Annotated in this window: 50 protein-coding genes, 3 tRNA genes and 1 other annotated feature (1 of these 54 running past the window's edge); of the genes, 44 read left to right on the top strand and 9 right to left on the bottom strand. The window is 35.0% G+C overall.

What is annotated here, in order from left to right:
- The 3 genes in view from P6936_RS03590 to P6936_RS03580 are tightly spaced (at most 6 nt apart) and all read left to right on the top strand, a layout consistent with a single transcriptional unit that may run on beyond the window.
- Window positions 1-801: the 3' portion of a penicillin-binding transpeptidase domain-containing protein gene (locus P6936_RS03590; protein ID WP_276880871.1), read on the top strand. Its footprint begins 2,670 nt before the window's first position; the window shows 801 of its 3,471 coding nt (coding positions 2,671-3,471); its start codon lies off the left edge, out of view; the stop codon is at window positions 799-801.
- Window positions 802-807: 6 nt separating this feature from the next.
- On the top strand, window positions 808-1,431 hold the full coding sequence (locus P6936_RS03585; RefSeq protein WP_276880870.1) for a hypothetical protein: 624 nt from the start codon (window positions 808-810) through the stop codon (window positions 1,429-1,431).
- Complete coding sequence (locus P6936_RS03580) at window positions 1,428-2,357, top strand: ribonuclease E/G (protein ID WP_276880869.1); 930 nt, start codon at window positions 1,428-1,430, stop codon at window positions 2,355-2,357. Before P6936_RS03585 ends, P6936_RS03580 begins: the two co-directional genes overlap by 4 nt.
- Here P6936_RS03580 and P6936_RS03575 read toward each other — a convergent pair.
- Together P6936_RS03575 and P6936_RS03570 are read right to left on the bottom strand one after the other, a co-directional pair.
- Entirely contained in the window at window positions 2,346-2,603 is a 258-nt protein-coding gene (locus P6936_RS03575) for a GIY-YIG nuclease family protein (RefSeq protein ID WP_276880868.1), read from the bottom strand. The two genes, P6936_RS03580 and P6936_RS03575, sit on opposite strands and share 12 nt — an antisense overlap.
- On the bottom strand, window positions 2,600-3,205 hold the full coding sequence (locus P6936_RS03570) for a regulatory protein RecX (protein ID WP_276880867.1): 606 nt from the start codon (window positions 3,203-3,205) through the stop codon (window positions 2,600-2,602). Before P6936_RS03570 ends, P6936_RS03575 begins: the two co-directional genes overlap by 4 nt.
- A gap of 302 nt (window positions 3,206-3,507) precedes the next feature.
- Here P6936_RS03570 and P6936_RS03565 point away from each other — a divergent pair.
- From P6936_RS03565 to P6936_RS03515, 11 genes are all read left to right on the top strand, one after another.
- Window positions 3,508-3,584 (top strand) — tRNA-His (locus P6936_RS03565).
- Window positions 3,585-3,587: 3 nt separating this feature from the next.
- Window positions 3,588-3,674: transfer RNA gene (locus tag P6936_RS03560), tRNA-Leu, on the top strand.
- Between the two features lie 244 nt (window positions 3,675-3,918).
- Complete coding sequence (locus tag P6936_RS03555; RefSeq protein WP_276880866.1) at window positions 3,919-5,166, top strand: S1C family serine protease; 1,248 nt, start codon at window positions 3,919-3,921, stop codon at window positions 5,164-5,166.
- Between the two features lie 131 nt (window positions 5,167-5,297).
- Window positions 5,298-5,621: a YlxM family DNA-binding protein gene (ylxM, locus tag P6936_RS03550; protein ID WP_004836465.1), complete on the top strand. Its 324-nt coding sequence runs from the start codon at window positions 5,298-5,300 to the stop codon at window positions 5,619-5,621.
- An 11-nt stretch (window positions 5,622-5,632) separates the two neighbouring features.
- The gene (gene ffh / locus P6936_RS03545) at window positions 5,633-6,970 is read left to right on the top strand and encodes a signal recognition particle protein (protein ID WP_060929952.1); all 1,338 of its coding nucleotides are present in this window, start codon (window positions 5,633-5,635) and stop codon (window positions 6,968-6,970) included.
- A 24-nt stretch (window positions 6,971-6,994) separates the two neighbouring features.
- Entirely contained in the window at window positions 6,995-7,240 is a 246-nt protein-coding gene (gene rpsP, locus P6936_RS03540; RefSeq protein WP_004836463.1) for a 30S ribosomal protein S16, read from the top strand.
- Between the two features lies 1 nt (window position 7,241).
- Complete coding sequence (locus tag P6936_RS03535) at window positions 7,242-7,466, top strand: KH domain-containing protein (RefSeq protein ID WP_004836462.1); 225 nt, start codon at window positions 7,242-7,244, stop codon at window positions 7,464-7,466.
- Window positions 7,463-7,951, top strand: coding sequence for a ribosome maturation factor RimM (gene rimM, locus P6936_RS03530; protein ID WP_004836461.1), 489 nt, complete (start codon window positions 7,463-7,465; stop codon window positions 7,949-7,951). The genes P6936_RS03535 and rimM overlap by 4 nt, the downstream gene beginning before the upstream one ends.
- Window positions 7,944-8,651 carry a tRNA (guanosine(37)-N1)-methyltransferase TrmD gene (gene trmD, locus P6936_RS03525; protein ID WP_276880865.1) on the top strand — a complete coding sequence of 236 codons (708 nt, stop codon included), beginning with the start codon at window positions 7,944-7,946 and terminating at the stop codon, window positions 8,649-8,651. The genes rimM and trmD overlap by 8 nt, the downstream gene beginning before the upstream one ends.
- Complete coding sequence (gene rplS / locus P6936_RS03520; protein ID WP_004836459.1) at window positions 8,638-8,985, top strand: 50S ribosomal protein L19; 348 nt, start codon at window positions 8,638-8,640, stop codon at window positions 8,983-8,985. Before trmD ends, rplS begins: the two co-directional genes overlap by 14 nt.
- A gap of 101 nt (window positions 8,986-9,086) precedes the next feature.
- Window positions 9,087-9,965 carry a helix-turn-helix domain-containing protein gene (locus P6936_RS03515; RefSeq protein ID WP_276880864.1) on the top strand — a complete coding sequence of 293 codons (879 nt, stop codon included), beginning with the start codon at window positions 9,087-9,089 and terminating at the stop codon, window positions 9,963-9,965.
- Window positions 9,966-10,183: 218 nt separating this feature from the next.
- Here the strand turns inward: P6936_RS03515 and P6936_RS03510 are convergent, their stop codons facing one another.
- Window positions 10,184-10,324 (bottom strand): hypothetical protein, encoded by a 141-nt coding sequence (locus P6936_RS03510; protein WP_276880863.1) that lies wholly within the window; start codon window positions 10,322-10,324, stop codon window positions 10,184-10,186.
- A 265-nt stretch (window positions 10,325-10,589) separates the two neighbouring features.
- Here P6936_RS03510 and P6936_RS03505 point away from each other — a divergent pair, with 265 nt between their 5' ends.
- The 7 genes from P6936_RS03505 (at window position 10,590) to topA (ending at window position 17,416) form a co-directional block, all read left to right on the top strand.
- Window positions 10,590-11,759, top strand: a complete 1,170-nt coding sequence (locus P6936_RS03505) for an ABC transporter transmembrane domain-containing protein (RefSeq protein ID WP_060929024.1) — start codon at window positions 10,590-10,592, stop codon at window positions 11,757-11,759.
- Window positions 11,752-12,183 carry an ATP-binding cassette domain-containing protein gene (locus tag P6936_RS03500; protein ID WP_082743074.1) on the top strand — a complete coding sequence of 144 codons (432 nt, stop codon included), beginning with the start codon at window positions 11,752-11,754 and terminating at the stop codon, window positions 12,181-12,183. Before P6936_RS03505 ends, P6936_RS03500 begins: the two co-directional genes overlap by 8 nt.
- A gap of 293 nt (window positions 12,184-12,476) precedes the next feature.
- Window positions 12,477-13,313: a ribosome biogenesis GTPase YlqF gene (gene ylqF, locus P6936_RS03495; protein ID WP_276880886.1), complete on the top strand. Its 837-nt coding sequence runs from the start codon at window positions 12,477-12,479 to the stop codon at window positions 13,311-13,313.
- Window positions 13,310-13,939: a ribonuclease HII gene (locus tag P6936_RS03490; RefSeq protein ID WP_004836452.1), complete on the top strand. Its 630-nt coding sequence runs from the start codon at window positions 13,310-13,312 to the stop codon at window positions 13,937-13,939. Before ylqF ends, P6936_RS03490 begins: the two co-directional genes overlap by 4 nt.
- Window positions 13,929-14,276: a YraN family protein gene (locus P6936_RS03485; RefSeq protein WP_004836451.1), complete on the top strand. Its 348-nt coding sequence runs from the start codon at window positions 13,929-13,931 to the stop codon at window positions 14,274-14,276. Before P6936_RS03490 ends, P6936_RS03485 begins: the two co-directional genes overlap by 11 nt.
- A complete protein-coding gene (gene dprA / locus P6936_RS03480) occupies window positions 14,266-15,357 on the top strand; it encodes a DNA-processing protein DprA (protein WP_276880885.1) in 1,092 nt (363 codons plus the stop codon). Before P6936_RS03485 ends, dprA begins: the two co-directional genes overlap by 11 nt.
- A 4-nt stretch (window positions 15,358-15,361) precedes the next feature.
- Window positions 15,362-17,416 (top strand): type I DNA topoisomerase, encoded by a 2,055-nt coding sequence (gene topA, locus P6936_RS03475; RefSeq protein WP_276880862.1) that lies wholly within the window; start codon window positions 15,362-15,364, stop codon window positions 17,414-17,416.
- 36 nt (window positions 17,417-17,452) lie between these two features.
- Here the strand turns inward: topA and mscL are convergent, their stop codons facing one another.
- A complete protein-coding gene (mscL, locus tag P6936_RS03470; protein ID WP_004836448.1) occupies window positions 17,453-17,860 on the bottom strand; it encodes a large conductance mechanosensitive channel protein MscL in 408 nt (135 codons plus the stop codon).
- 109 nt (window positions 17,861-17,969) lie between these two features.
- Between mscL and P6936_RS03465 the strand changes: the two genes are divergently transcribed.
- The 5 genes from P6936_RS03465 (at window position 17,970) to P6936_RS03445 (ending at window position 21,277) form a co-directional block, all read left to right on the top strand.
- The gene (locus tag P6936_RS03465; protein ID WP_004836447.1) at window positions 17,970-18,560 is read left to right on the top strand and encodes an NUDIX hydrolase; all 591 of its coding nucleotides are present in this window, start codon (window positions 17,970-17,972) and stop codon (window positions 18,558-18,560) included.
- A complete protein-coding gene (locus P6936_RS03460; protein ID WP_004836446.1) occupies window positions 18,550-19,380 on the top strand; it encodes an aminoglycoside 6-adenylyltransferase in 831 nt (276 codons plus the stop codon). The genes P6936_RS03465 and P6936_RS03460 overlap by 11 nt, the downstream gene beginning before the upstream one ends.
- Window positions 19,381-19,386: 6 nt before the next feature.
- A complete protein-coding gene (locus tag P6936_RS03455; protein WP_004836445.1) occupies window positions 19,387-20,595 on the top strand; it encodes a D-alanyl-D-alanine carboxypeptidase family protein in 1,209 nt (402 codons plus the stop codon).
- 42 nt (window positions 20,596-20,637) lie between these two features.
- A tRNA-Arg gene (locus P6936_RS03450) sits at window positions 20,638-20,714 on the top strand.
- 53 nt (window positions 20,715-20,767) lie between these two features.
- On the top strand, window positions 20,768-21,277 hold the full coding sequence (locus P6936_RS03445) for a nucleoside deaminase (RefSeq protein WP_004836443.1): 510 nt from the start codon (window positions 20,768-20,770) through the stop codon (window positions 21,275-21,277).
- A gap of 28 nt (window positions 21,278-21,305) precedes the next feature.
- Here the strand turns inward: P6936_RS03445 and P6936_RS03440 are convergent, their stop codons facing one another.
- Complete coding sequence (locus P6936_RS03440; RefSeq protein WP_004836442.1) at window positions 21,306-21,710, bottom strand: hypothetical protein; 405 nt, start codon at window positions 21,708-21,710, stop codon at window positions 21,306-21,308.
- Window positions 21,711-21,871: 161 nt separating this feature from the next.
- Between P6936_RS03440 and P6936_RS03435 the strand changes: the two genes are divergently transcribed.
- From P6936_RS03435 to P6936_RS03410, 6 genes are all read left to right on the top strand, one after another.
- The gene (locus P6936_RS03435) at window positions 21,872-22,819 is read left to right on the top strand and encodes an NAD(P)-dependent oxidoreductase (protein WP_004836440.1); all 948 of its coding nucleotides are present in this window, start codon (window positions 21,872-21,874) and stop codon (window positions 22,817-22,819) included.
- Window positions 22,816-23,445: a uridine kinase gene (udk, locus tag P6936_RS03430; RefSeq protein ID WP_004836439.1), complete on the top strand. Its 630-nt coding sequence runs from the start codon at window positions 22,816-22,818 to the stop codon at window positions 23,443-23,445. Before P6936_RS03435 ends, udk begins: the two co-directional genes overlap by 4 nt.
- A complete protein-coding gene (gene glgB, locus P6936_RS03425) occupies window positions 23,435-25,246 on the top strand; it encodes a 1,4-alpha-glucan branching protein GlgB (protein WP_004836437.1) in 1,812 nt (603 codons plus the stop codon). The genes udk and glgB overlap by 11 nt, the downstream gene beginning before the upstream one ends.
- Window positions 25,236-25,703: a UPF0158 family protein gene (locus tag P6936_RS03420; protein WP_004836436.1), complete on the top strand. Its 468-nt coding sequence runs from the start codon at window positions 25,236-25,238 to the stop codon at window positions 25,701-25,703. The genes glgB and P6936_RS03420 overlap by 11 nt, the downstream gene beginning before the upstream one ends.
- Complete coding sequence (locus tag P6936_RS03415; RefSeq protein WP_060929016.1) at window positions 25,700-26,869, top strand: FAD:protein FMN transferase; 1,170 nt, start codon at window positions 25,700-25,702, stop codon at window positions 26,867-26,869. The genes P6936_RS03420 and P6936_RS03415 overlap by 4 nt, the downstream gene beginning before the upstream one ends.
- A gap of 299 nt (window positions 26,870-27,168) precedes the next feature.
- Window positions 27,169-28,644, top strand: a complete 1,476-nt coding sequence (locus P6936_RS03410) for a DUF1846 domain-containing protein (protein WP_004836433.1) — start codon at window positions 27,169-27,171, stop codon at window positions 28,642-28,644.
- A 36-nt stretch (window positions 28,645-28,680) separates the two neighbouring features.
- Here the strand turns inward: P6936_RS03410 and P6936_RS03405 are convergent, their stop codons facing one another.
- Window positions 28,681-30,837, bottom strand: a complete 2,157-nt coding sequence (locus tag P6936_RS03405; RefSeq protein WP_004836431.1) for a metallophosphoesterase family protein — start codon at window positions 30,835-30,837, stop codon at window positions 28,681-28,683.
- Window positions 30,838-31,014: 177 nt separating this feature from the next.
- On the opposite strand from P6936_RS03405, the gene P6936_RS03400 reads away from it, so the two are divergent.
- From P6936_RS03400 to P6936_RS03355, 10 genes are all read left to right on the top strand, one after another.
- A complete protein-coding gene (locus tag P6936_RS03400; protein WP_276880861.1) occupies window positions 31,015-31,917 on the top strand; it encodes a hypothetical protein in 903 nt (300 codons plus the stop codon).
- A complete protein-coding gene (locus tag P6936_RS03395; RefSeq protein ID WP_276864690.1) occupies window positions 31,907-33,916 on the top strand; it encodes a DHH family phosphoesterase in 2,010 nt (669 codons plus the stop codon). Before P6936_RS03400 ends, P6936_RS03395 begins: the two co-directional genes overlap by 11 nt.
- Entirely contained in the window at window positions 33,894-34,343 is a 450-nt protein-coding gene (rplI, locus tag P6936_RS03390) for a 50S ribosomal protein L9 (RefSeq protein ID WP_276880860.1), read from the top strand. Before P6936_RS03395 ends, rplI begins: the two co-directional genes overlap by 23 nt.
- On the top strand, window positions 34,343-35,674 hold the full coding sequence (gene dnaB, locus P6936_RS03385; RefSeq protein ID WP_276880859.1) for a replicative DNA helicase: 1,332 nt from the start codon (window positions 34,343-34,345) through the stop codon (window positions 35,672-35,674). Before rplI ends, dnaB begins: the two co-directional genes overlap by 1 nt.
- Window positions 35,667-36,221 (top strand): GNAT family N-acetyltransferase, encoded by a 555-nt coding sequence (locus P6936_RS03380; protein ID WP_276880858.1) that lies wholly within the window; start codon window positions 35,667-35,669, stop codon window positions 36,219-36,221. The genes dnaB and P6936_RS03380 overlap by 8 nt, the downstream gene beginning before the upstream one ends.
- Window positions 36,211-36,978 carry a DnaD domain-containing protein gene (locus P6936_RS03375; protein WP_081445711.1) on the top strand — a complete coding sequence of 256 codons (768 nt, stop codon included), beginning with the start codon at window positions 36,211-36,213 and terminating at the stop codon, window positions 36,976-36,978. The genes P6936_RS03380 and P6936_RS03375 overlap by 11 nt, the downstream gene beginning before the upstream one ends.
- Window positions 36,968-37,927: an ATP-binding protein gene (locus tag P6936_RS03370; RefSeq protein WP_407066146.1), complete on the top strand. Its 960-nt coding sequence runs from the start codon at window positions 36,968-36,970 to the stop codon at window positions 37,925-37,927. Before P6936_RS03375 ends, P6936_RS03370 begins: the two co-directional genes overlap by 11 nt.
- A gap of 2 nt (window positions 37,928-37,929) precedes the next feature.
- Entirely contained in the window at window positions 37,930-38,589 is a 660-nt protein-coding gene (locus tag P6936_RS03365; protein WP_004836418.1) for an NAD(P)H-hydrate epimerase, read from the top strand.
- A complete protein-coding gene (locus P6936_RS03360) occupies window positions 38,532-38,906 on the top strand; it encodes a DUF1294 domain-containing protein (protein WP_276880857.1) in 375 nt (124 codons plus the stop codon). Before P6936_RS03365 ends, P6936_RS03360 begins: the two co-directional genes overlap by 58 nt.
- Window positions 38,907-39,146: 240 nt before the next feature.
- Window positions 39,147-46,502 carry a SpaA isopeptide-forming pilin-related protein gene (locus P6936_RS03355; RefSeq protein ID WP_276880856.1) on the top strand — a complete coding sequence of 2,452 codons (7,356 nt, stop codon included), beginning with the start codon at window positions 39,147-39,149 and terminating at the stop codon, window positions 46,500-46,502.
- Between the two features lie 97 nt (window positions 46,503-46,599).
- On the opposite strand, the gene P6936_RS03350 is transcribed toward P6936_RS03355, so the two are convergent.
- The 3 genes from P6936_RS03350 to P6936_RS03340 all read right to left on the bottom strand — a co-directional run bounded on the left by P6936_RS03350 (window position 46,600) and on the right by P6936_RS03340 (window position 50,183).
- Window positions 46,600-47,385, bottom strand: a complete 786-nt coding sequence (locus P6936_RS03350) for a type III pantothenate kinase (protein ID WP_276880854.1) — start codon at window positions 47,383-47,385, stop codon at window positions 46,600-46,602.
- A gap of 1 nt (window position 47,386) precedes the next feature.
- Window positions 47,387-48,136 carry an ECF transporter S component gene (locus tag P6936_RS03345; protein WP_276862911.1) on the bottom strand — a complete coding sequence of 250 codons (750 nt, stop codon included), beginning with the start codon at window positions 48,134-48,136 and terminating at the stop codon, window positions 47,387-47,389.
- A gap of 202 nt (window positions 48,137-48,338) precedes the next feature.
- Window positions 48,339-50,183, bottom strand: a complete 1,845-nt coding sequence (locus P6936_RS03340) for an acyltransferase family protein (RefSeq protein ID WP_276880853.1) — start codon at window positions 50,181-50,183, stop codon at window positions 48,339-48,341.
- A gap of 106 nt (window positions 50,184-50,289) precedes the next feature.
- Window positions 50,290-50,455: a binding site (T-box leader), on the top strand.
- A 38-nt stretch (window positions 50,456-50,493) separates the two neighbouring features.
- On the opposite strand from P6936_RS03340, the gene serS reads away from it, so the two are divergent.
- Together serS and P6936_RS03330 are read left to right on the top strand one after the other, a co-directional pair.
- Complete coding sequence (serS, locus tag P6936_RS03335) at window positions 50,494-51,783, top strand: serine--tRNA ligase (RefSeq protein WP_060929287.1); 1,290 nt, start codon at window positions 50,494-50,496, stop codon at window positions 51,781-51,783.
- A gap of 228 nt (window positions 51,784-52,011) precedes the next feature.
- On the top strand, window positions 52,012-57,671 hold a 5,660-nt coding region (locus tag P6936_RS03330; RefSeq protein WP_276880852.1), incomplete at its 3' end, for a hypothetical protein.

Raw genomic sequence — 57,671 nt, 5'->3', positions numbered from 1 at the left:
AAATGGACTAGAGATAAAATCATAGATTATTTGGATGAAAAAGGCTACGACCCAATGGGCATATACGATGGACAAATAGCAGGTCTTGCCGATACTATAAAATTCACCTACCTAAACCAAGTTAATTGGGATGTTACGGATATGCTAAACATAGTAATAGGTCAAGGCCAAAATTCTTACACTCCTTTACAGATGAATAGGGTAATGGCAACCATCTCAAATGGTGGCTACCTCAACAAATACACTCTAATAAGTAAGATTGCCAACCATGATTCTAAGGAAGTTCTCTTCAAAAATGTTCCAGAATCAAAGAGAATTGACATAAATGATACTAAACACCTTGAAGATATCAAATATGGTGCACTCTTAGTAGCTCAAAACAATCCAATCCTAAACAAAATGCCAATAGATATAGGAGTTAAGACTGGTACAGGCGAAGTAGAAGGTAAAAACGCAGACGGTTCTGATTATTCATCCTATGCTTGGATGATAGGCTTTGCCCCTTATGATGATCCAGAAATTGCCATATCAGTAATCCTTACCCAAGGAGATACTAGCTACAATGTTAGTCCTATAGTGAGGGATATAGTCTCAAAATACTTTGATCTTAATACAGGTGCGTCTAACTCATCTGATTCGAAGGCTGACTTTAACCAAGTTGAATTTGGAACAAACCCAGCTACAAGAAATATGGACGATGAAGCCGGTATGAATCATGAAGGTAATATGAACCATGATGGAGCCATGAACCAGGAAACAATGAATCATAAAGGCCACGAAGAAAACACTGAAGGGAATTAATCTTTTATGAAAGTTTATATAATAAATTCAAGCGAGGCTAGGGCGAGGGTTAGCTTTGCCCTAGCCCTAGCAAAAAGCCTAAAAAAAGATGGCAAGACCCTCCTCATATCGACAAAAAGAAATGATGTAAATATAGAAGATTATTTCGGAAAAGATGGAATGATTAGCTATGATTTGGCTGATTACTTCAAGGAGGTCTATAGCTTTAAAGATGTTAAGTGCCATGAAGAAGAAAATCTAGACTTTATCATCGCTCCCCTCCTAGAGGGAAAACATGAAATAAGCAAAGAAGATTTGCAAAGACTGGTCAAAGAAGAAGCCTATGAATATATAGTAATAGATAAGCTCGACTTAAATCTAATAGATGAGAAAAAATCTGTAAAAATAATTAAGATAGACCAGGTCGATGAAAGCATAGAGGAAGATAGCTTTTTTATAGATGAAGTCGATGAAAACTTAGATATCAGGCTATTCAAAGAAAAAATTGAAGCAAAAGGAAAAATCTTTTTAGGAGAAAGAAGAGCCAATGAAATCTACGATAAGATAATCGACAATCTCATAAATGGTAGAAATACAAGCATAGCTAGCCTATCATTTTTCGAAAAGCTAAAGATGAAGTTTAAAAAATGACATCCTATGTATTTATAGACCGAGAAAAAAAACTTCTTGGCAAATTAATAGACGACAAAATAGTAGAAATCAAATTTTTTGATAGTCTCATAGGAAATATATATAGGGGAAGAGTTGTAAACAAAATTGATGCCCTAAATGGCTATTTTGTTGAATATGATAAGGGAGAAAGCCTTTATCTAAACTCGACTATGCCCTACAAGATAGGCGATAATGTAATCGTTCAATATGTAAGAGATCCAGCAAATGGCAAGCTTGCCCTTGGATCTCTTAATTTTAAAATAGAAAATGAATCCTACTCAATAAAGAGATTCCCACCAAAGGCGGGGCCAAGGCTAAAAAAGGGCAAGAAAAAAGATGATGCTTCCTATAAAGAAATCTTTGAAAGAAAGACTAGGCTAATAGAAGAAGAAAAATTCTTTCCAACTCCCAAAATCCTCTATGAAAACTCTTTCTTAGCTTCTTATTTATCCAAAAACAAGGACCTAGAAGTAAGAGAAGTAAATATTGAAGACTTTAATCCCTACAAGGAAGTATTAAAATTAATAAAGGATCCAAGACCAAGCCTTGGGGACTCATCACTAATAATTGATCAACTAGAAACCCTAACTGTAATAGATGTAAACTCATCTGCTGAGAAATCAAAAAACAATAAAGACAAATTTTTAGAAAACATAAATCTAAAGCTAATCGACCTTATAATTTATAACCTAAAAATTAGAAACATAGGTGGTATGGTCCTTATTGATTTTCTAAGAAACAAAGATAAGGAAAAAATCGAAGAAAGCTTCAGACAAAAAGCAGAAGAAAAAGGTCTAGAATGTGAAATCTATGGCTTTAGTCCCATGGGGCTATTTGAAATGACCATAAAAAGAAGAGGAGCTAGTCTAATAGATGAACTTAGAAGAAGAAAATTACTTCTCTAAGCCAAAACTATGGACTAGGTCCTCTTTTTTCTTTTTACTAAATTTTTTAATAGTACGCTCAAGCCTTAGCCCTTCAGACATAGAGGAAACTTCCTTATAAAAAACAAGTCTAACTGGCCTTCTGCCACGAGTGTACTTAGCTCCTTTGCCCTTATTGTGAACATCAACTCTCTTATCAATATCATTAGTATAGCCTGTATAAAGACTATCATCTGCACATCTTAAAATATAAACAAAATGACTCATGAGAAAAGATCAGCTATAACCCTTCCTATGATATCAAAATCAAAGCCCTTAGAAGCCAAATGTCTGTAGACCTTATTCTTACTCTCAAAAGAAAAATCTCCACTAGCCTTTTTCTCCGCAAAATAAAAAGCCTTCTCATACTCCTTATCATCATCAATAAGATCCAAATTCTCATCGATAAGAGAATCAGAAACTCCCTTTAGCTTTAACTTATACTTGATTTTATTCTTAGGCCAGCCATTAATAGAAGACTTATCAGCAATAAAAGACCTGACAAAGGCCTCATCATCAATCAGATTATAAGAAATAAGAAAATCAATCAGCCTGTCGATTACATCCCCATCATAGCCCTTATCCTTGAGAATCTTTCTAATCTCAAAACTAGTCTTTGTAGCATAAGAAATACGACTAAGAATATAATTCTTAGCCCTATTATAGGAATTATCGGCAAGAATTAACTTATAAGTATCAAAATCAAGCTCAGCATCCTTAACAATATGTAGCTTATTAAACAAATCATAAGAAATATAAAAAAGCTCGCAAGAAATATCCAACCTACACAAGTTATACTTATCAGAATAGCTGATTTCTTTTACAATCATAGACCGACAAAAGAATTGTAAGCACTATAGATAATAGGGGCTATCATTGAAATAGCAATAACAATTGCAAAAATTTTAAGTATAGTTTTTCTACTGTTCATAATTCACCTCTACTCATATTCTACTACATAAGCCAAAAAATAAAAACTTTCTAAAAAAACTTGCACGAAAATAAAAAACATGGTATTATAAATATTGTTGAGAGAGAGATAAAGCAATTAAATACTTAAAAAATATAAATAATTGTTAGAAAAACTTGACAAGCTACTTCATAGATGGTATCATGAAATAGTGATGGCTTGGTGGGTATGGTCCAGTTGGTTAAGACACCTGGTTGTGGCCCAGGAGGCCGTGAGTTCGAATCTCACTACTCACCCCATATGCGGGATTGGCGGAATTGGCAGACGCGCTAGACTTAGGATCTAGTGGGAATTTTCTCGTGAAGGTTCAACTCCTTTATCCCGCACCAGTAACGACGTTGAGAAATCAGCGTCTTTTTTTGTGCTTACAAGTATGGAGGATTTATGAGTTGCTAGGGGATATTTGTGTTGATTGAAGATTTCTTATTGTTAGTTATTTTTTCTTGACTGGTGAGTGATTAACAATATATTTATTTTAGGTTCGTATTTTCTTATGAACTTTATATTAACTTAATATTTCTGACAAAGTATTGCCACAAATATCTTGTATTATTAGTAAAACAGGAGGTAGTTATGAGAAGTAATAAATCAGGTGGAGCTTTTTTCCATTTTTTATCTGCTCTTTTGGGAGCTATTATTGGTGGCTTTCTTGTATTTTTTCTCCTAAATGGGGAAGTTTTAAAGGATAAAGCTAGCCTTAAAAAGTCTGATAGTCCAAAGCAAATAGAAAGTAAAGAGGATAAGGCTTCTAATAAAGATATTAATATTAAGGATAATCAGTCTATAGAATCTGTTGTTGTTAAGAAGTCTATCAATTCCGTTGTTGGTATTAATACAATTTCCGAGGTTACTCAGAATACATTTTTTGGCCAACAGTCTGGTTATGTGGAAGGCATTGGTTCAGGTTCTATTGTTACTGAGGATGGTTATATTGTAACTAATTCCCATGTAGTAAGTAATGGAAATGTCAGTCAGATAAATGTGCTTTTTTCTGATGGTAAAACTAGTGAGGCTGATCTTGTTTGGAATGATGCAGCCTTAGACCTTGCTATTATTAAGGTTAAGAAGAAAAATCTTCCAGCTATTGAATTAGGTGATAGTGATAAGGTCGGTATAGGTGATAAGGCTATAGCTATTGGTAATCCACTAGGCTTCGAGCTTCAATCAACTGTTACTAGTGGTATTATTTCAGGTCTTAATAGGTCAGTTAAGTTTAATACGGGAGTAAGTATGGATGGTCTTATGCAGACTGATGCTGCTATAAATTCTGGCAATTCTGGCGGGGCTCTTCTTAATACGAATGGTGAGCTTATAGGTATCAATACTGCCAAGGCTGGTAATAGTGATGGAATTGGTTTTGCTATTCCTATTAATATTGTTAAGCCCGTTATAGAGAAGGTAAGAAAGACTGGCAAGTTTAATTCAGTTTATCTTGGAATTACTGGCCAATCAATTGATTATCTAAAACAAGTTCCAAACTTTAAGACTGATAAGCTCGGTACAGATAAGGGAGTTTATGTAGTTTCTGTTTTTGATAAGAAGAGTGAGATAGAAAAAGGTGATGTAATTACTGCCATTGATGGTAAGGATGTTAAGGATATGAACAGCCTTAGGAAGGCCCTCTTATCATATACTGTCGGAGATAAGGCAAAACTCACTGTTTATAGGGATGGAGCAAAGAAGGAGATTGAAGTTAAGTTTAATATAGATTCATCTAATATAGATGAGTTTGATAAGGCTAAGCCTAAGAAAATTAATAGTAAAGACGATACTGACGATGAAAATGAGAGTGATTCAAATCCATTTTTCAATCTTCCTTAGATAGTTTAAGGCTCTTGTAAGTTATGAAAAGTAAGCTTGCAAGGGCTTTTTTAGTCAATATTTTATCTTGACTTGAGGATGTTTTTGGTGTATAATAGCTAAGTCAAGTAAAAGACTTGACAGGTGATTTTATGGAAAAAATAGTAAAAGTGGCTCAATTATTTGATATATACGGCGCACTTCTTAATGAAAAACAAAGAGATGTTATTAATTGTTATTATAACGAAGATTTATCTTTGCAAGAAATTGCTGATAATACCGCTAGGAGCAAGCAAGCTATATCGGATATGATGGCAAGGTCTGTTGATAAATTATTTGAGTTTGAAGATGAGCTTTCTTTACTGAAAAGCCGCGAGGAACTGAAAGATTCTCTTATTGGTATAAGAGAGCTGATGGAAAGTTCAAATTATGAATTAGCAATTAGTAAAATAACGGACGTAATAGATAAGATTTAGAGAGGGATGCTATGGTATTTGAAGGCCTTTCGGAAAGACTCCAGGAGACTCTTGGAAAGCTTACAGGAAAAGGAAAATTAAGTGAAAAAGATATAGATGCCGCTATGAGAGAGATAAGGCTCTCTTTACTAGAAGCAGATGTCAACTACAAGGTTGTAAAGGACTTTGTGAAGACAATCAAGGAAAGATCACTTGGGCAAGATGTTATGACTTCCCTATCGCCAGGACAGATGGTAGTAAAAATTGTAAACGAAGAGCTAACTGCTCTAATGGGTAAGGAAAATTCCAAGCTTGACCTAAAGGGTTCTACACCTCACATGGTAATGATGGTAGGTCTTCAAGGTTCAGGTAAGACAACCCATTCGGGAAAGCTTGCTTTAAAGCTAAAGAAGGAAAATAGAAATCCTATGCTTACTGCCCTAGATATTTATAGGCCTGCTGCTATTGAACAATTAAAGGTAGTAGGTAAAAATGCAGGGGTTGAGGTTTTTGAGAAAGATAAGCAAGATCCAGTTAAGACTGCAAAAGAAGCCAAGGATTATGCTAGGGCTAACAGGCACGATGTTGTTATACTCGATACAGCTGGACGTTTACAAATAGACACCGACCTTATGGATGAGCTTAAAAATATAAAGGAAGCTGTAAATCCAGATGAAATTCTTCTTGTCGTTGATGCTATGACAGGTCAAGAGGCGGTTAATGTTGCAAAGACTTTTGACGATTATCTAGATATAACTGGTGTCATACTAACAAAGCTAGATGGTGATGCCAGGGGTGGTGCAGCCCTATCAATCAGGCAAGTTGTAGGTAAGCCTATCAAGTTCATAGGTGTTGGAGAAAAACTAGAAGACCTAGAGCCTTTCCATCCAGATAGGATGGCAAATAGGATTCTAGGTATGGGAGATGTACTTTCTTTGATAGAGAAAGCTGAAAAGCAACTTTCCCTAGAAAATGCCAAGGAGTTAGAGCGTAAGATGCGTGAGCAGACTTACACCTTAGATGACTTCATGGAGCAAATCCAACAAATAAGGAACATGGGTCCCCTAGAAGATTTGCTTGCGATGATTCCTGGAGTAAACTCCAAGATGCTAAAGGGAGTAGACATTGACGATCGAGGATTTGTAAGAATCGAAGCTCTAATCAATTCTATGACCAAAGAGGAAAAAGAAAAACCTGAGATTATTGGCAAGAGCAGAAAAGATAGAATAGCCAAGGGCTCAGGTGTAGATGTCAAAGAACTTAACAAATTGCTCAAACAGTTCAAAGAACTGAAAAAAATGATGAAGAAAATGACAGGCATGAAAATGAATAAAAGAGGCAGAAGATTACCAAAGTTGCCTTTCTTTTAAGCCTAAATCAAATAGGAGGAAACAATGGCAGTAAAAATTAGATTAAAGAGAATGGGACAAAAGAAAAAACCATTCTACAGAGTTGTAGTAGCAGATTCAAGAAGCCCAAGAGATGGTAAGTTCATCGAAGAAATCGGAACATACAATCCAATTTCTAATCCAAAAGAATTTAGAATTGACAACGAAAAAGCTAAACAATGGATTAAAAACGGTGCAAAGCCAACATCAATAGTTGAAAAACTATTCAAAGACAATAACGTATTAGCATAAGATGAAAGAATTAGTAGAACTAATTGTAAAAGAATTAGTAGAAGATAAGGAAGCTGTTTCTATCGAAGAAAATAGAAATGGCGGAGAAGTAGACATACTTATCCATGTAGCAGAATCCGACAAGGGTAGAGTTATAGGAGTTCGTGGAAATATCATCAATTCCATAAGAAACATAGCTCGATCTTGTGCAATCAAGGAAGATGTTAAGGTCAACATAAGAATATGAGAATAACAGTAGCAGAGGTAATAACAACTCATGGCATTAGGGGAAATGTCAAAGTTAAGACTTATTCCGACAATGAAATGAGATTTAAAAAGGGAGCAAAAGTTTATATAGGAGATGAGCTTCTAACAATAGAAGATTCTTTCAATCAAAAAGGAATGATGGTTCTAAAGTTTGATCAGTACAATGATATAAACGACTCCCTAAAATTAGTAGGCAAGGACATAACCATAGAAGAAGAAGACTTGGGAGAATTAAAAGAAGATGAGTTTTACATCTACAAACTCATAGGACTTGACACTTACTCCAATGGGCAAAAAGTGGGTAGGGTCAAAGACGTAATCACCGGAGTCTATCCAAACGATGTTTATGTCATAGAAACTATGGACAAGAAAGAAATCTTATTACCAGCCCTAAAATCTGTTATAAAAAATGTTGATATAGAAAACAAGAAAATAGAAGTAGATAACCTACGAGATTATGAATAGAGTTACCATACTTAGCCTATTTCCAGAAAGCTTCGAGTTCTTAAAGACTTATGGAGTAATAGGAAAAGCAATAGAAAATAAAAAACTAGAAATAAAATTAGTAGACATAAGAGATTTTAGTAATGACAAGCACAATCATGTAGACGATACAGTTTACGGCGGGGCAGCCGGCATGCTTATCAAACCACAAGTAATCTATGATTGTTTGATGTCTGTAAAAAAACCCCAATCAAAAGTCTGCTTCATGTCAGCAGCAGGCGAGAAATTAAATCAGAAATTAGCAATCGACTTTGCAGAAATCAAAGATCTAATAATAATATGTGGTCACTACGAAGGAATTGATGCGAGAATCACAAACCACTATGTCGACTACGAAATATCTATAGGAGACTATGTCCTAACAGGTGGAGAAATACCTGCCATGGTACTTATAGATTCAATGGCAAGATTCATAGATGGAGTTGTAGGAAAGAAAGAATCCTTAACTACAGACTCCCACTACAATACTCTCTTGCAACAAGATGAATACACCAAACCAAGAAACTTCAGAGGCTACTTCGTGCCAAATGAATTAGTTAGCGGAGATCACAAGAAGATTGCCGCTTGGAATAGGAAAAGTGCAATAGAGAAAACAAAAAGAGTTAGGCCAGATTTATACGAAAAATTCTTACGAGAGGAGAGCAAAGATGGAATTAATTAAAAAAATTGAACAAGAAAACCTACGTAAAGAAAACTACGATTTCAGAGTAGGAGATACAGTAAGACTAAGCTACAGAATCAAAGAGGGAGATAAGGAAAGACTTCAAGACTTCGAAGGAACTGTAATCTACATCAAAGAAGGTGGAGTAAACAAAACCTTCACAGTTAGAAGAATCAGCTACGGAGTAGGAGTAGAAAGAACTTTCGCTTACCACTCACCAAAAATCGAAAAACTAAGAGTTGTTAGACGTGGTAAGGTAAGAAGAGCTAAACTTAAATACCTTAGAGACCGTCAAGGTAAGGCAGCTAAAGTTAAAGAAAAAACAAATTATTAAGATTAAGGACTTTTGCAAAATATATTTGCAGAAGTCTTTTTTTGGTTATTTTCATGATTTATGATATTATTTTATTAAATCATATATACATAGAGGCTAAGATGACAGATGAAAGAAAAGAATTTGGCAAAAAATTAATAGAAATAAGAGAAGTAAAAGGCCTAAGACAGGCCGATGTAGCAGAGATATCAGATATAAGTCAAAGAACAATAGGTAGGCTTGAAAGAGGAGAAATTTTTAATCCATCCGTAGACAGTCTAATTGAATTATCCAAAATATATAATATTGATATCTTAACCCTATACAAAAAATATATCTATGGAAGTTTTTACATACTAGAAGAAATCAAGAACTTACTAGATATCAATGCAATGTTTCTAACAGAGGATATAAGAATAGACCTTTTAGAAAAAATAGACTTAATAAAAGATAGTAGAGAGCTAAGAGCAAGGAAATACGAGATAGACCTCCTAGATTTATTTATACGATATTTAAACTTTGAGGTAACTAGCGAAGATTTAAGTGAAATTTACGAGGACCTATCCTCAAGTAAGATTAAAAGAAAAAACTTCGAAAATCTTGACCTTCAAGGCATAGACCTTCGCATATTATTAAATATAGCAACAACTTCCCAAGATTTTAAGGGAATTGATAGGGTGGAGATATTTGAAAAGTGCAAAAATCAAGATAAAGATAAAATAGTAAAAATAGCTACTTACAATAACCTTGCTAATTGGAATATAGTAAATAAAAATTATATAGAAGCTATTAAAACAACAAATGAAGGGCTAGTATGTTCAAGAGAAAACTCATCGATAGATGCTTTAATATACCTATATTTTTCAAAGTTTCTTGCTTGTTATATAGCTCATAAAAATTATGAAGAGCCATTAACAGTAGCAAAAGTCTTATTGGAAAATATCTTAAATAAAGATTTACAGGTTCTAATGAATAAAAAAATAGAAAACATACTGGGATAAACTAAAGAGTAGTAATAGAATCTAAATAAATATCGCCCTAAAAGTAGAAAGCTTTCCTAGGAAATTTAGCCCGATATACATGAAGTATGTTTCATACTTCAGGGATACGAGAAAAAAATTCAATTGAGTTTTTTAATAATTATTGGACGATTAATATAGTGTAAGAGTAGTGAAAGAGCTAGACTATTTTATTTATCCAGAAACGTCAATTTTTAAAATCAAATATAATCAGATTTATATGTAATAGACTTAATCATAATGATATTATCTTCATCATCAGCTAAAGATTCATTGATATTATACAAAAATTGTGTTAATAGCAAGACTAAGACTAGGGTTAAAAATCTAAATTTTTTCATAAAATCACCTCTGTCTACCTTATATAATAAAGAATACTAATGACTTTTTCAAAGGCACATATGCCTTTGAAAATTCGAATATATTGTTGTATCCTTATATCGAGAATATTCATAATAAAAATAGTAGGAAAATATGAAAAATAGAAAATTTAGAAGAAGTAATAGACTCTTGTAATGGGGGATGTTTTGTCGAAAAAAAGACTGTTAATAATAAGTATGATAAATATTGTGATCCGAAATGTTATAGATATTTAGGTGTGTAGTAATGTTGGTGTATCTTTTTAAGAAAAATAAAAAATTGTTTATCAAAAGCCTTATATTTTTGTTATTATTCTCCTTGAGTAGGCCAGTTTTTTCTAAATTGATAATTTATTATACCAATTTATCAAAATCAGAAACTGGAGTTAATATTGGATATTTGTTATTACCTGGCTTATTGTATCTATTGGGGTACTTTTTGGTTAATTTATTTTCTGAAAAGTACTTAGATAAGTTTATGATCAAGTGTAAGCAATGTTTGAATGAGGGAGTCTATGAAAGCTTGCTGGATAGGCATGGATTAAACTTTGATAAATCGTATTTAACTAGTATTTTTACAAATGATATAGATCAGATTTCGAATGATTATATCCAGGGATTGACTCAAATTGTGTATTTTATAGTGTCTTTTTTGGGTGCAAGTCTAGTTATATATTCCTTATCTGGTAAGATTTTGATATATTTGATAGTTATTTCTACTCTAACTTTTATAATTCAAAAATTACTTGCGAATACTTTAGCAGATAAGCAATATTCATACAATACCAAGTTTTCAAAAATCATAAAAATATTAAATGAAAGTATTGATAATATTAGAGAGATTAAGATTTATAATTTAGAGGACAAGTTCAGATATAAGTTTAAGAAGGCATCGATAGAAGCTAATGAGGAACTTTTTAGGTTGAATTTGTCTGAAGATATGGTAGAAGTTATTAATCAGACATCTGCTAGTTTAATCGAGGTTGGCCTATATATTGTAGGGGTTGTTTTGATAATTGATGGTAAGCTCACTATTTCTGAATTGTTAGCAATTGTTGTTTCTTGTGATTCTATAACTCTTCCTATATATTCGTTTTCTAGAACTTATGCTAAGTTTGCAAAGACTAAGAAAACTAGAGAAAAACTGATTGAAATTATAAATGGGTCTAATACATTTAAGGGCGATTTTAAAATATCTACAATAGATAAAATAAGAGTGGACGATTATGCTTGTAAATATGACCTTGACCCTATAAGTGTTAGTGTTAGTTTTTCAATTAACTATGGAGAGAAAATCTTGATTGTAGGGGAGAATGGATCTGGTAAATCGACACTTATTTCTTCAATGCTAGATTTTTCCAGAAATCATGTGGGGGACATATTTATAAATGGTATAAACGTAAAAAAACATAGATAAAGAGTCATATTATAAAAGGATATCATTTTTAGGTCAAAGATATATTTTAACAGAAGATACTATAAGGAATAATATTATAGGCAATGAAGTTTATTTGGAGGAGAAATATAATAGAATAATCGATGGACTAAATATTAAAAACTTCGATAAATCTAATATGGTCAATGAAAATAGAGATAATTTAAGTGGAGGAGAAATGCAGAAAATAAGTATAGCAAGAGCTATTTATAAAGATAGCGACATACTTATTTTAGATGAGCCCTTTTCTGCGCTTGATAGAACAAGCGTTGATAGGATATTGGATATACTGTTAAAGGATGAGAGAAGTCTTATAGTGATTGCCCATAATTTGAGTAAAGACAAGCAAGATAAATTCGACAAAGTAATTAAGATGAAGAGAAAGGCTGAATCTTTGCCCATATAGAAAAAGAAAATGCTCAAACCTCGTTATAGAAAGGTTTGAGCATTTTTAAAGTTGTTTATTTATAAATTATTCCTACTAAAGGATATTAGCTGGTAATTAATACTTTGAAGTTACAATTTCAAATATTCTATTATAGTTGATAATAGGTTTAGATTCAATCTGGATTTTGGTAACTATAAGGCATTATAATTTAAGGTAGGCCTGTAGTAGATGTATTTTTAAATAATTTATGTATAATATATATAGTTATAAATTTTGCTAATGCAAAGTAGATTGGAGATAAAACAATGACTATGAATATTAACTGGTTTCCTGGTCATATGAAAAAGACCAAGGAAATTATTATAGATAATTTAAAGCTAGTGGATGTGATTTTGGAGATAATTGATTCGAGGATTCCTATTTCATCTAGAAATCCCATGATAGATGAGATTATCGCTGATAAGCCAAGGATAATTATTATGAATAAATCAGACCTATCAGATCCAGAAGTGAATAAAAAATGGATAGCTAAGTTTAAGGAAGAAGGGATTCCTGCTATCTTGATGAATTCTAAGGAAAATGTCCCAGTAGATAGGATATATAAGGAAGCAAAGATTCTCCTAAAGGATAAGTTTAAGAAAAATGAAGAGAAAAATATCGACAATCCTTTGATTAGGATGATGATAGTAGGTGTTCCTAATTCTGGTAAGTCTACCTTTATCAACAAGCTATCTAAGAAAAAGGGAGCTAAGGTAGGGAATCGTCCTGGCATTACTCAAAGTAAGCAATGGATAAAGGCTGGGTCAAATATCCAACTACTCGATACTCCAGGTATCTTGTGGCCTAAGTTTGAAGAAAAAATCGGCCTCCATCTTTCTTTTACCAACGCTATAAGAGATGAGGTTTTAAACATAGAAGATTTAACCTTGAAATTTTTGGAGGAGATGAAGGAGATTAAGCCGGAAGCCCTTGTGGATAGGTATGGAATAGAACTAGAGGTCCCTGCCCTAGAAATTTATGAGGCTATAGCAAAAAAGCGTGGAGCTATTATAGCTGGTGGAGATTTTGATTATACGAGAACTGCCAATATTATCCTAAACGACTTTAGGTCAGGTAAGCTTGGTAAGATTAGTTTGGAAAGACCATGAAATATTCTCCTTACAATGATGATATAAAAAGAAAAGTTCATGAAAAATATGAGCTTATAGCAGGAATTGATGAGGTAGGTAGGGGACCCTTGGCAGGTCCCGTCGTAACTTGTGCTCTTATTATGAAGAAGGATTCGAAGATAGAAGGGGTTACTGATTCAAAGAAGCTTACTCGTAAGAAGATGCTAGTCCTAAAGGATAAAATCCTTGCCGATTGCCTAACTTATGCTTATGGCTATGCCAACTCTTTGTTGATAGATAAGCTTAATATCAAAAACGCCACCCACAAGGCTATGGAAGATGCCCTAAATAATCTTAAAATCCGCCCCGAAATCGTCCTAATCGATGCAGAAAGGATAAATACCGACCTCCCTCAGATGAATATTGTAAAGGGAGATCTCAACGAATACGTTATATCCTGTGCTTCAATTCTTGCTAAAATTAGAAGAGATGATATTATGATTAACTTTTCTAAAATCTATAAAGGCTACGGCTTTGAGACTAATATGGGCTATGGAACTAAGAAACACTATGAAGGCCTAGAAAAGTACGGAGAAACTCCAATTCATAGACAGACCTTCCTAAGGAAGTTTCACGAAAGGCAGATGAGCTTTGATGACTTATAAAAAACAATTTGGAGATTTTGGAGAAAATTTGGTAGAGGATTATCTAAGAGAAAAATCTTATACAATTCTCGATAGAAATTATAGAAAACCCTTCGGAGAGATTGATATTATTGCAAAAATTGACGATTTTATAGTCTTCGTCGAGGTAAAGACTAGGAAAAATAGAAATTTCGAAAATCCATCCGAAGCTGTTACTCCAAGCAAACAAGCCAAGATTATAAAAGCTAGTCAGGCCTATCTAATAGAAAATAAGCTAACGGATTTTTTGATGAGATTTGATGTGGCGGAAGTTGTAGTTGAAAGTAGAGAGATTAATTATATTGAAAATGCCTTCTGAGTTAACAAAAAATGAAATTATTTTATATCTAAATTACATATATCTTAACAATATGACTATCTTAAATCTTTACGAAAAAACAAATTTCGAGAATTTTTTTCAGAGGGATTTAAGAGAATATGATTGTCTAACAGACCAACAAAAGGAAAAAATCTTTAGTGCAAAGAATTTAGAAGATTTTAGGGCTTATCTTGATAAGGTTCATAAGTATGATTATAAATATGTGACTATGCTAGATGAAGCTTACCCTACTAACCTTATTTATATAGAAGATAGGCCGGCTATCTTGTATTACAAGGGAGAATTAAATCAAGAGCTTGACAAAAATTCCTTAGCCTTTGTTGGTTCTAGAAAATGTACGGATTATGGCAAGTGGGCTTGCAGGATGTTGGCTGAAAAGATTGCCCTTTCGGGAATTACTACAGTGTCTGGTCTTGCCTATGGGATTGATGCGACTTGCCATAAGGCTACCCTTGATGTAGGAAAAAGAACAATAGGTGTTATCGGTTGTGGGATTGATAAGATTTACCCTAAAAAAAATAGGGACCTCTATAGGAGGATAGAAGAAAGTGGTCTTATCCTTTCAGAATTTCCTCTAGGAACTGAGCCTATTTCCTATAATTTTCCGAGAAGAAATAGGATTATATCAGGGATTTCCTTGGGGACTGTAGTAATTGAGGCTAGAGAAAAGTCTGGAACTATGATAACAACAAGGTGTGCCCTAGAGCAGGGTAGGGAAGTTTTTGCCCTTCCTGGCAATATCAATTCCATTTATTCTAAGGGGACCAATAAGATGATTCAAGAAGGAGCAAAGCTCGTTCTTGATGCAGATGATATTATAGATGAGCTTGATTTTATTTTGGATAGGGATTTTACAAAAAGAAGCCTTGATTATACAAAACTTGATAAGGATGAGGCTTTAGTGGTAAGATACATTGAGAACAATCCTAATGCTAGTAGTGATAAGATAGCTTATGATTTGGAAATGGGAATAGACCTTGTTAATTTCCTACTGACATCACTAGAGCTAAAGGATTATATAGAAAATATTGGAAATAATGAATTTACTATAAAGGAGTGAGTATTTGGCTAAGAACTTAGTAATAGTGGAATCTCCAACCAAGGCGAAATCTATTGCCAAGATGCTTGGAAGAAACTACAAGGTAATGGCAACCATTGGCCACCTAAGAGATCTTCCTAAGAGCAAATTTGGTGTAGATATAGAAAATGACTTTGAACCAGAATACATCAAGGTTAGGGGACGAGCAAAGACTATTAATGAATTGAAAAAGGAAGCTGACAAGTCAGAGAAGGTTTATCTTGCGACAGACCCGGATAGGGAAGGAGAAGCCATAAGTTGGCATTTACAATTTCTCTTAGGCCTTGATCCTCATGCGAAAAATAGGGTTGAGTTTCACGAAATTACCAAAGAAAATATAAAAAATGCTATAAAAAATCCGAGAGAAATTGATCAAAACTTAGTTGATGCCCAACAAGCAAGACGTGTAATGGATAGGATTGTAGGTTATGAGATAAGTCCGATTTTGTGGAAGAGAATCAAATCGGGCCTATCTGCAGGTCGCGTTCAATCAGTAGCCCTAAAGCTAATAGTTGATAGGCAAAAGGAAATTGATGACTTTATTCCAGAGGAATACTGGACAATAATAGCCCATCATAAGCATGATAAGCTAAAATTTGATTCGGAATTTTATGGTCAAATTAATAAAAAGGTGAAGATTTCTAAGGAAAGTGGGGCAGATAAGGTTCTTAGTAAAATTGATAAGGATAATTTTAAGGTCGTAAAAATCACAAAGACTAAGAAGAGTAGAAAGCCTCAAAAGCCTTACACGACTTCTACCCTCCAACAAGACGCTTCAAATAGGCTTGGTTTTTCCACCAAATTTACTATGCAGCTTGCCCAACAACTCTTTGAGGGTATTGACGTAGGAGATGGTAGTGTTGGTCTAATCACTTACATGAGAACCGATGCCAATAGGATATCCAAGGAGATTGTAGGAGAAGCCCTCTCATATATAAAAGAAAAGTATGGGCCAGAATATGCTTCAAGGGGCAATACCTATGAAGGAAGAAAAAAAGGCAGTCAAGATGCCCACGAGGCCATAAGACCTACATCAATTAGGAGAAATCCCCTAGAGATAAAACAATACCTAACTGACCAACAATACAAGCTTTACAAGATGATTTGGGAAAGAGTTGTAGCAAGCCAAATGACTGACTACGAGTACCTGTCAACCCAAGTCCTTTTTGATAATAATTCTCTTATCTTTAAGACAAATGGTAAGATTACCCTCTTTGAAGGCTTCAACAAACTATCTTCTGCTAATGAAAATGAAAATATCCTTCCAGAGCTTAAAGAAGGAGATGTTATTGGAGCAGAAAAAATAGATAAAGACCAACACTTTACCAATCCACCAGCAAGGTACACAGAAGCCTCTCTAGTGAAAACTCTTGAAGAATTCGGCATAGGCAGACCTTCAACCTATTCAGCAACTATCAATCAAATAATATCAAGAAACTATGTTGAATTTGAAGGAAGGAGCATCTATCCAACAGATTTGGGTAAAACTGTAAATACTTTCCTCCAAGAAAACTTTGATGATATTATAAATGTAGAATTTACGGCAGAAATGGAAAATGCCCTAGATAATATAGCTGAAGGAGAAAGATTCTGGAAGGAAACTCTCAAAGCCTTCTACAAGGACTTCGAAAAAGACATGAGTGGTGTAAAAAAAGATGAAAATGACTATAAGGTCAAGGATGAAGTTCTCGATGAAAAATGCCCTAAGTGTGGCAAAAATCTAGCCATCAAACATGGGAGAAATGGCAAGTTTATAGGTTGCACTGGCTTTCCCGCTTGCGATTTTACTAAATCCATCATCAAGTCTACTGGGGTTAAGTGCCCAAACTGCAAGGACGGAACTCTAATAGAGAAAGTTAGCAAGAGGGGAAAGAGATTTTACGGTTGCGACAACTATCCAAAATGTGACTTCGCCCTATGGGACCCACCAACAGGAGAGAAATGTCCAAAATGTGGTTCGCTCTTAATCCATAAGAAAAATAGATCGACAGATGAAATCAGATGTTCATCCTGTGATTATATAAAAGAAAAGAAGAGATGAAAATAACGCTGCATGTGAATCCTGCAGCGTTTTAGCTTATTCATTAATGTTTTTGTAATTGTCTAGCTTTGATGTGCAATGTGGACATCTTGTAGCTTCAAGTGGGATTTTGGATTGGCAGTAAGGACAAGTTTTATCAGTTTCTTCTTCTTTATCGTCCTTATGTCTTGAGTTTAGGGTCTTAACTATTACAAACATAACAAAGGCTATGATTAGAAAAGATATGACAGCATTTATAAAGTTACCGACCCTTAGGCTAGCTCCTCCAATATTTACTACTATATCCTCATAATTGATACCAGCAGTTAGACCTGATATTATTGGCATCAAGATATCATCTACCATGCTCTTAACTATTGCTGTAAAGGCAGAACCCATGATTATACCAATAGCCATGTCAATTACATTGCCACGAGATATAAATTCTTTAAATTCTTTTAGCATTTTTCCTCCTATTTGTTTCTTGCCTTACACTTATACCCAAGTAAAAAGATTATAATTATATATTTGACTTTACTAGCTTAATTTAATATTATTTTATATAGGAGTTAGGATGAAAAAATTATTAGTCGATGATGAATTTTATAATGAACTAGAAAACTTTGCAGTCTTTATTCCTATAATAGAAGTAAAGGGTACAGATCATATACTTTTTGAAGTAAGAAGTGATAAAATTTCCCAAGCCGGGGAGGTTTCTTTTCCTGGTGGAAGGCTTGAGGAAGGCGAAGATTTTAAGAATTGTGCCATAAGAGAGACTATGGAGGAACTTAACTTAAAGATAGATGATATAGAGTATATGGGATATTCTTCTATGTCTTTAAATGCATCCTATAGGCAGGTCAAAAGTTTTTATGGTAAAATTAAGAAAAATATTGAAGATATAAAGTATAATGAGGAAGTGGCATCTGTTTTTGCAGTAGATATTTTTTATTTGAAAGAAAATCCCCCTACTAAATATAGGGCTAATTATAAGATGGATTTTCCCGAGGACTTCCCTTTTGATAAAATACCTGGTGGAAGAAATTACAAGTTTTGGCCTGGTCATAGGGACTATTATTTTTATGATACCAAGCCTATCATATGGGGTCTAACTGCAAGACTATTAAAGAATTTTATAGAAAGCTGGAATATAGATGAGAGATGATATTAAAAAAAGATTTATAGATTATGGTAATGATAAGGATTCCATAGTCTCTATTTTCTATGTAAAATCTAATACAAACGACGAATTTATAGACCTATACACAGTTGTAGATGAAATAATTATCGGCAAACTTGAAGAAGAGTTAAAATTTTTGTTTGATGATATTATTCTTATTAACAGGATCAAGAATAGCTTTGAAATTGATAAAAACAAGCAGAATTACACAATACTTGAGCTATACAGGGCCTGTGGTGTAAAGATTTCTGAGTCAATCATAGCCAAGGATTTGGCAGAAGATTTTATAAAGAAATTACCTAGTGATATTGAGTTTATCTACAATAAGCCTGGTGAAATTGATCTTAGCCCAAACAAGGATTTTAAGCATGATACTCCAAAAGAATATGAATTTAAGTCATGCGTAGATAATTTCTTCGCCAATGCCATGGAAGTTTCCCTTTATATCAACCAAAAAGATCCGATAGCTGCCTCAATTAAGATGGAAGATTTGCGTAGACAGTTAATCAAGATGTTAAACTTCCACCTAATAGACAAATTTTATGGTCTAAGGAATATGGGCAAGGATGGCTCTAATCTTATCAACGGCCTTAGCAAGGAATACAGGGAGGATTTGGAGTTAAGTTTTAATACCAATGACTTAGTTGATATATATACTTGTCTATTTAAGGCTTGCAATTTATTTAGGAAAGTTGGCATGCAAGAGGCAGCTAATCTAGGCTTTCCTTATAACAAAGAAGCTGATGTCAATACCCTAAAGCTTCTTAGAGATAATTATAGAAAGTTAGAATCTTTTTTAAGGTAGGTAAGGATGAAATTCAAAAAAACAATGCTAATCAGCCTATTAACCCTAGTTTTTCTACTAATGCCAGGAGAAATTTTTGCTGCTCAGACTAGGGTAGTGGGACTTGATTCCAATGTTTCTTCTTATCTTATTGGTAATGAAGAAACAGGTGATGTCTATTACGAAAAAAACGCCGATGAAGCAAGACCAATGGCATCATTAACTAAGCTAATGACTTTTCTCCTAGTGAGGGATGCCATTGAAGAAGGAAAAATCAATCTTAACACATCCGTAAAGGCCGATAAGAAGGCTGAGGAGCTAACAAGTTGGGAATACTCCTCCCTTGGTCTAAAGGAAAAGGAGTCTTACTCAGTTGAAGAACTTCTCCAAGGCCTTATAGCAGTAAGCGGTAATGATTGTGCCTATCTTTTAGCAAAGACAGTAGCAGGTTCCGAAGAAAAATTTGCAACTCTTATGAATGAAAAGGCTAAAGAATTGGGACTATCTAGCCAAAAATACTACAATGCCAGTGGAATAGAAACTAAAGATAATAAGGAAAATCAATCATCAGCAAGAGATTTGTTCAAACTATCTTCCTTTATTGTTAGAAAATATCCTGATATCCTAAGATATTCAACAATGGATGAAGTAAATATTCCAGGAAAGGGCATAAGAAAAACCTCCACTATCCCTCTAAGAAAAGATATAAAGGGAGTTGATGGCCTAAAGACTGGAACGACAGATAAGGCAGGCTATTGTCTAGTAACTACTGTTGATATGAAGGAGCTTGATGGAAGTGATGATTTTAGATGTATAGGTGTAGTTATGGGGGCTGACCAAAAAGACACTAGGGAAAGTGTAATGAGTGATTTGATCTATTACATTTCAAGATTTTATTCCTGCAAGAAGGTCTTAGATGTTAATAAAAGCCTCGATAGTATAGAAGTAGGATCAGCTAAACAAGGCTACATAGAATTATATCCAAAAGAAAATCTATCAATAATCTCCAATGACGATAAGAAAGTTGCTACAAAAATCACCCTCAATAAGGATATTAAGGCTCCAATCAAAAAGGGAGATATCCTGGGTAAGGTTGATGTGTCTTATGATAATAAATACCATGTAGTCGATTTGGTCAGTGGCAGTGATGTCGAAAGAGCTAGCCTTTTTACAAGAATTGTCAGAAATATTGAAAATAATGTTAATTTCTTAGTTGACCTATTGATTGCAAGATAAAAAAGCATATAATAATAAAGGACTGTTTTTTGTCCTTTATATGTATCGGTAGCTCAGCTGGATAGAGCACCGCCCTCCTAAGGCGGGTGTCGGAGGTTCGAATCCTCTCCGGTACACCAAAAGTTGGCTGTTGTTTATCAACAGCTTATTTTTTTATAAAATAGGAGCTAAGATGCTAGAAAACGAGATGATAAATAAAGAAAAATTTAGCGAAGAAGACTACTTTTTTATGGGTGAAGCTATTAATGAGGCAAGGCTTGCAAGATTTATCGAAGAAGTCCCAGTGGGAGCTGTTATAGTCCTAGATGGAAAGATTATAGGAAGGGGTCATAACTATACCTTTAAGGGTAAATCTGCCCTAAAGCATGCAGAAATTATGGCAATCAAAGAAGCAAGTGCCTACATAGATGACTTTAGGCTCGAAAGAGCAACTATGTATGTTACTATGGAGCCATGTTCCATGTGTGCAGGGGCTATAATAAATTCTAGGATAGATAGGCTAGTAATAGGCATAAGAGATCATAAAAGAGGAGCTTGTGGGTCAAATACCAATATAACAGGAGATAGGAGTCAACTTCACTATCTAGACGCAGAATTTGGACTCAGGGATGAAGAAGCCTTGTATGAAATTCAAACTTTTTTTAGGTATCTAAGAGAAAAGAACAAGAAGAAAGATAAATAAAAAAGGACTTTAAGGTCCTTCAAAATTATCAATCATTAATTTCTGCAATAAATTGCCATGAAATGTTGTATTTATCTATCAGAGTTGTAAACAGTTTTTTGTTTACCTTTTGTGGCTCCATAGTAACAGTGGAGTCTTTCCTAAAGTTCATATAGGCTCTGTAAAGATTATCAGAGCTGGTTTCTATTACGACTCTGACATTGTTGCCATTTTTTATCATCCTATCATTAGCAACATCGTATAAGTAAACTCTATTATTATAAATATCAAGATAGGAATTATAAATCCTATTTTTAATGTCTTTTGGATGATTATATTTTTCGAAATCACTATATCTAATTATTTTTTTAGGTTCTTCAATACCAAAGACATTGCAATAATATTTAAGGGCCTCTATACATTTTCCATCTGTAAAAGCTAATCCTACTGCCATAACTATTCCTTTCTGTTCTATACTAATAATTTATCACAATATCAGTCGATAAACAAGCATAGTTAATAATTAAACTAAATGAATTTTTCTATTTAAATATTAGCAAGAAGAGTATAATATTATAAAGTAAACGATATATATTTTGTATAAAGGAGCATAAAATGAAAATTAGCCTTATTGATCCACTAGAAGTTGACAAAAAGATTATTGAAGCTAATAAGAAAAAAATCGAATCTATGGGTCATGACTTCGAATACTTTGAGGAAAGTGCAAAAACTGACGAAGAAAAAATCGAGAGACTAAAAGATACAGATATTGCCATCATAACCAACAAGCCTTTAAGAAGTGAAGTCATAAACAAGACCAACTTAAAATTAATAGATGTTGCCTTTACAGGAGTAGATCATATTGCTCTTGATACTTGCAAAGAAAAGGGCATCAAGGTATTAAATGCAAGTGGTTATTCTGATGATTCTGTAGCAGAGCTTGTCATCGGTCTAACTATTGGAGTTTTGAGAAAGTTTAACGAAAATAGGGAAAATATTTTTAACGCTGGCGACAATTACCTTCTAGGCGAGCTTATCAAGGGCAAGACTTTTGGAGTAATAGGAACAGGCCATATTGGATCTAAACTTATAGACCTACTTTCTGTTTTTGGTTGTAAGATTATTGCTTATTCAAGGACTGAAAAAGAAGAAGTAAGGGCTAAGGGAGTTGACTATGTTGACCTTCAAAGCCTCCTAAAAGAAAGTGACATAGTATCCCTCCACATTCCAAACAACAAAGAAACCAAGGGATTTTTGGGTAAAGCTGAGCTTGACTTAATGAAAGAAAATGCAGTTCTAATCAATTGTGCTAGGGGAGCTGTAGTAGATAATGACTATATAGCTAAACTTCTCAACGAAGATAAACTTAGGGCAGGTATTGATGTTTTCGATATGGAACCACCACTTCCTGAGGATTATCCACTAAGAAATGCTAAAAATGTAATCCTTACCAATCACGTAGCCTTCTATACCAAGCAAGCTATGGAGATTAGGGCTAATATTGTTTTTGACAACCTTTATAAATATTTAGATGGACAAATTGTTAATGAGATAAAATTATGAGTGATGTAAAAATTGTAGCTATAGCTGGAGGCTCTGCTTCTGGCAAAAGCTCTATTGTAAGAGAAATTGAAGCCTACTTCAAAGATGATTTGATAGTTATTGGTCATGATAACTACTACAAGGCCCACGATGATATAGACTTTGAGCAAAGGGCTAAACTTAACTACGACTATCCAGGTGCCTTCGATAATGATTTATTTTATAAGGATTTATTAAAATTACTCGAGGGTAAGGAAATTGATATGCCCATTTATGACTATAGCAAACATACTAGAAGTGATGAAACTATAAGAGTCAAGCCTACAAAGATTATCCTGATTGAGGGAATCTTAGTCTTGTATGATGAAAGAATCAGATCAATTACCGATACCAAGGTCTTTGTGGACGCTGATAGTGACGTTAGACTTCAAAGAAGAATCCTAAGAGATACTAAGGAAAGGGCGAGGTCTATTGAATCAGTCTTGACCCAATATATTAATCAAGTTAAACCTATGCACGAAACCTATGTAGAACCTAGCAAAAAATACGCAGATATTATTATTCCAAGGGGAGCTAGAAATCTAAAGGGAATTCAAATTTTAAAAAGACACATAAAACATTTGATTGAGGAAGAAAATGAAGGTTGATATAATTGAAACTGATTATGCTTTTATAGAAAGTTATTTAAGTGGCCATTCGTCTATGGGAGCTGATATTTGGGGTGCCCATGATGATGGGGGCGGATATTATATATTTAGGGTCCTTGCACCAAATGCTAATGAAGTTTTTATTAAAGGAGATTTTACATCTTGGGAAAATATCAAGATGACTAAAAATTTCAAATATGGCTATTTTTTCACCAAATTAAAGGCTAAAGTTGGTGATTATTATAAATATGTCATTAACCATGAGGGAAATTTCGTAGAAAAAGCAGATCCTTTTGCTAGGGCTATGGACAAAGAAGGTGATTTTGCAAGTATTATCACAGATGATACTTACGATTTTAATGATTATGACTTCATAAAAAATAGGGATAAGAATTTTGATAAGCCCTTAAATATTTATGAAATTCACATAGGTAGCTGGCTTAGATATGGAAATAGTGTAAACTTCTTAGATATAGTTGACAAACTAGTAGCTTATGTTAAGGAAATGAACTATACCCACGTTGAAATCATGCCTATTACAGAATATCCTTACTACCCATCCTGGGGCTATCAATCGAGCGGATTTTTCGCTACAAGCTCTAGGTTTGGAAGCCCAGTCGACCTAAAGAAGTTTGTCGACATCCTCCATCAAAATGGCATAGGAGTTATCCTCGATATGGTAGCAGTCCATTTTGCAAGCGACTATTTTGGCCTTAACCACTTCGATGGAACTGGTATGTATGAGTCAATCTATCCAGACTTGAAGTATTCTGAGTGGGGCTCAAATAATTTTGATTATTCTAAAGGTCATGTAAGAAGCTTTATGAAATCTGCCTTTTCTTATTGGATTGAAAATTTCCATTTCGATGGAATAAGAATTGATGCAGTTAGCTACATGATCCACTACAATGGCAACAAGTATCGTGGAGTCCACTATGATAATATTAATTTCATAAAAGATCTTAACGAAACAATCCACAAGGCCCACCCAGACGTCATGCTTATAGCAGAAGATTCTTCTGACTATCCGCTAGTAACAGGAAAAGTCGAAGATGGCGGACTTGGTTTTGATTATAAGTGGGATTTAGGTTGGATGAATGATACCCTAAGATATTTTAAGACAGACTCCATCAATAGGATAGACTATCAAGGCAAAATTAATTTTTCTATGTTTTATTTCTACAATGAGAGATTTATTCTGCCATTAAGTCACGATGAGGTAGTTCATCTCAAGGGAGCAATGATTAATAAGATGAGTGGCTCTTATGAGGAAAAATTCAAACAGCTCAAGCTCCTCTACACTTACCAGATGACCCACCCTGGTAAAAAGCTAAACTTTATGGGTAATGAAATAGCAACCTTTGATGAATGGAATGAAAATGCTTCAATAAATTGGGATATATTAAAATTCCCAGTTCACGATGATTTCCATAGATTTATAAAAGACTTAAACAAACTCTACAAGGATGAAAAGGCCTTTTTCGAGAAAGATTATGAGGGTGAAGGCTTTACTTGGAAGGTTGTAGATGATAATATCAATTCTGTCTTTGCCTACGAAAGAAGGGCGGGGGATGATAGATTCCTTGTAGTTTTAAATATGACTAACACCTACAAGAACGCTTATCACATTTACTATGATGAGGATTTAGAATTTGTAGAAGTAATAGATTCCTTATCCGAAAGTTATGGTGGAAGTAGATGGGAAAAGAGAAATATTAGAATAGAGAAAGGAAATAATTTAGTAGTAGAGCTTTGGGAATATGAGGCTCTCGTATTAAGAGTGAGGAAATATGAAAGTTAGAAAACCAATTAATCTATCATGGCTTGTCGAAAAATGGACCTTGATAGATGAAGACTCATATCTAAAGAATATGTGGTTAAATACAGAATCTTTAGATTTTATTAGGATAAACAAGGAGATTCAAACACCTGAAGATATTGAGGAAAATTATATAGATATAGATCAAGATGTGGAAAATTATTTGCTATTGCCAACAGCCGATGAGCTCGACGAGCAAAGACTTAGAGAAGCCTTTGTGGCAAGCCTAAACAAGCAACAAAGAGATAACTTCCAAGATAACTATGAAGGAATTGCTCCTAGAGAGGAATTTCTCGATATAGTCTATGAAGAAGGTCTTGAAGGTGTTTGGAATGAATTTAGAGATAAGGCAGCAGCGGATATATTGCTAAATTGGGCCCTTGAGGAATCAATCCCAGTTAATAAGGATATGGAGACAATTAATATAAACAGATTATGAGATTAAAGAAGATATTTTACCCCTTGGCTATGGCTTTCTTATTAGCAGCTTGTGCCAATGGATCAAAGGATAAGGAAACTAAAGAAGAAGTAAAGTCCAATCAAGTTAGTCAAGCAGAAGACCAAAAGGACGCCGAGGATGATAAGTCAGATGAGAATGAAATCGACGCAGATTTAGATGACTCAGAAGAGCTTCCAAAACTAGATAAGACCTACTATGAATATTTCGATACTGTTACAACTATACTTACCTACTCTAAGGATAAGAAAAGTTTCGATAAGCATTGCAAGCTTTTGGAAAAGGAACTTGATAGATACAACAAGCTTTACAATTCTTACGATAGTTTTGATGGAGTTAACAACTTTAGAACAATAAACGATAAGGCGGGTATAGAACCTGTTAAGGTAGACCCTGAAATTATCGAATTGATAGAATATTCTGAAAAGATATATGACCTAACTGGTGGAACTATCAACATAGCTATGGGTTCCTTATTAGGTTTGTGGCATCAATATAGGGAAATGTCCATAGATCATCCTGAAAAGGCTGCCATCCCAAGTGAAAAAGAACTTACAGAAAAGGCAAATCATAAAGATATAAATTCTATAGTAATAGATAAGAAAAACTCTACAGTTTATATAAAAGACCCAGATGTACAAATCGACATAGGAGCTATAGGTAAGGGTTTTGCTACTGAAAAAATAGCAAAAAAACTCAAAGAAGCTGGCTTTACTAAGGGGATAATCTCTGTAGGTGGAGATGATGTTATTATTGGAGATAACCCAAACAACAGCCAAGGTCTCTGGAAAATTGCAGTCCAAAATCCCTTCTTGGACCAAAAAGATAAGCCATATTCTTCTATAGTTTCAGTTAAAAATACATCAGTCGTAACCAGTGGTGACTATCAAAGATTTTTCACAGTAAATGGCAAGAATTATCACCATATAATCGACCCTGCCACAAGATATCCTTCTACTAGATGGAAGTCAGTTTCAGTACAAGCTGACAGTATCTCCCTAGCTGATAGTTTATCCACATATTTCTTTATAATAGATCATGAAACAGGTCTAAAGAAGGCAAGGGAAAATAAGGTAGAAGCTTATTGGATAGACCCAGAAGGAAACGAATTTAAGACAGACGGCTGGAAGGCAATGGAAGATGAATAAGAAAAAATAAAGGAGGCAGAAATCTGTCTCTTTTTTGGGTTGGATAGATTAAATAAAAGAAAAATCCAAGATTATTTTAAGTCAGAAAGTAAGTAGAATACTTAGGTCATGGAAAGGCTAATTGAGAATTTTTTTAAAAACATCGAGAAATCTTTTCATAAAACATTTAGTAAATGTTGGTATTTAAGGACTTTTGCCCTTAGAAAATAAAATTAGCTAAGCCTAATAAAAAATTTTTTTAGCATCTTTTCATCTTATAAAATCTTGGTATAATACTTAGATAATGATTGGAGGTCAATATGAAAGAAGCTTTTAATAATGATAAATATATAAAATTGCAGTCTGAAAAAATTGAAGAGAGAATTTCGCACTTTGACAAACTCTATTTGGAATTTGGAGGAAAGCTCTTTGATGATGCTCATGCATCAAGGGTCTTGCCTGGATTTTTGCCAGATTCTAAGTTGAGAATGCTCAATAATTTGAAGGATAAGGCAGAGATAATCATAACTGTAAATGCTAATGACATCGAAAACAATAAAATCAGAGGTGACAATGAGACATCTTATGACCAAGAGAGCATAAGACTAAAACAAGCCTTTGAAGATTTCGGTTTCAAAGTAAGTGGTATAATAATTACCCAATTTGATAATCAAGCCAAGGCTATTAAGTTTCAACAATACTTGGACAATCTAAATATCCCAAACTATAAAACCTATAATATTGAGGGATATCCAAATAATATTGACCATATTATATCCAAGGATGGTTTTGGAAGAAATGAAAGACTAGTTACTACAAGACCCCTTGTAGTAATCACAGGACCTGGTCCAGGTTCAGGAAAAATGGCAACTTGCCTATCACAAATGTACCTTGATCATGAGGCAGGAATAAATGCAGGCTATGCCAAATTTGAAACCTTCCCAATTTGGAATATCGCCCTAAAACATCCTGTAAACATGGCATATGAAGCTGCCACAGCAAATCTTGATGACGTAAATATGATAGATCCATATCATCTTGATGCCTATGGAGAACTTGCTGTAAATTACAACAGGGATGTCGAAGCTTTCCCAATACTAAAGAAGATGTTCGAAAAAATCATGGGGGCTTGCCCTTACAAATCACCAACTGATATGGGTGTAAATATGGCAGGCTTTTGCATAGAAGATCAAGAAGGTGTAAGTCGTGCTAGCAAGGAAGAGATAATTAGAAGATATTACAATACTCTTATTGATTATAGATATGCCAAAGAAAGCTACCATGCAGTAGAAAAAATCGAGATGCTAATGAGCCAACTTGGAATCACTCCTTTAGATAGGACTGTTGCAGTTAAGGCTAGAGAAAAAGCTAAAGCAAATAAGACTGAAGCCTTTGCTATAAGACTAGAAGATGGTGAGATTATTACTGGCAAAAAATCTGACCTCCTATCTGCTCCATCAGCTTGCATTCTAAATGCCCTAAAAAAATTGGGTAATCTCGATGATGATATCCTTCTAATATCACCTCATATTATAGAGCCAGTATCAAATCTAAAGACCAAGTCCCTTGGAGGAGTTGAAACCTCACTAACAGCAAATGAGATGCTCATAGCCCTATCAATTTCAGCAACAACCAATCCTCTAAGTCACATGGCAATGAAGCAAATTACTAAGTTAAGGGGACTTGATGCCCATTCAACTGTAATTTTAAGTGACTCACAAAGGTCCATGCTAAGAAAACTTGGCCTAAACTTTACCCAAGACCCAATCTTACACCATGATGATTATGAATATTAAAAAAAGGAGCTTTAGGCTCCTTTTTTAATGGAAAATTTATTTTTTACTATTTGTATCATCGTATTCTATATAGTTAAAATAGTGGTCGACTTCATTTAGGTCGGCATTTTGATAGATTGTTTTCATCCCCTCATTCATTTCTCCTATTAGGGCTAGGATAGAAACTCTAAAGGAAGCTTGACCGAACATTTTATTTGATATATTCATCTTTGCCTGCCTAATAAGTTTATTGTTGGCTAGGCTTTTGGCAAGGTCTACTCCTGTAATTTTGGGTTTTTTGGTTATAAATATTGAAAAATAGTCGAGGAGATCTCTTAGGGTATTGACTTTCCTTACCAAATGTTTGTAGGCTAGGTTAACTGGAAGTCCCTTTGTTTGGACTAAGCTATCAAAAAATTTCTGTTTTGAGCCATCTTTTTCAAGTTTTATAGAAGAAGAAACTACATCGAATGTCTCATTTATCTCATCTTTTGCGTAATCAAGTATAGCATCAACAAAATCATATGACGGATCATTAATATTTTCTATCATTTTTTCAACAAAAGGAGGTTTTTTCTCATTTGTTGTTGACCTATATTGGTAGATATAGTTGGCAAAATCATAAAAAGTATGGCCTTCATCATCTATGGGCATAGCAAAAATCTTCTCAGTAATTTTATCCATAGATGAAATAAGGAAATGTGGAGTAAGGACCTTTTCTGCTTGACCAAGGATTTCATCAATTGCATCTTCTATACTTGTAGCTTTAATAAACAAGGTATTCATCAAAGCCTTGATTCTAAATTCATAATTATAGTTGAGATTGCTTATTACGATTCTTCCTACATACTTACTATAAATTGGAAAGTAATCGGCAATCATAGGAAAGACTACTTTGTTCATGTAGTTGTTATAGGGAATGTCTTCGCCAGTTCTTGCCTTTAGGCTATCTATAAGCTCTTTTTTAAAACTTATCTTATCAAAAAAAGGGTTGTTGGCTTGAATCCTTATATAATTGTGAATCACATCCCTAAGGCTTAATTGGTTGGTCATGGTGTGGACTATGGCATCATCTACCTCGTGGACTTGACCAAAATGATCAGTATAAGAAAAACTATCAATCAGTTCGGTCGTAACATAAATCGAAAAGGCCTTGTCTGTTGATGTATTATTATGAATAAGAAGGTGCCTTATAGGAAGTGGGTAGGTTATAGTAGAACCGGTTTGGATATCATAGATTGTATTATTTTCTTCGCTAGTGTACTTGGCGGTTCCGTTTTCATGAAGATGGCCTGTAAATATAAACTTAACGCCACAATCCGCCAATATTTCAATCGGAGTTTTTTGATTAATCCTAGGGTCTTCATCAGTAAATTTATCCCTCCACTCCTTGATGATAAAAGGAGAGAAGGCCAGTTCTTGATTTCTAAAATTAGGCAAGAAAGCATGGTGGGCTACTACAACTACCATATCCTTTCTTTCTTTGGCTTCATCAATTTTTTTAATGACCCATCTGAGCATCTCTATGTTGATTGATCCTGGAATGTTTTCCCTGTCATCCCTGTGCTTTTCCTCAGAATCTGCCGAGTAAATAGAAGTATCAAGCATAATAATAGAAACGCCATTGTCATTAAGATGTTCTTTTTTTATGCGAGCAAGGTATGAAAAATACCCTTGGGCATAGTAGGAGTATTGGTCAGCTCTCCCATATTGCTTGTTTATCCTATCCAAATAATTTTTAAAAATTAGGCTATCCCTATAAAATTCTAAGATGGAATCATCATCATAGACAAAATCATAGATTTGTTCAAACTCTCTGGGACTTACACTTCTTGCAGGTTTATCCTTGGAGAAATCAAAGGCTCTGTGGTTATTTAAGTCATGATTGCCAGGAATCATTAGGACTTTTCTATCAGGGTCTTTATCCTTCCAAGCTTTAAGGTAAGTAGCAACTAGTTGATGCGACTTGTATTCTCCTTCTTTTGCCAAATCTCCCGGAAGAATTAGAAACTTACTATTTGCCCTGTCGACAATTTCCAAAGCCCTCTTAAAAAGGGCCTCGCTTTCTACGACTAATTTCCTTTCTACTTTAAGTTCTTTAATAAATCTTTCGCTAGGGCCAATGAGCTCTCTTGCCAAGACATGGGGATCTGAAATAATTGATATATCAAAATCTGTTATAGATTTATTATTAATATTATTTAATCTGGTCATAAGGATATTATACTTATTGCTTATATAATTACATCATATTTAGTAAATACTTTTTAATTTGAGAAATTTATGGAGCCTTCTTATTATCTATCATTTAAAGTTTGTATAATTGAGTAAAGAGAAAGAAGTAGTAAAATATTTATAGCTTAATTTTTTTTATTAAGTGAAAGGAATTTTATGGAAATTAATAAAAATTTGAGAAAGATTATTGAATTAGTCTTTATGAGTGCCCTAGTAAGCCTTATTATATTCGCATCGAATATATCCTTACTAATACTGGCTACTGCTCCTGTACTTTTAAGTATCTATCTCTTTAAGAATGGCTTTGCCGAATTTATTTTACTAGGAATTACTAGTTTGATTTTTGGACTTATGTATATGAGTCTTAGTGAAGCTTGTATGCTTACGCTTGCAATATTTTTAGTATGTCTAATCTTATCCCTTCCTATAAAGTATATAAGAAGTGATAAGCTACAGATTCTTACAAGTTTTGTTCTTGTAAGCCTTGTCTTGATAGGTTTTTATACATATGGTCTAATGAAAGAAAAAGTTGATTTCGATAGTTTGGCTAGGCAAGTCAAGCTTTTTGTCGAATCTTCTATTGATTATAAGATGGATATAGAAATTTATAGGGCAAGTCTTAGCCTATATCCAGCTATCTTTGCATTTTTTTCTTTTATTTATACCTTGCTTGCCCTTAAACTAATTAGAAATTATGCTAGTATAAAACTTGATGGTTTTAAGGATTTGACTAAGGTAAATGAGCAAAGGATAAGCTATAAGGATCTTTTTATTATTGGACTTGCTTGTGTTTTAGCTTATGGATTTTCTTATTTATTTAAGCTAAATATGACCTATGCATCTTTAAATATTATTATGATTTTCCTAGAGCTTTTGGCTTTTAATGGATTTTCTCTTTATGATTATATGATTGCAAAATCTAATATTCCCTTATCTAGAGGCTTCCAGTGGTTTTTCGTCATTATTTTAATACAATTCTTGCTAATTTTTTTCGTGATTTTAGGATTTATTGATATAATACTAGATATAAGAAAGAAAAGGAGCTTAAATGAAAAATAATGATGAGTATGTAGGGTTAAATAATATTATTGCTATAATGGCTCTTCCTAGTATAGCTTCTATAGTTTTATTTTATTTTAACGAGATTATCGGTTCTATTTCCATAATCCTCAGCATCCTTCTTTACTTCTTTTTGACTAAGATTAACAAAAAGAAGAAGGATGATTTGCAAGCATATGTCGATCAAATGAATGTTTCTTTTGATAGTATAACCAAAAACGTAGTATTCGAGATGCCTTTTCCTATTGTTATCGTAGAAGACGATAGGACAATCAAGTGGCACAATACTTATTTTAGGGACTTGTTTGACAATAAGTCTATAGTAGGAAATAAGATAGAAGACTTCTTGCCAGAATTTGCTGATTTTGATTTTAAGGAAGATGGTCTAAGGACTCCTAGAAATATAAACATCAAGGATAAAGTCTTGCAGTTTTATTATCAGACTATAATCAATGACGAAGATGGTAAATCTCAGACTTTTCTTTATGGTATTGATAATACTTATGATGAGTCAATCAAAAAGTTGTTTAAGAATAAGAGACTTGTCTTCTACTCAGTCTTTATAGATAATTACGAAGATATCAGAAACGCAACTCAATCAATTGATAGACCTGCTGTTTTAGGAGAAATCGACAGGGTTATCAATGAATATTTCAAAACATATGATGGTATAATCCGCAAGTATGAGAATGACAGGTTCATGGTCATTAGTGAATATCAAGATTATAGGAAAATCTATGAGTCTAAGTTTTCAATTCTTGATCAAGTTAGAAATATCCAAAAGGGTAATAGCCTTCCACCAACTCTTTCTATAGGAGTTGGTATAGCAGGAGCTAAGCCTTCTGATATTTATTCTGATTCGAGAGAAGCAGTCGACATAGCCCTATCTCGTGGAGGAGATCAGGCGGTAGTAAAACTTGAAGATAATTATGAGTATTTCGGTGGAAAGACCAAGGCCATAGAAAAGACCAGTAAGGTTAGATCTAGGGTAATATCTCAAGCCTTAAAGAGGATGATGCAATCATCTCCAGATATTTATATAATGGGTCATAACAATCCTGATATGGATTCTTTTGGTTCATCCCTAGGAGTTTATGAGGGTGCTTACCACATGGGTAAGGAGGCCTACATTGTCCTAGACGAAGTTACAAAGCCAATCGAAAATATGTATCAAAGAGTAACTAGTGAGTTAAGTGAGCTAAGGGCTAACATCTTGACAGAAGATGAAGCACTTGCTAAAATTAGTCCACAGTCTCTGATTATAGTAACCGATAACCATAGGAAAAATTCAACAGAAGCACCAGCTCTTCTTGATAAAAACGACAATATATTTATTATCGACCATCATAGGAGGGGCAAGGATTATATAGCAAATGCAACAATTTCTTATATAGAGCCTTATGCTTCAAGTGCATCAGAGCTTGTAACTGAAATATTATCCTATCTTGACGAGGACTTTAGGGCGAGAACGCCTGTAGCGGAAAGTCTTCTTGCGGGAATTACAGTTGATACCAAAAACTTTGTCTACCAGACAGGGGTAAGGACTTTTGAAGCTGCTTCAATTTTAAAAAGATGGGGAGCAGATTCAGTATATATTAAGAGAATGTTTAAAGATGACTTTGAAATAGTAAAATATAAGTCAGAGGTTATAGCTGATTCATTTATTGTTAATGACTCAATAGCCATAGCCCACTTTAATAGAGATATCGATGGATCAACCCTCATAGCTTCGCAGGCTGCGGATGATTTGTTAAATATAAAGGGAGTCTTGGCAAGTTTTGTACTTACCATATCCAATAATAAAATTCACATATCAGGTAGAAGCTTAGGCGATATATCGGTACAATTAATACTAGAGCGTATCGGTGGTGGCGGTCACTTAACAGCTGCTGCGACCCAATTAGATATGAGCATGGAAAATGCTGAAGACATGTTAAGAAAAGCAATTAATGAATATTTAAGAGAGGAAGAAGAAAATGAAAGTAATACTAACAGATAATATTGTAAGAGTTGGCGTTAAGGGAGACCTTGTAGAAGTAAAGTCAGGATATTTTAGAAATTTCCTTGACCCACAAGGAAAGGCTGTAAAGGCTACAAAAGAAAATATGGCTGAACTTGAAAAGATGAGAGAAGAATTAAAGAAAGAAGAAGCTGAAAATAGAAAAGAAGCTGAAGCTCTTAAAGAAAAAATCGAAGCTTTAACTCTTACAAAGAAAGTTAGAGCTGGAGAAGACGGCAAACTTTTTGGATCAGTAACAAACAAAGACATCGCTGAAAGCCTAGCAAAAGAAGGTATCGAAATTGACAGAAAGAGAATCGAACAAGTAGAAAAAATCAATGGACTTGGTGAGTTCGTTCTTAATGCTAGACTTTATGAAGGAGTTAATGCTGATCTTAAAGTAAACGTAGTAGCTGAGGTAGAATAATGACCGAGGGCCTAAGGCCCCTACCAAATGACTTCTTAGCAGAGCAAGGAATAATCGGAAGTATTCTCGCCAAAAACGAGACTTTTGATAGTGTAAATCAAATTATAAAACCTGTAGACTTTTATGATTCTAGAACGCAGAGGATATATAAGTCCATCATCAAGATGTTTGAAAAAGACATCAAGGTAGATGAGATTTCTTTGATATCCCAGCTGAAAGATGAAAATATATTACAAGAAGTTGGAGGGGAGGAGTTTATCACTGAGATTACCCTCTCCTCATTTTATACTCCAAATGTCGATACATATGCCAAATCAGTCAAAGAAAAATCTATTCTAAGGAGTCTAATAGGGGCGAGTGAGGATATTATCGATCTAAGTTACAGGCACGAAGAAAAAATTGAATCTATTTTATCAACTGCTGAATCAAAAATTTTTGAAGTTTCTCAAGATAATCACAACAAGGGTCTGGTAAGATTATCTGAAACCATGGAAGAGACCTTACAGATGATAAATGAACTAACCCTATCTGATGGCAAGATTACAGGTGTAACAACTGGTCTTGAGACAGTGGATAATAAGCTTTCTGGTCTCCAACAATCTCAATTGATCCTCCTTGCAGCAAGACCTGCTATGGGTAAGACTGCTTTGGGTCTTACTATGGCTTGGAATGCAGCCAAGGCTGACAAATCAGTTGCCTTTTTCTCTCTAGAGATGTCAACCTACCAACTAAATCAAAGACTTCTGTCAATGGTTTCGGTTGTAAAACTTGAAAATATCATTAATGGTTCTATTAGGGATGAAGATTGGCAACTTCTAATTCACGCAACCAAATTAATTAGATCAAAGAACATCTTTGTCGATGAAACTCCAGGTATTACCCTTTCTGAGATGCGAAGCAAGCTTAAAAGACTAAAAGCAGAAGTTGGCCTTGACCTAGTTGTGATTGATTATCTCCAACTTATGCAAGCAGATAGCAGACAAGAAAATAGGCAAAATGAAATCGCTTCAATATCTAGGGGCCTAAAAAGTCTTTCTAAGGAACTTAACTGCCCAATTCTTTCCCTTGCCCAACTATCTCGTGAGGCAGACAAGAGGGCTGATCATAAGCCAATTCTTTCAGACCTTAGGGAATCTGGAGCTATCGAGCAGGATGCTGATGTCGTAATGCTCTTGTATAGAGACGACTACTATGATGAAGAGGATAATCCAAATATAGCTAAGCTTATTTTTGCCAAGCATAGAAATGGTGCAACAGGCGCAGTCGAATTATTCTTCAACAAGCCTTGCACAAGCTTTAGAGACCTAACCCAAAGAGAGCAAAATGCCTAGGATATATCTACAAAAAATGAATATGGCAACTGCAAAGCTCGTTAGAGAATGGACAGATTTTAATGATCCAAGGCTTATTGGCTACAATTACGCCAAGCTATCAGACTTTGAAATAAAATTATGGTATGGATCTATTACAACTCCAAGGAGAAAGTATTTTGCAGTAAAAAAATTAGATGATGATAGATTTATTGGCTTTATAGGTCTTAAACAGATTAACCCCATAACAAGAAGAGCGAAACTTGGTATAGTTTTTGATAGTGCCTATGTTTCCATGGGCTATGGGACGGAGGCAATAAAACTTCTTTTGGATAAGGCCTTTAGTGATTATAAGCTAAGAGAAGTAAGTCTTGAGGTAAATTTATTTAACGAGAGAGCCTACAGGGCCTATAGGAAGTGTGGTTTTAAGCAATTGGATTCAAGCACAGAAGTTTTTGAAAACCAAAATATAGACATGGATGAGAGGTATTTTGTCGATAAATCTGGACTGATTTATTCGAAAATACTTACGATGATGATTACAAAGGATGATTATTATGGACTTTAAGATGCAAGATTTAAAATTAGATATGGGTACGACACCCTTGGAAAATATGTTCTTGAATACCTATATCCAAATGGCGGACGGGGATGCTATTAAGGTCTATTTGTTAATATACAAGGATTGCTACGCCTACCAAAGGGTAGACGTAGAAAAAATCAAAAGACAGTTAAGATTTAGCGATGAGAGGTTCCAAGAAGCTGTAGATTACTGGGTGAATATGGGAATATTCAGGCAAAAAAGAGCCGACAATGGAACAGATTTTATAGAGATAGTATCTCTTAGACAAATGTATTTTGGAGATAGCGTAGACAATCAAACAAGCGAAGCTGCCTACGATTTAGCCCAAAGAAAGTCTATTATGTTTACTAATATCGAAACAATCATTGATAGAAACCTCACACCAGCTGATATAACAAGGATTCAAGAAACAATCCTTGAATATAATTGTGACCCAGAACTTGTCACAGAGGCCTTTAGCCAGGCTAAGCAAAGTGGAAATGTTGATGTAAAATACGTCATGGGCTTTATCAAAACTTGGCGTGATCAAAACATATCTTCCCTAAATGATTTGAGGATGAAAGAAGAAAGAGATAAGCTTCTTAGGGCAAAGTCCCCACGCCAATATAGAAGAAAGGCTAATCCTAAATCAGGAAGACTCACTCCAAGGTCTGAAAGTGATATATCTTCCTTTATCCAAAGACGTAAAGAGGAAAGGCTTAACAAAATTTTAGAACAAAGGGGTGAGGAAGTTGACTCCTAGTCAAAAGGCAAGTGCCATTCTAGCGCAAAGAAGAGAAAATGACAAAAAAGAGCAGAGGATGAGGATTGAGGAAGTCTATAAAAAAGTCCCTCAAATCAAAGCCCTTGATAAGCAAATCAAAGAGCTAGGCTTTAGAACTCTAAGTCGTATAGCTTGCGGAGCTGATACAAGCGAGGATGAAGCAAAGATTTTGTTTTTGACTGAAGAAAAAAAGAGAATCCTAGCCGAAAATGGCTTTGCAGATGATTATATGGACATCAAATATTATCACGATAAGTGCAAGGATACTGGCTTTGTTGGAACAAAGATGTGTACTTGCAGGAAGCAGTTGATAATTGATCAAAAATATGACCAATCAAATATCAAAAACCAAATATCAGAAGAAAACTTTTCCTCCTTTAACATAAACCTATTTTCCAAAAACACTAACAAGATCTATGGGGTAAGTCCTTATGAAAATATCACTTATGTTATAGCAGGGCTTAAAAAATTTATCAATAATTTTGCCTACGAAACAGGCAATATCTATATCTATGGAGATGTAGGAAGGGGCAAGACCTTCCTAGTTAATTCCATAGCCAAGGAGATTTTGGATAGGAATTTCTCTGTTGTCTATATGACCTCAACCAAACTTTTTAAATTCCTAAACGACTATCTTTATGCCTTTGAAGATAGGAGAGAAAATCTCGAAGAAAAATATAGACTGATTTTCGACTGCGATCTTTTGATAATCGACGATTTGGGAGCTGAAGCCAGTCGCCAATCCGATAGGGCGAATCTTTTTGATGTAGTAAATGAGAGGATGAATGAGGGAAAACCCATAATTTTCTCATCCAACCTCAATGAAGAAGCCTTAGAAGAATTCTATGGAGCAAGGATTTTCTCAAGGATAATGGGCAACAATAGTAGAATTTATGAGATATTCGGCGAAGATTTGAGATTGAGGTAAAAATGCTAGTAGTAGACAAAGACCAAATGAAAAAAATCGATCAGTATGCAATAAATATATTAAAAGTACCATCCATCTGCCTGGTAGAAAGGGCAGCCCTTGCAGTGTTAAAAAACATCAACCTAGAAGTAAGGTCGACCTTTGCCATAGTAGTTGGATGTGGAAATAACGGAGCTGATGGTCTCGCCCTCGCAAGAAATCTCCTTGCCATGGGTAAGTATGTTGAGATATATATAGTAGGAAATATGGACAAGGCAACTGAAGACTTTAAACAAAACTTAGAAGCTTGTAAGAGGCTAACTGATAAAATCTATCCTATAGTAAGCATAGAAGACTTATCTAACATGGAAAAAAATCTCGAAGAAGTTTCTACCATAGTCGAAGGCCTCTTTGGCACAGGCCTAAATAGGACAATCCAAGGAGTCCCTGCCTATGTCATAGCTCTAATTAATAGATGTCTTAAATACACTATATCAATAGACCTACCATCAGGTCTTGATGCAAGCACTGGCAAAAAATGGGGAGAAGTAGTTGATTGTGACCTAATAGTAAGTATGCAGCTTATGAAAAAGGGAATCTACGAAAGAATAAATCTTAGAGAAAAATGCCTAGTAGAAGATATAGGCATACCTCAAAAGGCAATAGATGCTGTTATGAAATAATTGAAAGGTGGATAGGGGTTGTTAAAACAACCTCTTTTATTATGGAAAAAGAAATTATACTTTACTTACTTTTAATAAACATCCTAGCTTTTGTCCTTACAGTATATGACAAACTAGCAAGCAAAAAATTTAGGAAAAATAGGATAAGGGAAAATATCCTCATCCTTGTTGGATTTTTGGGAGGAGGCCTTCTTATGTATATAACAATGAAAATAATAAATCACAAGATTAGGCATAAGAAATTCATGCTAGGCCTTCCTCTAATCATAATAATCCACTTTGTAATCATCTACCTAAGCTATAGCAATATCAAATAATAATAGATACTATGACATCTTCCACCAGACCAAGATTATATCTATAAGAAGATTTAACAAAAATCTGCCAGTGATTTTGATTAAAATATAAAATTATATATGCTACTAGCTTTTCTAGAAAAGTTAACTTTTATTGACTATTAAGTCATTTATGTTGTATTATATACTTGTAAAGATACGCGAGCAACTAGAGATATAAAATTAAAAGTAAAAATAATAATAAAATAACTAGGAGGAATCATGAAAGAGAATCTCGGTAAGCGACTCAGGCATACCTTTTTCCTTATGGCAATCTTATTAGGTATTGTCGTAACAGGAACAAGGTCGGAGGCGACTATCCACCAACCCAACAACAAAGACCCTAATAATTTGTATGTAATAAAAAATTCGGGAGAAAGACTTCAAGTCTATACTGGATCGCCAGATCCAAGTAAGAAGGATGGAAGAGGATATGCACCTACAGGACTTCCAGCTGAAGATTGGAGTTTCTGCTTGCAGGAAGGAAAGTCTACACCGAACTACAATCCTAATAGCCCACCTCACTTTAGCAAATTGATGATTCCAGGGGCTAATGCAGATGAGATGGCTAGGTATTTTAATAGCCATGGGCAATATTTAGGTTTGTTCAATAGGATCGACAACGTAAGCCCAGATAAGTTGTATTCCTCCATATCAGATAAGTTCAAGGGAGGCCATACTCCTAGGGCTGATGAATACACTAACTACAACCAGATTAGAAACTTACTCTATATCTATGCAACTGACCCAAAAGACTATCGAAAATCGCCTGAAGGAGATAGGATATTCTGGAATGTAATCCAGAGAAAGGTTTGGGAATATTGTAACTCCAGAAGAACTTTTAAATCTACTAAAGGCGATGTACAAAATGTTATAAATGGAGTTGACTCAATAGTTTATAAAGCTGGCAAGGTAAACGACCATAATGATAACAACATTAATGAAGATAGGATGATACCAAGATATATCAAAGCTAGGCTAAATGTCTACGACTCTGCCTTTGTATCTGGAAAGGGAGTACAAAATACTGTAAGCCTTGATATGGAATACCAGACAGAAAGGATTGAATTTAATAAGACCAATGTCAATGGTATCAACCTAGCTGGTGCTAAGTTTAAGATAACTAAAGAGAAAAAAGAAGATGTGGACATCTACAAGATTCATGGAAATGACCCAGAACCAGTTGGCTCTTCAAGGGAATTTACCTCTGATGATAGGGTACACTACGAAGAAATGCGCGAAGGTACCTATCTAGTCCAAGAAATTGAAACCCCTAGAGGCTTTGTCAAAATCCCTGATTTTAGGATAAAGGTTACCGTAGGTGGGGGGGTAGAATTAGTTAATCCTAGTGCCGAGGTAATGAAGTATGTTTCCAAAAATGGAAATAGAGTTAATATAAAGAATAAATCAAATGAAGTAGGAGTGAGGGAAGTATCCTTTACCAAATATCTTAGCAACTATAAGTTTGCACATGGGGCAGAGATTGAAGTTTATGATACAACAAATAACCAAAAGATAGCCCAATGGACAACAAACTCTCCTACGACATACACTTCTAATACTATTAGATTAAGCCTAAAGACCGGCAAAAAATATAAGTTTGTAGAAAAGAAAGCTCCTTTTGCTCATAAGACTGTAGAGTTCTTCTTTACAGTTCCTAAAAATCCAAATGAAGATATAATTCTCCACGATGTTGATGGCAATAAAATTTATAATATAAGTGGTCATCAGAACATAAATGTGGCAGTAGTCGATGACCAACAAACAAAGAAAAAGGTTAAAATCAAGAAACTATCTGAGGACAATAAGCTCCTAGCTGGTGCTAAGTTTAAGATATATGTAGAAGGGAGAGATGACCAGACCCAAACTTGGGATAGCCAAACTTCGGATAAGGAGATTGAAGTCTTTGCCAATGAGGAATACGTCCTCGAGGAAGTCAAGGCACCTGGTAGACTAAAAAAAGTTGATAAGTTTAAGTTCAAGGTTGATGATAAGGGAAAGATCCAAATCGTTGGCAATAAACCAGATGAAGTAAGTGTTTCTGGTAATGCTATTTCCATAGTCAACAAGAGGCCTAGCAAATATAGGATAGGTTTTGCTAAACTTGTAAGCGTATCGCCTTTAAAATATCTAAGCAATGCAAGATTTGAACTTTACAATTCTACCACCAACCAAAAGGTAGAAGCATGGAGCACTAGACCTTGGATAACTCATTTTGAAGTAGCTCCAGGTTCTTACACCCTAAAGGAAACAGAATATCCAGCAGGCTACAGGAAAATAAAACAAGATATAAAATTCACAGTGGATATAGATGGAAATGTGATGGTAGAGGATTATAACAAAAGAATATCTACAGGAAATAACGTAGAAGGCTTGTTATTATCCCCTAATACACCTTCTTCCACCAAGCAATGGGAGGGCGAAATCCCAATACTCTATATCTTTGACCATGAACTTGAACCTAAAAAGCTAACAATATCTAAAATAGATTATAATGGTGCTCACGTTGGTGGAGCTAAGTTTACGATTAGGGATATAGAAACTCAAAGGCAAATTGATATAGGAGATCATTCCGATGATGATACTACCAAGGATACCTATCTTGACAAAGACGTCGATGTAACTTTAAGGTACGAGAGAACTTACGAGATAGAAGAATATGAGGCTCCTGTGGGCTATGAGAAGATTAAGCCATTCAAGTTGAAGGTTGATGAGAAAGGAAAGCTATCCCTAATCGACAACAATAATGGTGATAATGTGAAGCTTGATGGAGATAAATTGATTATGAAAGATCCTTTTGTTGCCTACAACATCGGCTTTAAGAAAGTCAACCACAAGAACCAAGTCTTGCCTGGAGCCAAACTAACACTTTATAGCAAAAATGGCAACAACTGGACATGGAATTATACATGGACAAGTGAGCAAGCTGATAAGATTCAGGGCTTGTGGCCAGGAACTTATAAGATTGTTGAGGAATCTGCTCCTGCAGGATATGACAAAGCGGGCGAATTGATCTTTAAGCTAGCCATGGATGGCACGGTTACTACTTTAAGCAACAACTCAAATATAAGCTTAACTAATAAGACATTCACCATCAAGGACAATCCTAAGGATAAGGATGTAACTATCTCCAAGATTGACCCTAAGGGAAGAAAGTTAATAGGAGCTAAACTTACAATCTATGACACTGAAGATTTGACAAAATCTGTCGGTACTATAACCACAGGCAATCAAGATCAAAGTATTAGACTGAAACACCACAAGAGATACAAACTTGTAGAAACTTCTGTTCCAGAAGGTTTTAATAAGATTAATGACCTAGAATTTGAAATTAATGGTGATGGAAATGTTGTGGTCCTTGGAAATCGAACTGATGCACGAGCTGATGGAAGCAAGTTAATCGTTGAGGATCCACTCAAGCCATGGAATGTAAAATTCAAGAAATTGGATGAGAAAAAGGTAGCCCTAAGTGGAGCGAGGTTTGAGGTTTGGAAGGAAGACGGTAGCGAAAGAGTAAATGCTTGGAACACGACCTCAAGCGAGACAAGCGTTCCATTGACAGAAGGTAGCTACAAGATTAAGGAAGTTACAACTCCAAATGGCTACCAACAACTCAAAGAATTTATTGTAGATGTAAGCCTCAAAGGAAAAGTTTCCCTAAGAAATAATGACAGTAATGTAGCGATAGTTAATGACCTTGTAACCATGACCAATCAATTGAAGGAGAAAGATGTAGTTATATCCAAGGTTGATTATTGGGATAGAAATCTTGCTGGTGCAAAGTTCGAACTTTATGATACAGAAGATCCTAGTAAGCTATATGCAAGTTTCACAAGCGAGAAAACCGACAAACAAGTCAAACTAAAACACAAGAGAACATACCTAGTCAAGGAAACTCAAGCTCCAGCAGGGCATGACAAAGTCTCTGACTTTAAGCTTAGTGTAGGAGCTGATGGTACTTTGTCACTTGTTGATAATAATAATGGGGATAATGTTAGACTTGATGGAAATAAGCTTATTGTTAAGGATACCTACCAAACATATGATGTTCAAATAAAGAAGGTTGACAAGAATGGAAATCCTCTGGTAGGTGTATCACTTGCGATTTATTCCTACAATCCGACAAGAGATGGTTGGGACTGGAACCATAATTGGAACAGTTCAACAAATCCACAAACTTGGGGCTTGTGGCCTGGAGCTTACAAGATTACTGAAACTAAAGCTCTTGATGGCTACTACACCATTAATGAATTTATCTTTGATCTTGCAGATGATGGTAGTGTAAAACTAAGAGGAAGTAATGAGAATGTCAAAATAAATGGCAAGACGGTAGAGATAACCAACAAGCCAAATGAGAGAGAGTTGACAATCAAAAAGCAAAACCCAGCTTCTGAAAATCTAGCTGGTGCAATCTTGGAGTTTTATGATACAGCTAATCCTGATACAGTTTATAAATCTATAACAACTACTGATAAAGAACAAACTATCAAGATTAAGCATGAGAAAACTTACTTGGTCAAGGAAAAATCAGCTCCTGAAACTTACGACAAAATTGCTGACTTCAAGTTCTCTGTCGATAAGGAAGGAAATATTAGTTTCGTTGGAGATCATCCAGGGGTTAAGCTTGTAGATAACAAGCTAGTTATAACTGATGAGCCTACCAAGTACAAGGTAAAATTCACTAAGGTCGATGATGAAGGACAAACCTTAACCACTGCTAGGTTATTCTTCTATTCTGTGAAAGATGGAATAGATACAGAAATTGATAAGTGGGATACCAAAATCCAACCAGAATTTGATATTCTTCCAGGAACTTACAAGATTAAGGAGACGCGAGTCCCTAAAGGCCATGACGGTTTTGATGATTTCACCTTCGATGTTGACAAAAAAGGAAAGATAGTTCTAAGTGAGAAGGCTAAGAAGCTCGGCATCTATGTAAAGGAAAATACTCTTGAGCTTATGATAGTAAACCCTAAGATTAGAGAGAAAGATGTCGTGATTTCAAAAGTAGACCCAAGTGGACAAAGGGTAAGGGGTGCTAAGTTTACAATAACTGACACTACAGACACTTCAAGACCAGTGGCAGAATTTACATCAGATGATAAAAACGATTCACAAATAAGGCTTAGATGCCAAAGAACTTATATCATCAAGGAAATTCAAGCTCCTACAGGTTATGATCCAATAGCGGATTTCAAGATAAATATTGTCAAGGATGGAACTATAAGCTTTGATGGAAACCACAATGGAGTAGCCCTAAGTGAAGGAAAACTTGTAATAACCGATCCACAAAAAATCTACCCTATAGTATTTAAAAAGACAGACGAGGAAGGTAATCCTCTAAAGACAGCTAGACTTCAAATTTTTGCAGAAGATGGAACGACAGAAGTTCTCGATGCAAAAACAAACAATAAGGCTGTATGGACAACTGATAAGGCAGATGGTCTTACTATTAACCTAAGACCTGGAAAATATATAATGAAGGAAATTACAACCCCAACTGGATATGATACCCTAAGGCAGTTTAAGTTTAGCCTTGGTCTTGACGGCTCTATAAGATTGATAGATAGCGATGAGAATGTAACCAGTAATGATACGACAATTACCATCAAAAATACTAAGACTCCACCTCAAGAACCAAAGAAGAGCATAGATATCACAGTTCACAAAATATTGTTGACAAATGAAGAACTGGATGACTGGACTAGTCCTGAAGGCTATGATGCTAGCCAAGATATGGATGACTTTAAGGCTTTAAAGAATGATAAATATATTAAACAAATCCCTAATGTCTACTTCGCTTGGAAAAATGATAAGGATCAATATATCAACGACCACGGACAAGTTGTGGATTCTGTTGACAAGGCTTATGGAAAACTCACAAATGATGAAGGTGCAACCTTTGACCTAAGCAATATTCCTGATGGAACATACTATATCCACGAAATAAAAGAGAAATCTACCTATCAAGGTCCACTTGGTGCTTTGCTTACAAGATCTAAAGCAAATCCTGTTAAAGTCAAACTACCTATGAGGAACAAGGACGGAGTAGTAGAACACGTTCATGTTTATCCGAAAAACACAGAGGACAGACCAAAGATTGATAAAAACTTTGCAGCATCCATCAAAGAAAAAGGTTCTAAGGAAAATATAGACACAGAATTAAATGTCGAGACTTATCAAAGGGAAAAGTCAAAGATATCGAGAATGGTAGGAGATAAGATTCCTTATCAGGTTAAGACACTAATCCCAAAAGAGTCATCATATAAGACCCTTGCGTGGACAGATACTATGACTCAGGGCTTGACCTACAATAAGGACTTAAAAATTGCTGGTGCAAATCTTGGGGAAGGTGATTACACAATAAGCCAAGATGATAGGGGCTTTAGCTTAGAGCTAAGTGATTCTGGATTAACTAAGGTCGAGAACGCTTCAAAGAATAATGATCTAGAATTAATGATAACTTACTCAGCAACCTTAAATGCTGATACTATAGTTGACCTTGAAAAGATTGAGGAAAATACTATCGGTCTTGATTATGCTAATAGCAAACAAAAAAAGAGCACTCCAAAGGATGGAAATCCAGTAGATGGAAAAATAAGAGTCCAAAAAGTTTGGGATAACAACAATGACCACCTCCCATTGGATGATGATAATTTAGCACTAACTTACATTCTTGAAGAAAAAGATGGAGATAATTATAAGGAGATTCAGTCTGTAACTTTAAGGAAAAAAGTAGGAGATAATAACCAAACCTTCAATTATGAATTTGTAGGTCTTGACAATTCTAAGACTTACAGAGTTAGAGAAAGGGTGGCAGGCTACAATCCAGAATATACTTCTTTCCAAAATGGAGTTGTTGCAATTAAAAACACCAAAGATCCAACCAGCCTACGACCATCTAATCCAAAGCTTGTAACTTATGGAAAGAGATTTATAAAAGTTGATAACAGCACAAATGAAAGACTTTTTGGAGCAAGATTTGTTATCAAAAAGGATAATAAGTTCCTAAAGGTCAAAAAAGTAGGTCAAGGCTCAAGTGATAAGGATAATTTGGATAAGGCGAAGAAGGCTCTAGACCAAGCTTTAGAAGTATATGATAAAAATTTTGGTAAAAAAGACCAAGCTTTTGATGAGGCTTCCGCTAAAGCTAATATCCTAAAACTCAATGATGCCTACCTTAAAGCTATCGAAAAGGAAGGCTTAGGATATGAATGGACAGATAAGGAAAATGATCCTGATATCATAAAACTTATATCTAACGATAGGGGACAATTCCAAATCAAGGGTCTTTCTGCTGGAGAATACAGCCTAGAAGAAACCCAAGCTCCTGTTGGCTATGCTAAAATTTCTAAGATAAAATTTGATGTTCAAGAAAATAGTTATAATACAGGTACTGCCTCATATGATTTAGATTCAGTTGACAAGAACTCAACAGCAGTTCCTAATAGAAAAGTATCTATACCACAAACAGATGGTAAGAGAAATATAATCTTCATAGCTATGGGACTAGTCTTGATGATCTATGCAGGTATTGGATTGGCAAGAAGAGCAAAAGAAAGTCAAATAGAAAAATAATTTATAAAAGGGGATAGAAGTTGAGCTATCCCCTTTTGTGTTTGAAGAATATCAGAGATTGGTCAACTAAAAAAGACGAGCTAGCTCGTCTTTTAGGTTAACTATTTTTAATACTCGTATTCAAATCATAAATTATCTTTAATCCAAAAAGTCCTAAATAGGGGATCTCTTGGATTTTATAGTTGTCATCATCTAAGAGCTTGGCAAACTCGCCAGTCGATATTATCGTCGTTTCTTTGATATCTAGGTCGTTTTCTTTTATGATTTCTTCGACTATAGCTGAGATAGCCTTTTGGTAGGCAAAATATATACCCTTTTGCATGGCCTTGGTGGTAGAGTTTCCTAATATCTTATCGCTCTTTTTTATTTCTACTTGGAAAAGTTTGGCACTTTCCTTGGCTAGGGATTCTTGGAAAAGACTTGCTCCAGGCATAATTACTCCTCCCAGAAATTCTTTTTTGCTATTGATATAGTCGATTGTAGTAATAGATGAGGCTGAAATTATTACTAGATTATCCTTATAGAGTTTTTTTCCTCCAACAGCCCTTATTATTCTATCGCTTCCTACGTCCTTGGGATTGTCGTATTTGATGTTTATTCCAATTTTAAGACCTGCCGATATAAAGATGGGGCTTTTGCCACAAATCAGTTTAGAAACTTCCTCATAAGTCCTATCGACTTCTGGAACGACTGATGAGATTATAAAATCGTCAATTTCTTCTGAGTTTATATTTTTCTCTCTTAGGAGTAACTTGATTAATAGGCTAAGCTCGTTTGCTGACCTATCTTGATTACTTTTTATGCTGAAATTGTAAAGCATTTTATCTTTGTAGAAAAGACCAAAGTCAGCCTTTCTATTTTCTATATCAATTGCTAGAAGCATTTTATCTCCTTGATGATTTTAGAGCTTTAATAACAGCTGTGGAAAGGATGACTGAAAGGATTGCTTCAGGAATACCACTTGTAATTGTTACTCCAAGGATTGCAGATCTTGCACTATCCATAGGAATACCCAAGGTTGTTACATATTTTTCGGCATAGATTAGATAAATTCCACCTAAAACTAGGATGGTGTTGGTCATAGATCCTACAAAGGCTCCGATAGCTATTGGGAAATCCCCCTTGGCAGATTTTTGTGAATAGATAAATAAGCCGATAACGACAAGGAGCAAGACGCCTACAAAAATTATATTCATAGTTGACTTAGCTGCTTTTATGTTTTTTACAAGTAAGTAAACTAGGGCAAGAGCTATGATAGCCCACAAGCCTTTGGCAAGGCCCTTTAGCTTATCGCTATTTATCTTTGTACAAGCCTTATAGGCATAGTAAGATGTTATACCAATCAAAATTCTTGGAAGAACCGAAATAATTGGGTTGTAAAATACGAAGGATACTGGACTAGGATTTCTTAGTAGGGCATTTAAGAGTGAAGATACACCAAAAATCAATCCTACAAGAGCACCGACAATAGGCCCTTCTGCAATCGCACCTATAATAACGGGGATGTGCATAGTTGTCGCATTGATGAAACCCAAAGGGATAAGACCGAGTGGTGTCAGACTTAGCACTATGGTGATAGCACCAAGCATAGCTGACGTTACAAGCTTTCTACTGCTGATTGTTTTCTTATTCATAATTACCTCCTGATACGGTTCACTGGGATACCGTTCATATGCATCAAAAGATGCTAGAAAAATTTACGCCTACAATTTTATTTTAGTATCTCCAAATAAATGTGAAATCTAAATCTTTCTAATTATAGACTACTAAAATTATAACTAAATTTCTTAGATAAGTAAAGAAAAAAAATCCCCAAGCCCAGCTTGAGGAATAAATCTAAGGACGAACCTTATTTACATTTAGTATTTTTCTACATACGAGTTTGGCAAAGTCATCGCTTCCTTCGACATTTGGGTGAACCTTATCGACTGCCAAGAGATTTTCCTTATCCTTAATAAAAGCTCTCCAATCAACCAAGTGAGCCTTAGGGTTCTTGTCGGTAAAGGACTTGATTTGATCATTTACCTGGTCCATATAAGATTGAAGGTGGCTGGTATTTACAAAATACACATCTCTGCCATCAGCCTCGTCTACTATAGCCTGCATATCATCAGTTGACTTAAAACCATTAGAGCCAAGGACGACTAGGATTATATCGTTAAGTCCATTAGAAGCCTTCACATTATTAAGAGTATCAGGCCCATCCCACATATTTCTTCCCACAAGACCATCAAGGTAGAGATTAGGGACGAAAGATCTTAGGTAAGAATCAATATTTACAAGAACTGAATCACCGATAGCGGTAATAGAAATATTTTTTAGATATTCTTTTTCCTTGTCTGTAAAGTTGAAGTCGTCATAGGCTTTTTCTTCAAAATTACCGCCTTTGTTTGGACTTTCTTCTTTCTTTTCTTCTTTAAGCTTGTCATCTTTCTTTTTCTTGTTAGTATTTTTCTTAGCCTCTGCGTTTCTTTTCTTGATTTCCATTTCGTTTTTAGCAAATTCTTTCTTAAACTCTTCCATTTGAGCTTCTTTTTTATTGCCAATCACTAGGGAAGTCGCATTTAAAATTCCCACAAGGGCAAGGGCTATCGCCAATTTCTTGATCTTATAGGATTTTTTCATCCTTCTTAGGCTATAGGAAAGCTCGGATAATATAACTAAAATACCTAATTCTACTAAGTAAAAAATAGCCTTCGAAGAAATTTTATTCCTAAAGAGATAAAGCATAAAAATTTGGACTATATATTGCCACAAATAGTAGTAGTAAGACCTATCTCCCAGCCAAATCATAAACTTAAAGAAGGGATTATGATCCCTATATCTTATAGGATTGTCTACTTCCAATTTATATATAAAGGCTAAGAATAGGCAAACAAGTAACTGATATATAAGGAAAAATGTCCTATAAATCCACAAGCTTTTGCCATCTATGAAGAAGAAGGGAAGGATTATTGCTAGGAAAAGAAGCAAGGAAGTTTTTTTCCTAGGAAGCCTATCCAACAAAGTCCCCCATTTTTCGTAGGCAAGATAGCTAACTGAGCCTAAGAAAAATGCACTAAGCCTCACATCTGTCCCATAATAAATCCTAATAACACTAGCCTTAGTAAAGGATAGGTAGTAGCTAAGAATTATTGATAAGATACTAAGTCCTCCAAAAATATAAATCCTAAAAGCATTTAGATTAAGCTTACTAATAAGGTAATCCAAAAGATAATAGATAAGTATATATTGTAGATAGACTGCTATATACCAAAGGTGGGTAAAGATATTAAAATTACCTGACCTATCAAAATAAGAAATCCCCTTAACAATAGCCCTAATATTTTCGTAGGCAAACATGGTAGCAAGAGAACTTCTCACACTATCATCAAAAATATCCCTAGCAAAAATCAAGGAAACAAGAAGGGAAATGGCTATGATAGACCACATAGGAGATATTATCTTAAATAATCTCGCCTTAATTTTGTCTATAAAAAATTTAACTTCAACTACATCATAAGTCTTTGTCGACGATTTGGCTAGGAAAAATCCAGATATAATCATAAAGATTATAACTCCCAAAAAACCACCACTTAGCCTGTGGCTAAACAAGTGATAGATAGAAACTGCCAACAAACTTACCGCCTTTAGCATGGTAACATAGTTAAATTTTACTTTCTTCATTCTTTTATTTTTCATTAATCTTCCTTCCTAACTTATACATTATAGCACAGCTAGCTTAAATTTGCATAAAAAAACAAGGTCTTGAGAAAAAAAATATTTAATGTATAATGAGTATAAATTTAATAGTGCATTGATAAGCCCTAGTAACTAGGAAAGGCATATAGAGAGGAGATGGTTGGTGAAAATCTCTTGCAGGGAACTAGTGAATCTAGCTTTGAGCATATATATTAATTAAGGCAAAGTAATTTGCATAATTTGGGTGGCACCACGAGACCTTCGTCCCAATTGGGCGGGTCTTTTTTTATTGGAAAAAGGAGAAATAATTATGATTGATATTAAATTACTTAGAGAAAATCCAGAATTAGTTAAAGAAAACATTAAGAAAAAATTTCAAGAAGAAAAACTTAAACTTGTAGATGAAGTCCTTGAACTTGATGAAAAACTTAGAGCCTTCAAAACTGAGGGAGACAATCTAAGAAGTCAAAGAAACAAGACCAGCAAGGAAATCGGAGCCCTTATGGGCCAAGGCAAGAAGGAAGCTGCCGAAGAAGCCAAGAAATTGGTAAAAGAAATAAACGATAAGCTCCTCCACATAGAAAGCGATACAGAAGAATTTGCCAAAGAAGTCAAAAAAAGAATGCAAGTCATTCCTCAAATAATTGACGATACTGTCCCAATAGGAAAAGACGACACAGAAAATGTCGAAATCGAAAAATATGGTGAACCCCTTGTACCTGACTACGAAATCCCTTACCACATAGACATCATGGAATCCTTTGATGGAGTTGACCTTGATGCAGCAAGAGAAACATCAGGAGCAGGCTTCTACTATCTAAGAGGAGATATAGCAAGACTACACTCAGCTATCCTTTCTTATGCTAGGGACTTCATGATAGACAGGGGCTACACCTACTACATCCCACCATTTATGATAAGATCTGACGTTGTTACTGGCGTAATGAGCTTTTCAGAAATGGAAGATATGATGTATAAAATAGAAGGCGAAGACCTCTACCTAATCGGAACAAGCGAACACTCCATGATAGGTAAATTCATCAACACCATAACAGAAGAAGAAAAAATGCCACTCAAGATGACCTCCTATTCACCATGCTTTAGAAAAGAAGTTGGAGCTCACGGTATCGAAGAAAGAGGAGTTTATAGGATCCACCAATTCGAAAAACAAGAGATGGTAATAATCTGCAAACCAGAAGATTCCAAAACCCTCTATAACGAACTATGGAAAAACACAGTAGACTTCTTTAGAAGCCTAGAAATCCCAGTAAGAACTCTCGAATGTTGCTCTGGAGACCTTGCCGACCTCAAGGTAAAATCATGCGACGTAGAAGCATGGAGTCCAAGACAAAAGAAATACTTCGAAGTAGGAAGCTGCTCTAACCTAGGAGATGCTCAAGCTAGAAGACTTGGCATAAGACTAAGAGGAGAAAATGGAACCTACTTTGCCCACACCCTAAATAACACAGTAGTAGCTCCACCAAGAATGCTAATAGCCTTCCTAGAAAACCTACTCCAAGAAGACGGAAGCGTAAAAATCCCAGCCCCACTACAAATGTATATGGGAGGCAAGGAAAAAATCGAACCAAAAAATAAATAAGAAGTTTTGGTCCCCCGCAAGGGGGATTTTTTAGTGGACAAAATTAAAACATAATTTACAAAAATAGTAAGGGTTAATCACTAGAATTGATAAACAAATTTAACAGGAATATTTGTAAAAATATTCTTATCAATAATATATTACAAAAAGATTAAATTTTGACACGGGGGGGGTATAATAATAATGAAAGATTGTTTAAAAAAATTAAATAAAAAAATGGGAGGAAACATGAGCAAATATAAAAATGCCAATAATTTATTGGAAGAAAAAGCGATCAATAAAGAGAAAAAACCAATCTATGCAACAAGAAAACTATCCATAGGGCTAGTTTCATGTATGCTAGGAATCCTATCTTTCATGCCACAAGTTATGGCAGAAGGAGAGGAAGGCCCAGTTACTAATGTAAGTGTAGTATCACAAAATCCTAGTTTAGGAACGGAAACACAAAATCCTAGTGATAGCAAAGAAAATAATCAAGGAGGAAAAGATGCTAAGCATGAAGCAGGCAAGGCCCAAATTGATGGAGAAGCCAATGCTCCAATACCAGTACCAGTATTAGGTCAAAATAGATCTTCCAACCTACAAGGAGAACAAACTGTCAAGGAAGTTTTGACAGCTGAAGAAGTCGCAAAAATAAAAGAGGAAGCAAAAAATCAAGGCTATGAGTTTACAGATGAAATGATAGAAAAACTCAAGGTAGAACTTGAAAAAATCAAAGATAAGCCTGACTTCCAAGCAGAAAAAAACGAATTAATTGAGAAAACGTTAGCTGGAAAGAAAGCAGAACTTGAAAATAGGGAAGCTAAAGTAGATTCAAATCCGCCTAAAATGATGAATAATGGTCATTACTCTACTTCACCAAAGGGTGATTCAAGTGCACTAGATGGTTATACTCTACCATATGATTCATATATGGGAGATCCTAATGGTAGGCAGGGCAAGAGTAAATCAGGATGGTTTGTAACATACAAAACAATTGACGAAGAAAGTAATACTATTAAGAACTTTTACCTTGAAAACCAACCTTCTGGTTCAGAGTTTGAAAAGTTCGTAGAAGGTGTTGATGATAAGATAGTTGCAAATAAATATGGTGAAAACATAGATAAAACAAGTGTAAATAAAAAATTCTACTTAATTACTGATAATGGTGCAAAAGTGGGATTAAATGAACTTGTACTAGTGTCAGAAGATGCAGCAGGTAATATCTTAAGGATTACAAACTACCTTAATGTAAAGACCTACCTTCCAGTAGCATCTGGCAAGCTTACCGCAACCCTAGGACAAAAAGAAGCTATAACAGAAGACCAAATCAAAAAAGTTCTTGGTATATATTACAAGGCTTACGATAATGACGGTCAAAGATCCGCTATCGTTAATGAAATAAAAAATAACAAGAATACAGCAAATATTCGTGAAGGAATAGAAAAATACAAGCCAATAGGTACAAGATACTCTCTAAAAGAAAATCCTAGTTTTGATAAGGTGGGAACAACAAGTGTAATTGCCCTCGTGAAGTATGCGGATGCAGAGGGTAAAGAGATAGTAGAAGAAGTAGAAATACCTTTAGAAGTGGTTGATACAGAAAAACCATCTATGAAAAATGGTCACGATGAATCTTGGGGAGAAGGTACTGGTTCATTAGATGGCAAAACTCTTGCTCCTATATTCATGGGTGAGGAAACTGGCCGTACTAATTATAATAAAGGTAGCAACTATTTATCCTATAAGGTTATAGATAATAGTGGAACTATTGTTGACGTAAAAGCAGAAGGCCTACCTTCAGGAACAACTCTTGAAGAATTTAAAAAAGGTGTTGATGATATCATAAAGGCTACAGAGTTTGATAAAGATGATAAGAAGTGTGTAGTTAAAAAACTCTGGGTAAAGGCAGACAGCAAGGCTAAGGAAGGCTTATATTCTTTCACAGTTACAGCAAAAGACCCTAGTGGAAACACAAAAACAGTAGTTAACAAAATTGAAGTAAAGGTATATGTTCCAGCAGCTAAGGATATCATACAAGCTGAAATTTACGATAATAATTTAACAGCTGGGGATGGAATAGGCGTATATCATAAAATGTATGATAATAATGCAGAAGAGGAAGCCATAAAAAATGCTATAGCTGATGCTATAGATAAAAAACGATTACCTGAAAATGTTATAGGCAAAGATGGATATCTGCCAGAAGGAACTAGCTTTAAGTGGAAGATTCCTAATAATACCTATGGTGATTTGAACCTACTAAATACAGGCCTAACTGAAAGAACTGTTGAACTAACATATACAAATAAAGAAGGAAAAATAGTTACAAAAGAAGTAAGAGTCCTAATTAATGTAAGGGATACCAAAGCTCCTATTATTTGGAGGGCAAAATTAAATACGGGATTAGCCCCAAATAGTCCTTATCAATTAGATGGCAAAGATTTTGGTGGTCACTCTGCCTTTATTGGAGATGATAATTCTATTGACTTCACCTACAGAACAGGGGACAACTCTGGACAAATCAAAAGCTTCACAGCAGAAGGAGCACCAGATGGTACTGTCTTTGAGGGAGATGAAAACAAGGGACTAGATGCTAATGGTAATAGGGATAAGCTTGCTTTCTCAAAGGATGAGCAAATGCTCAATAGAAAGATAAAAATAAAGGCAACTAGCACAAACAAAGTTGGTGATTACAGAATAACTTTCACATCAACAGATAATTTAGGAGAAAATGGTGGTAACAAAACTGTTGTCAACAACACTATCCCTGTAAAAACTTACTTGCCAGTTGCTACAAAAACTATGACCTTGGAAAAGCACGAGGATGTGTCCAAGCTTAGTCCTGAAGCCTATATTGGTGCATATTTGGAAAAATATGATACAGTTAATGCAAGAAAAAAGGACCAAGTAAAAGCTGATATTGATGGTGATAATATTGACAAGTCTAAGATTTCTGATAATAGGGCAAAATATTTCCCTAAAGAAGGAACAAGTTATGAATGGGTACAAGCACCTAACACAAATCAAGAACCAGGAACTTATAAGGCAAAGGCTAAGGTTACATTCACAAAAACTGATGGCACAGAAGTAAGCGAAGAAGTTTTAATCCCATATGAAGTTAAAGAAGAACAAGAACCAACAGCACCAAGTGTAAAAACTGATGATCAGTCTGGAGATGTAACTGTTACTCCTGCTACAGAGGATAAAACTAAGAGCATATATGTAACTTATACTGGAGTTGATGGAAATGAACACACAGTTACTGCTACAAAAGATCCAACAAGTAAAAAATGGTCAGTGCCAGCTGGTTCAGACATTAGCATTGATGCTGATAGTGGCGTTGTTACAGTTCCAGCTTCTAAAACACAAGCAGGAACAGAGGTTAAGGCTATTGCTAAAAACATAGAACGAGTTACAAATCCTGTAACAGCAACTACAAAACCATCTGCTCCACTTATTTCAGAAGGAGCTGAAAAAGGCTCTCTTGAGATTACTCCACAAGGAAACACAGACAGCCTGACTATCACCTACACTCCAAAAGGAAAAACTCAACCAGAAACTGTAGAAATTAAGAAAGATGCTGATGGAAAATGGCAAAACCCAACAGATCATCCTGGAATAACAGTTGATGACAAGGGAGTTGTAACAATTGCTAATGGTACTGGAGAAGAAAATTCAGAAGTAAAGGTTACAGCAAAGGTAGGAAACTCTCCAGCCACAGAAGCTAAAGGAAAAATCCCAGATGTTACTCCTCCGAACCCACCAGAGCTAGGCTTAGCTAATGATAAGAGTGGAGATGCAACAATAACTCCAGCAGAAGATGATACAAGTAAGGTTACTATCACTTATGTGGGCAAGGATGGACAGAAAAAGACTGTTGACGTTGAAAAGAAAAATGGTTCTTGGACTGTACCAGATGCTTCTGGATTAAAACTAAGCCCAGATGGAAAAACAATTATAGTTCCAAAAACTCTTACAAAAGATGAAACAGAAGTAAAAGCAATTTCTGCCGATGAACATGGAAACACAAGTAACGAAAAGCTTGTAAAAGTGCCAGATAAGACTAAACCAACTACACCAAAGTTCCAAGCAAAAGATGATGGAAGTATAGAAATTGATTTTCCAGCAGATGATGCAACAAGCATAACAGTAGAATATATAGATAAAGATGGTAATAAACAAACAGCTACCCTCACAAAGGAAAAAGACCAATGGTCAGTGCCAAGAGAATCAGTATTTGACTCTAAGGGTGGTAAGTTAATCTTGCCAGCTGATAAGGTTCAAGGTGGATCAGCTTTCACAGTGAAAACACAAGATGAGGCAGGCAATATCTCTGATCCAAAGAATGGAACTGTAAGTCCAGATGCACCTACAATTTCAGAAAAAGACGGTCTTGTAACCATAACTCCACCAGCAAATGCTGATAGCCAAGAGATAGTTTATACACCTAAAGGTTCTGAAACACCAGTAAAAGTAACAGCTGAAAAGGATGAAAAAGGCGAATGGAAACTACCTGAAGGAACAAAAGGCTTAGAAATTGATGCTAAAACAGGGGCAGTAACAATTGCAAAAGGAAATGCAAAAGATGGCGAACCTATCAAGGCTATCACCAAATTAGGCAAAGGAAATACTGCTATACCATCAAAAGAAAGTACCGTTAATGCCCCAGATACAACAGGTCCAGCAAAACCAAGCATAGAAGCAAAAGAGGATGGAAAAGTTACAGTAACACCACCAAGTGATAAAGACACCAAAACACTTGCAATTTCTTTTAAAGACAAGAATGGTAATGACCAAGTAGTTTCAGCAACAAAAGATGACAATGGTAAGTGGAAACTTGACAAGAAAGTAGAGGGTGCTTATATAGATGAAAAGACTGGAACAATCACACTAGATGATGGGTTGACTAAGGCTGGAACTGATGTAAAAGCAACAGCTAAAGACAAATCAGAAAATCCATCAGAAGAAGCGCAAGATAAAGCTAAGACTCTTGCCGATAGAACAAATCCAAAAACACCTGCTAAGTGGAAGGTTGATAATCCTAAAAAATTAACAGCAGATGAGAAAAAAGCTGTTAAGAAGGCTATTGAAGATGCCAATAAAGATGAAAATGGTAAGAGCACACTAGCAGAAGGTACAGAAATTGTAGTTGGAGATGATGGAACAGCAACTATAAAATACAAGGATGGTACAGAAGATAAAATAGCTGGTACCGACTTGGTTGAAAAGAAAGCTGATAAGAAAGCATTGCAAGAAGAGTCAGGCAAAGAACAAACAACTAAAGCTGACCATAAATACAAAAATGCAGATAAAGAAAAACAATCAGCATACGATGAAGCTCTCAAAAAAGCTAAAGAAGTCCTTGGAAATGACCAAGCAAGCCAAGACGAAGTAGATAAGGCTAAGAAAGCACTTGAAGAAGCAGCTAAGGCTCTAGACGGCAAAGAAACAGACAAGTCAAAACTACAAGCCGAAGCAGGCAAAGAACAAGCAACAAAAGCTGACCATAAATACAAAAATGCAGATAAAGAAAAACAATCAGCATACGATGAAGCTCTCAAAAAAGCTAAAGAAGTCCTTGGAAATGACCAAGCAAGCCAAGACGAAGTAGATAAGGCTAAGAAAGCACTTGAAGAAGCAGCTAAGGCTCTAGACGGCAAAGAAACAGACAAGTCAAAACTACAAGCCGAAGCAGGCAAAGAACAAACAACAAAAGCTGACCATAAATACAAAAATGCAGATAAAGAAAAACAATCAGCATACGACAAAGCCCTAGAGGAAGCAAAGAAAGTTCTATCAAATCAAGGTTCAAGTCAAAAAGAAGTAGATGAAGCGCTAGCAAAACTACAAAAAGCAGCTAAGGCTCTAGACGGCAAAGAAACAGACAAGTCAAAACTACAAGCCGA

Source organism: Anaerococcus tetradius (genome assembly GCF_947087635.1).
Lineage (GTDB): Bacteria > Bacillota > Clostridia > Tissierellales > Peptoniphilaceae > Anaerococcus > Anaerococcus tetradius.
This window is presented reverse-complemented; position numbering and strand designations above follow the sequence as displayed.

Bases quoted from the DNA above. Each gene is read 5' to 3' on its own strand.
- P6936_RS03360 (WP_276880857.1), top strand. From the start codon at position 38,532: ATGCCTAGTAGAAGATATAGGCATACCTCAAAAGGCAATAGATGCTGT.
- P6936_RS03570 (WP_276880867.1), bottom strand. From the start codon at position 3,205: ATGATTGTAAAAGAAATCAGCTATTCTGATAAGTATAACTTGTGTAGG.
- P6936_RS03435 (WP_004836440.1), top strand. From the start codon at position 21,872: ATGAAAATTAGCCTTATTGATCCACTAGAAGTTGACAAAAAGATTATT.
- P6936_RS03415 (WP_060929016.1), top strand. From the start codon at position 25,700: ATGAGATTAAAGAAGATATTTTACCCCTTGGCTATGGCTTTCTTATTA.
- ylxM (WP_004836465.1), top strand. From the start codon at position 5,298: ATGGAAAAAATAGTAAAAGTGGCTCAATTATTTGATATATACGGCGCA.
- ffh (WP_060929952.1), top strand. From the start codon at position 5,633: ATGGTATTTGAAGGCCTTTCGGAAAGACTCCAGGAGACTCTTGGAAAG.
- P6936_RS03350 (WP_276880854.1), bottom strand. From the start codon at position 47,385: ATGCTTCTAGCAATTGATATAGAAAATAGAAAGGCTGACTTTGGTCTT.
- P6936_RS03455 (WP_004836445.1), top strand. From the start codon at position 19,387: ATGAAATTCAAAAAAACAATGCTAATCAGCCTATTAACCCTAGTTTTT.
- ylqF (WP_276880886.1), top strand. From the start codon at position 12,477: ATGAATATTAACTGGTTTCCTGGTCATATGAAAAAGACCAAGGAAATT.
- mscL (WP_004836448.1), bottom strand. From the start codon at position 17,860: ATGCTAAAAGAATTTAAAGAATTTATATCTCGTGGCAATGTAATTGAC.
- udk (WP_004836439.1), top strand. From the start codon at position 22,816: ATGAGTGATGTAAAAATTGTAGCTATAGCTGGAGGCTCTGCTTCTGGC.
- P6936_RS03555 (WP_276880866.1), top strand. From the start codon at position 3,919: ATGAGAAGTAATAAATCAGGTGGAGCTTTTTTCCATTTTTTATCTGCT.
- P6936_RS03345 (WP_276862911.1), bottom strand. From the start codon at position 48,136: ATGAATAAGAAAACAATCAGCAGTAGAAAGCTTGTAACGTCAGCTATG.
- P6936_RS03395 (WP_276864690.1), top strand. From the start codon at position 31,907: ATGAAAAATAATGATGAGTATGTAGGGTTAAATAATATTATTGCTATA.
- dnaB (WP_276880859.1), top strand. From the start codon at position 34,343: ATGACCGAGGGCCTAAGGCCCCTACCAAATGACTTCTTAGCAGAGCAA.
- P6936_RS03575 (WP_276880868.1), bottom strand. From the start codon at position 2,603: ATGAGTCATTTTGTTTATATTTTAAGATGTGCAGATGATAGTCTTTAT.
- trmD (WP_276880865.1), top strand. From the start codon at position 7,944: ATGAATAGAGTTACCATACTTAGCCTATTTCCAGAAAGCTTCGAGTTC.
- rpsP (WP_004836463.1), top strand. From the start codon at position 6,995: ATGGCAGTAAAAATTAGATTAAAGAGAATGGGACAAAAGAAAAAACCA.
- rplS (WP_004836459.1), top strand. From the start codon at position 8,638: ATGGAATTAATTAAAAAAATTGAACAAGAAAACCTACGTAAAGAAAAC.
- P6936_RS03535 (WP_004836462.1), top strand. From the start codon at position 7,242: ATGAAAGAATTAGTAGAACTAATTGTAAAAGAATTAGTAGAAGATAAG.
- P6936_RS03580 (WP_276880869.1), top strand. From the start codon at position 1,428: ATGACATCCTATGTATTTATAGACCGAGAAAAAAAACTTCTTGGCAAA.
- P6936_RS03505 (WP_060929024.1), top strand. From the start codon at position 10,590: ATGTTGGTGTATCTTTTTAAGAAAAATAAAAAATTGTTTATCAAAAGC.
- P6936_RS03510 (WP_276880863.1), bottom strand. From the start codon at position 10,324: ATGAAAAAATTTAGATTTTTAACCCTAGTCTTAGTCTTGCTATTAACA.
- P6936_RS03340 (WP_276880853.1), bottom strand. From the start codon at position 50,183: ATGAAAAATAAAAGAATGAAGAAAGTAAAATTTAACTATGTTACCATG.
- glgB (WP_004836437.1), top strand. From the start codon at position 23,435: ATGAAGGTTGATATAATTGAAACTGATTATGCTTTTATAGAAAGTTAT.
- P6936_RS03420 (WP_004836436.1), top strand. From the start codon at position 25,236: ATGAAAGTTAGAAAACCAATTAATCTATCATGGCTTGTCGAAAAATGG.
- rplI (WP_276880860.1), top strand. From the start codon at position 33,894: ATGAAAGTAATACTAACAGATAATATTGTAAGAGTTGGCGTTAAGGGA.
- P6936_RS03515 (WP_276880864.1), top strand. From the start codon at position 9,087: ATGACAGATGAAAGAAAAGAATTTGGCAAAAAATTAATAGAAATAAGA.
- P6936_RS03405 (WP_004836431.1), bottom strand. From the start codon at position 30,837: ATGACCAGATTAAATAATATTAATAATAAATCTATAACAGATTTTGAT.
- P6936_RS03440 (WP_004836442.1), bottom strand. From the start codon at position 21,710: ATGGCAGTAGGATTAGCTTTTACAGATGGAAAATGTATAGAGGCCCTT.
- P6936_RS03375 (WP_081445711.1), top strand. From the start codon at position 36,211: ATGGACTTTAAGATGCAAGATTTAAAATTAGATATGGGTACGACACCC.
- P6936_RS03460 (WP_004836446.1), top strand. From the start codon at position 18,550: ATGAGAGATGATATTAAAAAAAGATTTATAGATTATGGTAATGATAAG.
- P6936_RS03400 (WP_276880861.1), top strand. From the start codon at position 31,015: ATGGAAATTAATAAAAATTTGAGAAAGATTATTGAATTAGTCTTTATG.
- rimM (WP_004836461.1), top strand. From the start codon at position 7,463: ATGAGAATAACAGTAGCAGAGGTAATAACAACTCATGGCATTAGGGGA.
- P6936_RS03485 (WP_004836451.1), top strand. From the start codon at position 13,929: ATGACTTATAAAAAACAATTTGGAGATTTTGGAGAAAATTTGGTAGAG.
- P6936_RS03410 (WP_004836433.1), top strand. From the start codon at position 27,169: ATGAAAGAAGCTTTTAATAATGATAAATATATAAAATTGCAGTCTGAA.
- P6936_RS03380 (WP_276880858.1), top strand. From the start codon at position 35,667: ATGCCTAGGATATATCTACAAAAAATGAATATGGCAACTGCAAAGCTC.
- serS (WP_060929287.1), top strand. From the start codon at position 50,494: ATGATTGATATTAAATTACTTAGAGAAAATCCAGAATTAGTTAAAGAA.
- P6936_RS03465 (WP_004836447.1), top strand. From the start codon at position 17,970: ATGAAAAAATTATTAGTCGATGATGAATTTTATAATGAACTAGAAAAC.
- dprA (WP_276880885.1), top strand. From the start codon at position 14,266: ATGCCTTCTGAGTTAACAAAAAATGAAATTATTTTATATCTAAATTAC.
- P6936_RS03445 (WP_004836443.1), top strand. From the start codon at position 20,768: ATGCTAGAAAACGAGATGATAAATAAAGAAAAATTTAGCGAAGAAGAC.
- P6936_RS03365 (WP_004836418.1), top strand. From the start codon at position 37,930: ATGCTAGTAGTAGACAAAGACCAAATGAAAAAAATCGATCAGTATGCA.
- P6936_RS03355 (WP_276880856.1), top strand. From the start codon at position 39,147: ATGAAAGAGAATCTCGGTAAGCGACTCAGGCATACCTTTTTCCTTATG.
- P6936_RS03585 (WP_276880870.1), top strand. From the start codon at position 808: ATGAAAGTTTATATAATAAATTCAAGCGAGGCTAGGGCGAGGGTTAGC.
- P6936_RS03490 (WP_004836452.1), top strand. From the start codon at position 13,310: ATGAAATATTCTCCTTACAATGATGATATAAAAAGAAAAGTTCATGAA.